Source organism: Erwinia mallotivora (assembly GCF_000590885.1).
Taxonomy (GTDB): Bacteria; Pseudomonadota; Gammaproteobacteria; order Enterobacterales; family Enterobacteriaceae; genus Erwinia; species Erwinia mallotivora.
Genome location: NZ_JFHN01000043.1, coordinates 1 through 57671, shown reverse-complemented (window position 1 = coordinate 57671; position 57671 = coordinate 1). Strand labels below are relative to the sequence as shown.

Sequence of the window (57671 nt, the reverse complement as noted above, 5' to 3'; positions counted from 1 at the left end):
CTTCGGTGGCAAGCATCATCACCACGCGTGCACACCCTGCGCGTTCTGCAAAAAACTCGGTGTGACCACTGAAAGGGATACCGGCATCGTTGATCACCCCTTTATGCACCGGGCCGGTAATCAACGCGGCAAATTCGCCGCTGAGGCAGCCATCGCAGGCGGTGGTCAGCGTCTCCAGCACATAATGGCTGTTTTCGACACAGAGCACACCGGGCCGGACCGGTTGCGCGGTGGCAACCGGCAGCAGCGTCAGCGTACCTGCCGCCTGGGGTTGTGCGATACTGCCCGGCTGATACTGCCGCAACGCCAGCGGTAATCCCAGCGCGGCGGCCCGCTCCAGCAGCACCGCCGGATCGGCACAAACCACCAGTTCAACCGGCCAGTCATGCTGGGCCAGTTGTACGGTGACGTCAGGGCCTATTCCGGCAGGTTCGCCGCTGGTGATCACGACGCGCTGATTACTGAGCATTGCCATCCAGAATTTTCACATAGGCTGAGGCTCGCTGTTCCTGCATCCAGGTTTGTGCTTCTTCTGCAAACTTACGATTGAACAGCAGACGATAAGCCCGCTCTTTCTGCGCTGCGTCAGTTTTATCCACCTGGCGTGTATCCATCATCTGGATCAGATGCCAGCCGAAGGAGGAGTGGACCGGACCGCTCATCTGGCCTTTATTCAGCTTCAGTAACGCATCGCGGAACGCCGGATGAAACACTTCGGGTGAACTCCAGCCCAGATCGCCGCCCTGGTTAGCCGAGCCCGGATCTTCTGAGATATTTTTCGCGGCCTGCGCAAAGGTGGTTTTGCCGCTGTTGATATCTGCCGCAATCTGCTCCAGCTTCTGACGCGCCTGGTCGTCGGTCATCACGGGTGAAGGCTTCAGCAGAATATGCCGGGCATGAACTTCCGTTACCGAGATGCTCTGGTTATCACCACGAATGTCATTCACTTTCAGAATATGAAAACCAACGCCGGAGCGGATTGGACCAATGATATCGCCCTTTTTGGCGGTAATCAGCGCCTGTGCAAACAGCGACGGCAGCTCCTGGATACGGCCCCAGCCCATATTGCCGCCTTTCAGCGCCTGCGGATCGGCCGAGTAGGTAATAGCCAGTTTGCCGAAATCACCGCCATTTTTTGCTTCGCTGACCAGCTGATTAGCCAGCTTTTCCTGATCGTCCACCTGCTGCTGCGTCGGATTCTCAGGCAGCGGCAACAGGATATGACTGAGGTTCAGTTCGGCCGCTTCGCTGTTCTGAGAAGAAACCTGTTTAGCCAGCGAGTCCACTTCCTGCGGCAGGATGGTGATGCGACGGCGCACTTCATTGTTGCGCACTTCGGCAATGGTCATCTCTTTGCGGATCTGCTCGCGGTAGGTGGCATAGTTCATACCATCATAAGCCAGACGGCTGCGGAGCTGATCGACGGTCATTTTGTTTTGCTGAGCAATGTTAGCAATCGCCTGGTCGACCTGTGCGTCCTGAATCTGGATACCGCCCTGTTTGGCCATCTGCAACAGAATGTTGTCCATTACCAGACGTTCAACAATTTGATGGCGCAGCGTTTTGTCGTCAGGAAGCTGCTGACCAGCCTCCTGGGCCTGACTTTTGACTGACTGCATCATGCCGTCTACGTCGCTCTCCAGGACCACGCCGTTATTAACCACGGCGGCAACTTTATCAACTACCTGTGGCGCTGCAAATGCGGTGCTGGCTGTCAGCGCCGCACTAAGGATCAGCATTCTCCAGTTCTTCATACTTTTTCCATTCTTCTGTCCGCTCAGCGGGTTTACAAACGAATTATCACAACATCAGAAAGAGCGCTGATAAGGCAAAATGCCCTGACGCAGCATTTCACCTGAACCCAGACTGTAAGACGGGCTCAGGCCACGTAGCTCAATGTTGAACGAGATTTTGTTGTCGTAGTGACTTGTACTGTTAGTGCTGTCCCAACTGGTGATTTTACGCTCGTACCCCAGACGGATGGCATAGCAGCATGAGCTGTACTGTAAGCCAAGCAGCTGATCGGCAGGCTGTTTGGCTTTGGTATCGTAATACCATGCGCCCACGACTGCCCAGGCATCAGCAATTGGCCAGCTGGCGGTCGCGCCTACCTGCGAAATCCCCTGCTGATAACCTGGATTGGTGATCTGGCTTAACGTCTGCTGAATGTACTCCGGGCTGGTATAGCGATAATTCAGCTGCACCAGACGGTCTGCATCACGACGGTATTCCAGCACCGCATTTCCCTGTGAAACGGCATTCAGCCGGGTATCGTACTGAACCCCGCCGCGTGCGTTCCAGCGATCGCTGATTTTCCAGAACGTGTCTCCCGCCCACTCAATACTGCCACGATCGTCCGAGTCAGCCGTTTCAAGACCGGTTCGGGATGGGGTAAACGAGTAGATTTGACCAACGGATGCGTTAAAACGTTCAACCAGATCGTTATCAAATATTCGGGTGGTCACACCGGTGGTGATTTGATTAGCGGAAGCGATACGGTCCAGGCCGCTGTAAGTGCGGTCACGGAACAAACCGGTGTAGTCGCTTTGCAACAGGGTGGAGTCGTAAGCGCGAATATTACTCTGATCGCGATAAGGCACATACAGATACTGCAAACGTGGCTCCAGCGTCTGAGTGTAACCTGGTGACCAGTCCATATCGCGGTCAAACACCATTTTACCGTCGACTTTAAACTGCGGCATCACCCGGTTAACCGTGCTTTTCAGCTGGTTCACTTTGCTGGTATCGACATTCTGATTCCAGTAATCAATCTCATCCTGCTGGTAATGGGTCGCCAGCAGTTTGGCTTCGGTGTTCAGGCTACCCCAGCGGTTGGACATCGGCAGATTAATGGTGGGCTCCAGATGCAGACGGGTGGCATCCGGGTACTTCTCATTAACGTTGGTAAATTTGACCGCCTGAGCGTACAGATGGGTGTCAAACGGACCGACATCGTTCTGGTAATAGTTGAAATCAAACTGCGGCTCAGCACGATAAACGTCGTTGCTGGTTTGCGTGGAGAAAATCTGGAACTGCTTGGTCGACAGCGTCGCATCCCAGTTTGTATCCGCATAGCCTACGCTGAATTTCTGCGTGACATAGCCATCGGTGGAGCTGGCGTAGGGCGAGTCGAGATCGGTGAAGTAATAAACATCACTGACTTTGGTGTAGTCAACGTTAAAGCGCCAGTTCTGATCGTAGACCCCGGCATGTTTCCAGGTAAACATCCAGCGGTCGGAATCATCAGCGTTGGTGATGTTACGCGCCGCGGCATCTTTGGTGAACTGGTCGTCAGATGGCATGTAGTCAAACTCCATCAGACCGACACCAGCCTGGGTCAGGTAGCGGAATTCATTCTGCAACTGCGTACCACGATTACTCATGTAATGCGGCGTGATAGTGGCGTCAACCTGCGGCGCGATGTTCCAGTAATAAGGCAGTATGAATTCAAAGCCGTTAGAACTACCGTACTTGGCATTGGGAATCAGGAAACCTGAGCGGCGTCGATCGCCGATCGGCAGCTGTAAGTAAGGGCTGTAGAGCACCGGCACTTTGCCAATTTTAAAGCGCGCGTTCCAGATTTCTGCCACCTGCTCATCGCGATCTTCGATGACCTCTGTTCCCGCGACGCTCCAGCTGTTATCGCCGGGCAGGCAGGAGGTAAAGGTGCCGTTCTCCAGGATGGTGTAGCGGTTCTGGCCGCGCAACTTCATCTGATCGGCGGTGCCTCGCCCCTGACGTCCCACCATCTGATAGCTACCATTCCAGACGTTGGTATCTTTGGTATTGAGGTTGGACCAGCCTTTCGGTCCCTTTAACACCACCTGATTATCGTCGTAATGCACATTACCCAGCGCATCGACGGTACGTACCGGCGTGGTCTCGCCCGGCGGCTGTTTCTGGTGTAATTGCACTTCATCAGACTGTAGACGCCCATTGCCTTGCTGAATATCCACGTTGCCGGTAAACACCGCATTATCGGGATAATTGCCTTGTGCCTTGTCCGCGTTAATCGTCACCGGCAGATCGTTGGTATTTTTCCCCTGCACAAGGGGACGGGTGTAGTTTGGCACACCCAGCATACACTGCGATGCGAGGTCGTCGGCCAGACCCTGCTGGCTGTAAAGTGCTGAACCAATCAGTGTGGCCAGCAGAGTAGGTAATCGTTTTTTCATACGCGGTATCGAAAATTCCGTGATAGCAAGCATCATGCCGACAAACGGTCAGAGACTAACGTACTCAACAGCGTTGCGCCAGTGCTATACCTTGCATCTTGCAAATTGCAGACATGTCGGCTTCCCTTACTCCGCTCAGTCACTTACTTTAGTAAGCTTCAGGTGAGTTCGGGCAGTTGCCGGTTGCCTGTAAATCTGAAATATGTCAGGTAACGCCTGATGGTCTGGCCGCGTTGCCGTTAGGCTCTGGGATAAATGACGGGTATGATAATGCAATTTTTAGCCTTCAGCATGGCGAATTGAGGAGTATATGCGCTATTGGGGAAAAGTTATCGGGCTGGTACTGGGATTATTAAGCGGTACGGGTTTTTGGGGATTAGCGTTCGGCCTGCTGATTGGTCACCTGTTTGACAAGGTGAGGACAGTCAAAGGGCAGGGATATTTTGCTAATCAGCAGGTCCGGCAGACACTGTTTTTTCGCACCACCTTTGAGGTTATGGGGCACCTGACGAAATCGAAAGGCCGGGTGACCGATGCTGATATCCAGATGGCGTCCTTGCTGATGGATCGTATGCAATTGCATGGTGAAGCGCGATCCTCTGCACAACGCGCTTTTCGTGAAGGTAAAGAGGGTGACTACCCGCTGCGCAGTAAATTGCAGGAGCTGCGCAGTGCCTGCTTCGGGCGTTTCGATCTGATTAGGATGTTTCTGGAGATTCAGATCCAGGCTGCGTTTGCGGATGGTTCACTGCACCCCAATGAGCGCCAGGTGCTGTATGTCATTGCTGAAGAGCTGGGCATCTCCCGTATGCAGTTTGATCAGTTTCTGCGAATGATGGAAAGCGGTCAGCAATTTGGTGGCGAAGGTCAATCGTGGAGGAATACCGGTTCTCAGGGGGGATTCAATGCTGGTCAGCGTGGACCGACGCTGGAAGATGCCTGTAGCGTGCTGGGCGTGAAAAGCAGTGACGATGCGGCAACCATCAAGCGGGCTTACCGCAAGCTGATGAGCGAGCACCATCCGGATAAACTGGTCGCCAAAGGTCTGCCTCCGCAGATGATGGAAATGGCCAAGCAGAAGGCACAAAATATCCAGGCTGCATATGACCTGATCAAACGTGAGAAAGGTTTTAAGTAGGACGCTGATGCTGATAAGGGAGCGCGTCTCCCTTTATCAGGCTTAATAACCAGGACGTGGTCCCATTCTGGAATACTCGTGATATTCACTGTGCGGCGGGGGTAGCCGTATTTGGGTGCGTCAAATTTATTATCAGGCCCATAAAACAAATAAAAACTGTAAAGCCTGTACCCGTCAAAAATGTGTAATAAAAAGACATAATCTTATTAATATGATAATCCAGCGTGCCGGGGCGTTTCACCACGCAGTATCCGGGGGCGATGTGACGAGCCATATTTTCTCCATCCCTGTTTTCGTTAACGTGGCTTTCCTGCCACCGTTATCTCAAGTCGGATAACTATAAATAGTTCTTTCTCGTGACGCAAAAATTAATAATTTTTATCAGATTAAAGCGTCTTACCTGTCATCTTATCCATTTGAAAAACGGTTTTTTAATATCAGGCTGTACCAGGAAATAATAAACTCTCTGGCTAAGGTGGCGTCTTTTTTTCTTCCGACATGGCGATGTTTATTAAGATGGTCAGCATGATCAATACCTCTTTTAAATAAGGCTGATTTTAATTATCAGGTAAATGCCTGAGTGGTTTAGGTGTGATTGAGAAGCTGGTCTGTATAGTCTGCCGCAAGATAACTGCCGCATGATTTTAATGCATTGTTAATAAGCTGTTCTGAAATCGGTGAACTTATATGACTAATGATAAATACAGCAGGTTCCTGATACTGGCCATCATAACCGAAATCATTGCTACCACATTGCTGGGCTTATCCAGTGGTATGACAAAATGGCTCCCTGCGTCAGGTGCGCTGGCCGCTTATTTTTGTTCATATTATTTGCTGACGCTTTCGTTAAAAAAAATCCCCATTGGCCTGGCTTATGCGCTCTGGGCGGGCATCGGCATTGTAGCGACATCGCTGATTAATTTTTTCCTGTCTGGTAAAGGCGTTCATCCCGGGGGGCTGTGCGGGATTTTACTGATTATTACGGGTGTACTGGTCATTAATTTACTGGCCAGAGATGAGTTAAATGAAAATACGGCAGAGGAGAACAGTTAATGCCTGTTGCCTTATCTGGTTTTGCCTGGTTATCGGTGGCAATAATTACCGAAGTTATTGCTACCAGCCTTTTACCTAAAACCAATGATTTTCGTCGGGCAGGAATAACCCTTGCCGTCCTGACGATTTATTTTCTCTGTTTCTTTTCACTTTCCAGAGCGATGACTGCTCTTTCGGTGGGGCTGACTTACGCCTTATGGTCCGGTCTGGGCATTGCGATGGTTAATATCGCAGGGATGATTTTTTTTCGGCAGAAAACAGGGAAGTACACCCTCACAGGCATCCTTTTAATTGTCACTGGTTGTATTACGATGGGAGTATTTAAATGACAAATGAGACGCTTCTTCCAAGAATTTCCGCCCTGCGTGAGCGTTATTTACAGGCTAAGCCTTTTATTTCAGCCTCCCGTGCCAGAGCGGTAACCGAAATTTATCGTCGTTACCCTGGAATGCCGGTTTTGTTATTGCGCGCGATGGCGTTTCGCCGTGCCTGTCAGATTGCCCCGCTGGTCATTGGTGAGCAGGAGCTGATCATCAGCCATCCAGCCGGGGCGGCGCGTGGCGGAGAAATCTCGCCTGAAATTGCCTGGCGCTGGGTGGCTGATGAGCTGGAAACCATGTCAACGCGTACTCAGGACCCTTATCAGATCAGCGAAGAGGTCAAGCGCGAACTGCGTGAAGAGATCTTTCCCTTCTGGCAGGGGCGTTCTCTGGATGAAATGGCGGAAACACAGCTGCGCCATGCCGGGCTGTGGGAATGGAGCACCCACGATGGCATCTGTGATCTGAGCATTAAAACCCAGAATGGCGGCGGCGATACCTGTCCCGGTTACGACATCATTTTGTTGCAAAAAGGGCTGGGAGGCGTGCGTAAAGAGGCAGAAGAGGCGCTGTGCCAGCTCTCTGCAACCTGTGCGGAAGATCAGGAAAAACAGTACTTTTATCAGGCCATTATCGAAACCTGTCAGGGCGTGACGGATTATGCCCATCGCTATGCCGACTATGCCGACCAGCTGGCGCAGCAGGAAACCTCTGCACAGCGTAAGGCCGAGCTGGAAAATCTGGCGGTCATTTGCCGCCGCGTTCCCGAGCAGCCACCGCAAAGCTTTCACGAGGCTTTACAGGCTATCTGGTTTGCGCAGTCGCTGTTTATTCTGGAAGAGAATCAGACCGGCATTTCGCTGGGGCGCGTTGATCAATATCTCTGGCCGCTGCTGGAGGCCGATCTGGCTTCAGGCGTACTGACGCTGGAACAGGCGGAAGAGCTGCTGTGCTGCTGGATGATCAAGATGTCGGAATGCATGTGGATTTGCAGCGCCGCCTCCGCAATGTACTTCGCCGGTTATCAGCCTTTCGTTAACCTGGTGGTGGGGGGACAAAAACGTGAAGGCGGAGACGCAACCAATCCACTCTCCCTGCTGATTATGGACTGCTCGCGTAAGCTGAAAATTTATCAGCCGAGCCTTGCCGTGCGTATTCACAACCAGTCGCCACAGCCGTTTATGCGCAAAATTGTCGAGGTGGTTCGCGCCGGGATTGGTTTCCCCGCCTGCCATTTTGATGATGCCCATATCAAAATGATGCTGCGTAAAGGGTTTGATTATGACGATGCCCGCGACTACTGCCTGATGGGCTGTGTCGAGCCTCAGCGTGCAGGCCGTATCTATCAATGGACCTCCGTGGGCTACACCACCTTCACCTGTGCCATCGAACTGGCGCTGAACAATGGCAAAACCGTCACCGGTTCGCAGGCTGGCCCGCAAACCGGTGAACTGCACCAGCTGACCAGCTATGAAGCCTTCGAGTCTGCGGTCAAGCAGCAGCTCAGCCATATCGTTCAGCAGGCGGCCAGAGCCACGCTGCTGGTGCAGAAACTACATAAAAGCCTGGCACCAAAACCTTTTATCTCCTGCCTGCTGGAAGGGTGTATGGCGCAGGGTAAAGAGGTGATGCAGGGCGGCGCGATGATTAACAACGGTCCGGGACTGATCTGGACCGGTATGGCGGATTATGCCAACTCAATGATGGTGATGCATGAGCTGGTCTGGCGACGGCAGCAGGTTACGCTGGAGCAGATGGCTCAGGCATTGCGGGATAATTTTGACGGTCATCAGCAACTGCACCTGGCCTGTCTGAACGTGGTGAAATTTGGCAACGATGTTGAGGAAGTTGACGTCATCGCACGCGATCTGATCCGTTTCACCGAAAATGAGCATCGTCAGTACCAGATGCTGTATGGTCCCTTTACCCACGGCACCCTGTCGATTTCCAACAATACCCCGTTCGGATTGGTGACCGGTGCGCTACCCAGTGGGCGTCTTGCCGGAATGCCGCTGGCGGACGGCATCAGCCCATCGCAACAGACTGACTTTGCCGGACCCACCGCCATTATCAACTCTGTTGGTCGCATCAACGTTGAAGAGATGGAAATTGGCATGGTGCATAACTTCAAGTTATTGCATGGCATTCTCGACACGCCGGAAGGCGAACAGGGGCTGATCACCCTGCTGCGCAGTGCCAGCATGTTGGGCAACGCACAGATGCAGTTCAGCTACGTTGATGATGAAACGCTGCGTAAGGCTCAGCAGGATCCGCAGCAGTACCGTAATCTGATGATCAGGGTGGCCGGGTACAGCGCCTTTTTTGTCGAACTCAGTCGTGAGGTTCAGGATGAAATTATCAGCCGCACCCAGCTTGAGCGGTTCTGAGTCTACCACCCCGACGGGCACGGTGTTTAACCTGCAACGTTTCTCGCTGCATGACGGTCCCGGCGTGCGCACCGTGGTGTTTCTGAAAGGATGCCAGATGAAGTGCGCCTGGTGTGCCAATCCGGAAAGTCTGGCATCGGCCCCGGAACTGTTTTTTGACCGTGCCCGCTGTGCAAAAGCGTCCTGCTGGCAGGCGTGTCCCGGCCGGGGACCTGCCGATAAGGCCGGGCACGTCGGACGGGTCGCCTGGCCGGCGGAAGATGCCTGCCCGGCGGCGGCGATCCGCCATGTGGGGCGTCAGCTCAGCGTTGATGACGTGATGCGCACGGTGCTGGCTGACGAGCTTTACTACCGCACCTCTGGCGGCGGGATGACCCTCAGCGGCGGTGAGATGGCGTTGCAGCCGGAGTTTTCTCGCGCGCTGTTGCTACGCGCCAGGCAGGAAGGCATCCATACTGCGGTGGAAACCTCCGGTTTTGCCTCCTGGCCTGCGTTATGGCAGGCCTGTGAGCTGAGCCAGCTGGTGCTGTTTGATATCAAGCTGGCGGATGAAACACGGCATCAACGCTACACCGGCGTCAGTAATCACCGCATTCTGAGTAATCTGAAGAAGCTGCTTTCGCAGGATATTCCGCTGCATATCCGTATTCCGGTCATCCCCGAGGTGAACGACAGTGAAGAAGAGGCACAGAAGATGATGGCGATGATTGCCGGGATAGTGCAGGGACACAGCAGTTTCCGCATGATTGATCTGCTGCCTTACCATAACTTTGGCAATCGCAAATATGAGCTGTCCGGCAGGGAGTGCCGCTATGAGCAACTGCATCCGGATCACGGTAAGCCACAGGTGGCGCTGATGGCCGCGATTGCCCGGCAGCACGGTCTGCCGACCACCACGCTGTCGCACTGTATTGGATAAGCCCCGATGGCCGATGATGGCTGTCGCCCGCGCTTAAAAGTCTGCGGGCTGACGAAAGGTCATTGCGGACTGAAAGCTGGGATGGGTGATGGTCAGCACCTCGGCATGGAGTTGCAGGCGGGAAGCCATCATTCTGGCCTGTTCATGGGCATAGAAGTTATCGCCAAGAATAGGATGCCCCAGCGCCAGCAGATGAACCCTGAGCTGATGAGAGCGGCCGGTAAGGGGCTTCAGCTGTAGCCGTGCGCTGTTATCGGCGGCGTACTCCAGCACCTGATACTCGGTTTGCGCGGCTTTACCGGTTTCAAAACAGACCTTCTGTTTTGGCCGGTTCGGCCAGTCGCAAATCAGCGGCAGATCGATAAGCCCCTTTTCCTGTGCCGGATGTCCCCAAACTCTTGCCACGTAGGTCTTCTGCGGTTCCCGTTCGCGAAACTGCCGTTTAAGTTCACGCTCTGCGCTTTTGGTCAGCGCCACCACGATCACCCCGCTGGTGGCCATATCCAGCCGGTGAACGGATTCCGCGGCGGGAAAATCGCGCTGGATGCGGCTCATCACGCTGTCGCTGTGTTCTGCCAGCCTGCCAGGAACCGAGAGTAGTCCACTGGGCTTATTGACCACGATAATATGCTGGTCCTGATACAGAATATGTAGCCAGGGTTCCTGCGGTGGGTTATAGGGTTCCATCTTTCTGCCTGTAGGGGCGGATTCACCGCCCCGTGGATATTACTGATGGGTGACGACAATCAGGCGCAGGGCATCCAGTCGCCAGCCTGCCTCGTTCAGCGCCAGCAGGACCTGCTCACGATTGTTTTCCAGCGCGTCGATTTCATCCTGACGGATGTTGGGATTGACGGCGCGTAATGCGTCCAGACGTGACAGTTCTGCACTCAGTTTCTCGTCAGCCTGCTGACGGGCGCGGTCGATCACCTTACGGGCTTCGGCGGCGGCCTGTTCTTCTGACAGTTGCAGGATCGCGTGCACATCCTGCTGAACCGCGTTCACCAGTTTGCTGCCGGTGTGGCGATTAACGGCATTCAGCTGGCGGTTGAAGCTTTCGAATTCCACTTTTTCGGCCAGATTGGTGCCTTTTCTGTCAACCAGCATCCGTACCGGCGTCGGCGGCAGGAAGCGGGTCAGTTGCAGATGTCTGGGGGCCTGCGCCTCCACCACCCAGATCAGCTCCAGCAGCAGGGTGCCGACCGGCAGCGCTTTGTTCTTCAGCAGGGAGAGCGCACAGCTGCCGGTATCGCCGGAGAGGATCAGATCCAGCCCGTTACGGATGATCGGATGCTCCCAGGTAATATACTGCGCATCTTCCCGCGAGAGCGCCTGGCCGCGATCAAAGGTGATGGTGCAGCCATCTTCCGGCAGGCCGGGAAAGTCCGGCACCAGCATATGATCGCCAGGCGTCAGGACAATCAGGTTATCACTGCGATCTTCCTGATTAATGCCGACGATATCGAACAGGTTCAGCGCAAAGTTAACCAGCTCAATATGGTTGTCCTGTTCCGCTATCTGCTCTGCCAGCGCCTGCGCTTTTTCGCCACCGTTGGAGTTCAGTTCCAGCAGACGGTCCCGCCCCTGTTCCAGCTGATTTTTCAGGTCGTCATGCTGTTGACGACACTCGCTGATAAAGTGATCCAGTCCATCCGTACTCTCCGGTGCGGCCAGATAGCCGGTCAGTTGCGCACTGACTTTGTCATACACTGTGCGGCCGGTAGGGCAGGTGTGTTCAAAGGCATCCAGGCCTTCGTGATACCAGCGCAGTAGTACGGCCTGGGCGGTTTTTTCCAGATACGGCACATGGATTTGAATATCGTGCGCCTGGCCGATGCGATCCAGACGGCCAATACGTTGTTCCAGCAGATCCGGATTGGCGGGCAGATCGAACATCACCATCTGGCTGGCAAACTGGAAGTTGCGGCCTTCGGAACCGATCTCTGAACAGAGCAGCACCTGTGCGCCGTTTTCCTCTGAAGCAAACCAGGCGGCGGCACGGTCGCGTTCGATAATTGACAGACCCTCATGGAACACGGCGGCGTGGATACCTTCACGTTCACGCAGCACCTGTTCGAGTTGCAGCGCGGTCGCGGCTTTGGCGCAGATCACCAGGATCTTGTCGGCCCGGTGGCTGGTGAGAAAGCCCATCAGCCATTCGACGCGCGGATCGAAGTTCCACCAGGTGCCGCTGTCGCCTTCAAACTCCTGATAAATCTGCTCCGGATAGAGCATGTCCCGCGCACGTTCATCGGCGCTCTTACGCGCGGCCATAATGCCGGAGACTTTGATTGCGGTCTGGTACTGCGTCGGCAGCGGCAGACGGATCTGATGCAGTTCACGCCGTGGAAAACCTTTCACGCCGTTACGGGTATTGCGGAACAGCACGCGGCTGGTGCCGTGGCGATCCATCAGCATTGCGATCAGTTCCTGACGCGCCGCCAGCTTGTTGTCGCCCTCGCCATTCGCCGTTTGCAACAGCGGTTCGATGTCCTGCTCTCCGACCAGGTCGTTAAGCATGTTCATCTCCTGCTGCGTGATGGCCTGGTCAGCCAGCAGCGTGGCAACCGCATCGGCAATCGGACGGAAATGCTGTTGTTCTTCAACAAAGGCAGCAAAATCATGGAAACGACTGGGATCGAGCAGGCGCAGACGGGCAAAATGGCTCTCCATACCCAGCTGTTCAGGCGTGGCGGTTAACAGCAGTACGCCGGGGATCTGCTCTGCCAGCTGTTCAATTACCTGATATTCACGACCCGGCTGACCTTCCTGCCATGCAAGGTGATGCGCTTCGTCAACGATCATCAGGTCCCAGGCGGCATCAGCCAGTTTTTCCAGCCGCTGCTTGTTACGGCGCACAAAGTCGAGCGAGCAGATAACCAGCTGTTCTGTTTCGAAGGCGTTGTCACTGTCCAGCTGGGCCTGGGCATAGCGGTCATCATCAAACAGCGCGAAATGCAGATTAAAGCGGCGCAGCATCTCCACCAGCCACTGGTGTTGCAGGGTTTCCGGCACAATTATCAGCACCCGCTCTGCACGTCCCGCCAGCAACTGCTGATGAATGATCATCCCGGCTTCAATGGTTTTCCCCAGGCCAACTTCATCCGCCAGCAGGACGCGCGGCGCATGACGGCGACCGACGTCGTGGGCGATGTGTAGCTGGTGCGGGATCAGACTGGTGCGCATCCCACGCAGGCCGCTGGTTGCCAGATGATACTGTTCGCTCTGGTATTTGCGGGCGCGGAAGCGCAGGGCGAAGCGATCCATGCGATCCAGCTGGCCGGCGAACAGACGGTCCTGCGGCTTACTGAATACCAGCTTGCTGTCGAGCATCACCTCACGCAGCACCACGTCAGTTTCGCCGGTATCCAGTCGGGTGCCGGTGTAGGTCATCAGCCCGTTGTCGCTGTTAACATCGCTGACCTCCATCTGCCAGCCTTCATGACTGGTGATGGTATCCCCCGGATTGAACATCACGCGGGTGATAGGAGAGTCATTTTTTGCATAGAGTCGGTTTTCACCGGTAGCAGGAAAAAGCAGGGTGACCATGCGTGTGTCGATGGCGACCACGGTTCCCAGTCCCAGTTCGCTTTCCGTATCGCTGATCCAGCGTTGACCAAGGGTAAAAGGCATAGATATTTGGCTCGGTTCTCTTTGTGGTGGGTACAGGCAAAACAATTCAGAAAATCAGAAAGGGCGCTATGGTACTGGAAGGAAAGAGATTCGTCACCTGTCAAAAAAGCCCCAACTGTCCGGTCACCAGTGCTGCAAAGTCATCTTCCAGAAAAGGAAGTATCCCTTCCGCTACCGGCTGTAACTGCTTTGTCAGGTAGTGATCGTAGTCCAGCGGCGTAATCCGTGCTTCCAGTGGTTCCGGCCCGCTGGTGGCGATCACGTAGCGAATCTTCCCGCCGTTCTGATACAGCAACGGGCGGCCCAGCTTGTGGTTTTGCTCATCGGCAATGCGCGCGGCTCTGACATGCGGTGGCACGTTGCGTTGGTAATCGTCCAGTGGGCGACGCAGCCTTTTGCTGTAGGTCAGCTGGCTGTCGAGTTCGCCGTCCAGCAACTGACGCACCGTCTCGCGGATATACTCCTGATAAGGCTGATTTTTGAAGATCTTCAGGTAGAGCGTCTGCTGAAAGTTTTGCGCCAGCGGCGTCCAGTCGGTACGCACGGTTTCCAGGCCTTTAAATACCATGCGCTCACTGTTTCCTTCACGGATCAGTCCGGCGTAGCGCTTTTTACTGCCCTGCTCGGCACCGCGTATTGTCGGCATCAGGAAACGGCAAAAATGGGTCTCATATTCCAGCTCCAGCGCGCTTTCAAGGCCGTATTGCTGCTGAAGATGTTCGCGCCACCACTGGTTAACCTTTGCGACCAGAGTGCGGCCAATGGCGGCAGCGGTCGGCTCATCATGCGGTGTTTTCAGCCAGACAAAGGTGGAGTCGGTGTCGCCATAGATCACGTCGTAGCCTTCGGCTTCTACCAGCTCTCGCGTCTGGCGCATAATCTCATGGCCGCGCAGGGTGATCGATGAGGCCAGCCGGGGATCGAAAAAGCGGCAGGCGCTGGTGCCCAACACGCCATAAAAGGCATTCATGATAATTTTCAGTGCCTGGGAGAGCGGCCGGTTACCCTGTTTTTTGGCCGCTTCGCGTCCCTGCCAGATTTGGCTGACGATCTCCGGCAGGCAGTGTCGGCGGCGTGAGAATCGTGCGCCGCGAAAGCCGCTGACCGAATCCGCGTCATCAGGATGGGCGATGCCTTCAATCAGGCCAACGGGGTCGATCAGGAAGGTACGGATAATCGAGGGATAGAGGCTTTTGTAGTCCAGCACCAGCACCGAGTCATACAGGCCAGGGCGCGAATCCATGACATAGCCGCCGGGGCTGGCCTCCGGGGCGATTTCCCCCAGTCCCGGCGCGACGTAGCCAGCGCGATGCATTCTGGGCAGATAAAGGTGGCTGAAGGCAGCAACCGAGCCGCCGTGCCTGTCGGCTGCCAGCCCGGTTACCGTTGCCCGTTCCAGCAGAAAGGGCATCAGCTCGGTGTGATGGAAGATGCGCGTGACCAGCTCGCAGTCCTTCAGGTTGTAGCGCGCCAGCGCGGGTTTGTCTTCGGCAAAACGCTGGTCTATCTCCTGCATTCTGTCCCACGGATTATCGATGGCTTTGCCTTCGCCCAGCAGCTGGCGCGAAACGGCCTCCAGGCTGAAGGAGTCAAAGTTCCAGAAGGCGGATTTCAGCGCTTCTATGCCATCAATAATCAGCCGTCCGGTGGCCTGGGCAAAGAATACGCCGGGCTTGAAGCCGTGTTCGCGCCACTCCAGCACCTCGTTATTACGTCCTAACCGCAGCGGGATGGCGTAGCGGTCCGCATGTTTTTGCAGCACCCGCAGATCGAACTGCACCACGTTCCAGCCAATCAGTACGTCCGGGTCGTGCTGCGCAAACCAGGCATTCAGTTTTTCCAGCAGCAGTGGCCGACTGGCGACATATTCCAGGTTGAAATCCAGCCCGCTGGCATCGCCATTCTCCGGGCCAAGCATATAAACATCGCGCTGACCGCAGCCTTCCAGTCCGATGCAGTACAGCTCACCGTGACGGGTGGTTTCAATATCCAGCGATACCCACTTCAGCGGCGGACGATAGTCAGGATGCGGCTTAACACGGGTATTGAGCAGACTGTTACCGGCAGGCTGGCCGCTGAACCACACCGGTGAGGTGATGTAGCGTTCCATCAGAAAGCGGTCAGGCGGTCGGATATCGGCCTCGTACACCATCACACCCTGCTCACGCAGCAGCTTTTCCAGCTTCAGTAACTGGCGATACTGCCTGCAATAGAGCGCGGCAACCGGACGTCGGCGAAAATCTTTCAGCTCCAGTGGCACCAGCCGGTAGTGACGTTCCTGCTTCAACAGCGCTTCAGCCTGCGGCAACGCCTCCTGCGGGATGAACGCTACCGACTCCTGCACAGGCAGCACCACCCGCTGTGGACCGGTATCGGTCGCCAGCCACAGCACCACTTCGGTGCCGGATGGGGTATCCCGCCAGTGGCGGGTTAACAGAAAGCCTGCGCGTGCGTCGTTCACCTTACGTTCCTGTTGAGCTGATAAGCTCTGATAATAGCATGTTTATTTATACAGTGCTTCTCCTGTGATACCGCCGCCATCAGCGCGCAAGACACTTCTGTACAAAACAGCACTTGACGGACTCCGGGAGGCTCTGGACAATCCGCTTTCCTGAAAAAAACAGTGTGGAAAGTATGGAAGCCTGGCTGCAACATCTTATTACCCAGTCCGTTGCCTGGTCGCTGCTGGCCGTCGGGTTGATTACCTTTTTTGAGTCGCTGGCGCTGGTGGGATTGCTGTTGCCTGGCACGGTGTTGATGGCGTCATTTGGCGCGCTGATCGGCAGTGGGCAGATCGGGCTTTATCCGGCCTGGCTGGCGGGCACGCTGGGTTGTCTGCTGGGCGACTGGATTTCTTACTTTATCGGCTGGCAGTTTAAAGGACCGTTGCATCGCTGGTCGTTTATTAAAAAACATCAGGCGCTGATGGATAAAACGGAACACGCCCTGCATCAGCACAGTATGTTCACCATTATTGTCGGGCGTTTTGTCGGACCTACCCGCCCGCTAATCCCGCTGGTGGCGGGGATGCTGGAACTGCCGGTGAAAAAGTTTATTCCCCCGAATATCATTGGCTGTCTGCTCTGGCCGCCGCTCTATCTGCTGCCGGGGATTCTGGCCGGAGTTGCGATTGACGTGCCGAAAGACACCAACAGCGCGATGTTTCGCTGGCTGCTGCTGGCGGTGGCGCTGCTGGTCTGGCTGGGCTGCTGGCTGTGCTGGCGCTGGCTGCGGGCGAAAAAAACCGCCGACTGGGCAACGCCATATCTGCCTGCCGCCCGTCTGCGCTGGCTGGCACCGCTGATGATGGCGGTGGCGATGGCAGGCTTTATCGCTATCCAGTTCCATCCGATGATGCCGCTGTTCCGTCAGCTGTTGTGGAAAGTCTTTATTGGGCAGTAATGCCCAACACCCTGGCGGCGGCAACGTCGCCCTGCATCAATGCTGTCGTACTGCCATCCCAGAACACCTGACCGTCAACAATCACCGTGCTGCGCGGCGTAATGCGTGCGGCATCCTCTATATGGTGGGAAACCATCAACAGGGTGATATCACGCTCCGCACAGACCTCGTTGACCAGCTGGAGCATCTCCTGGCGTAGCGCCGGGTCCAGCGCGGAAAAAGGCTCATCAAGCAGCAGCAGGGGTTGCCTGCGCACCAGGCAACGGGCCAGCGCGGTTCGCTGCCGCTGCCCACCAGACAGCTGGGCAGGCAGACGTGTCAGGTAGTCCTGTAAGCCAACGCGGCGGGCGATGATGTTTAACGCCTGCTTTTGCTCCGCATCCAGCCGCAGACCTGGATGCAATCCCAGGCCAATATTCTGCGCCACCGTCAGATGCGGAAAAAGATTGTTCTCCTGAAACAGCATCGATACCGGGCGTCTGGCCGGGGGCGTCGTGCGGTGATCCTCACCGTTCAGCCACAGACCGCCACTGTCTGCGGGCAGAAACCCGGCAATCAGGCTCAGCAGGGTGCTTTTACCCGCGCCGCTGGGACCGAGAATTGCCACTCTCTCACCCGCCGCGACCTTGAGAGAAAAGCACATCGAAAGGGGGCTGTCGTTCCAGGTCAGGTTACTCAGTGTCAGCATGGCGCTCCGGCAGTTTTTCAATCAGCGTAAACAGCAGAAAACAGAGCAGCAATAACAGCAGCGCTGTCACTGCACCGTCATCACTGCGATAAGCACCGATCTGCTGATACAGCCAGAACGGCAGGGTACGGAAATCTTCATTACCAAACAGCGCCACCGCGCCGAAATCGCCGACCGACAGCACACAGGCAAAAGCCAGTGCCTGAGTCAACGGGCGCTTCAGCGCCCGCAGCTCGATCAGTTGCAGCCGGTTCCAGCCGCGAATATTCAGCGACAGGCACAGCAGGTTGTAGCGTGCGGCGCTGTCCCGCAGTGGGTTTTCCAGCACTTTCATCGCATAAGGCACGGCCATCAGCGCATTGGTAAAAATCACGATGCCCTCAGCCGATTGTGGCAGGCCGGTGGTGTCATTCAGCAGCAGAAAAAAGCCGGTAGCCAGCACGATGCCGGGCATGGCGAGGATTAACATTCCGCTCAGCTCGAGCGCCTGACCCATCCACAGCCGTTGATGCAGGCGCAGTTCACGGCTGCTCCACAGCAGCATCACCGTCAGGATCACGCAGAGAATACCTGCTGCCACCGCCACCCGCAGCGAGGTAAAGGTGGCCTGCCAGAGTGCAGGCTGCTGCAACACCTGCGGTAAGCCCCGGTTGATGCCCTGTGCCACCACCGCCAGCAGCGGCGGTAGCAGCAACAGCAGCGCCAGAATGATTAACAAACAGTCGCTGATTCTGGCCGGCAGGCTGTCTTCCGGATTACGCCAGCCGCTGATGCTGGCGCTCCCGGAGGGCAGGGCTTTACTCAGTCTCTGGCTGGGCATCACCAGTCCAAGACAACAGGTCATTTGCAGCAGCGCCAGCAGGGCTGCGCGACCTGCATCGAAATCAAAACTCAGCGCCTGAAAAATGGCCAGTTCGAGGGTGGTGGCTTTCGGGCCGCCGCCGAGGGCTAATACCGTGGCAAAGCTGGCAAAGCACAACATAAAAATCAGCGCGGCGGTGGGCAGGATCTGCCGTCGCAGCCACGGCCATTCGACGATACGAAAGTGGTTCCAGCCGCGCATTCCCAGCTGTGCCGCCAGCTGGCGCTGTTCACCAGGGATCTGTTCCAGCGTCTGCAACAGCAGCCGCGCCGCCAGTGGCAGATTAAAGAAGACGTGGGCCAGCAGAATGCCGCGCAGACCATAGGGCGTGAAGGTGTAGTTCACGCCCAACAGGGTGCAGAGGTCGGCCAGCCAGCCGCTGCGGCCATAAACCGTGAGGATGCCGAAAATGACCACCAGCACCGGGAGCACCAGGGTCATGGCGCACAGCCTGAGCAGGGTGGTTCGCCCCCGGAAGCGGCGGCGATACAGCGCTCTGGCAAGCGGGATCGCCGGTAGCACCGCCAGCGCGGTGGACAACAACGCCTGCTGCAATGAGAAAGCTAACAGGTGCCAGACATAATCATCCTGCCAGAGGGCCATTTGTCCGTCAGCGGGGGCGTGGTGCCACAGCGCGCCAAAGGCCAGCAACGCCACGCTGACCAGCAGCGTAGCGGCAATAATGCCTGGCACTAAGGTGGCTTTACTCAGCGGCTGACGGCGCGTTGCCATGCACTGATCCACTGACTGCGATGGCTGGCGACGTCCTGCGGCGTGAACTGGAGCGAGGTGGTGGGCACCGTCAGCGTCTCAAAACCGGCGGGCAGCGTCCCTTTTACCACCGGATACATCCAGTTGCCGGTCGGGATAGCGTCCTGAAAAGGTTTATCCAGCATAAACTGTATGAACTTCTGCGCCAGCTGTGGCTGCTTGCTGGATTTCAGCTGACCGGCAACTTCCACCTGTAAATAATGCCCTTCGCTGAAGTTGGCGGCAGCGTACTGCGATTTTTTTTCCTCAATCAGATGATAAGCCGGGGAGGTGGTGTAACTCAGCACCATATCGGCTTCCCCTTTCAGGAACAGCCCGTAAGCTTCACTCCAGCCTTTAGTCACGGTGACGGTTTTTGCCGCCAGTTTCTGCCATGCCGAAGCGGCCTGGTCACCGTAAACTTTTTGCATCCACAGCAGCAGGCCCAGTCCCGGGGTGCTGGTGCGCGGATCTTCGTAGATGATTTTTAACGGGCGATTGCTCTCTACCAGCTCCTTCAGACTGGACGGCGGGTTTTGCAGCCGGGTTTTGTCATAAACAAAGGCGAACCAGCCATAGTCGTAAGGCACAAAGGTGTGATCTTTCCAGCCTCCAGGTACGCTGAGGCTGTGGGTATCGACCCCGGCGGGCGCGAACAGGCCGGTTTTTTCAGCCGCATCCAGCAGGTTGTTATCCAGCCCCAGCACCACGTCAGCCTTGCTGTTTTTCCCTTCCAGCCGCAGGCGGTTAAGCAGGGAAACCCCATCTTCCAGCGCGACGTATTTCAGCTGGCAGTCGCAGCTGGCTTCAAAGGCCTTTTTAATCGCCGGTCCGGGTCCCCAGTCGGCGGAGAAGGAATCATAGGTGTAGACGGTCAGCGTGGGTTTTTCAGCAAAAGCAGGGAGAGAGCATAAAACTAGCAGGGGAAGGACTTTCTTTAGCACGTTGCGTTCCTTGGTGATGGTGAGGACGCATGATCTGAGCAGGCACAACTCTCAAATCCCTACGCCGGTATTAGCCGGATCAGGTTCGACGGGTCTGTCTCAGCGAAAAAAACGCGTGGCGTCGGCTAAGGTCGGGCATCGCTCAGTATCCGTATCAGCCAGTCTGCTGCGGTTCTGTGCACTGCCTTTCTGTTACTGACTGCCTGTGCTGCGGGCCGGTTATTGCCCTGGTTTTTTCGCACCCCGTTGAGAACGGGCCTATTCTAGTGATTTCCGCGCAACAGCGAAAGCATCATCCTTCTGGCGGGGCAAACCAGGCTGATTTAAAGTCAAACCAACCCAGCGTATTCATTCTGACACCACGCATACTGCGCTCGCCCTCCAGCAGCAGCCAGTGATGGAACAGCGGATGCAGGCTGTAAGTGTCAACCAGCGCTTTGCTCCAGTCGGCCAGCGGGAGAGTCTGTTCACGCCACTGCTGAGCGTCTTTTTCCCAGTCTATAGCTACGCAGTGATGCACCAGCGGGATTTCGTACAGCAGGGCAAACAGGGAGAATTCCAGTGGCAGGGTGAAATTGGCACTGCCCAACCAGATGTCGCTTTCAGCGTCGCCACGATGCCAGCTGGCATAATCCACCTGGCGGGTTTTCAGGGTTACGCCGTGGGCGGCCAGCAGCGGCCTCAGCGCCTCAGCAATAGCCTGATATTCGATATGATCGTGATACCAGGTGAGCGTCAGTGAGGTAAGGGCGTCCGGTTTTTCTGTCAGGGTCATATCGCGGCGGTGATGCCAGCGCGGCAGCAGGCCCCAGGCGGGAAACCAGTAGCGCTGATACCCCGTGCCGGTCTGGCTGAGCAGGGCTATCGGGTTGGCTATCATGCTTACCCAGCGACGCACCTGCTCGTTGCGGCCCAGAGCTGAACGCTGATCGAACAACAGAAAATAGCATCCTTCTTCCAGCCTGCTCTCTTCTGATTTTTCGTCCACACTGCCCCCCTGGAGTTTTACCCCGGAGTAGACCAGCTCTTCGCTGATCTCTGGCTGCACCCAGATGTTGACTTCATCGACCAACGCCCGGTAGCCAAAATAGTCATCGAACGCCTGGATGCGTAACTGGGTCTGCTGATTGCGTACCACTTCGTACGGCCCGGTGCCAACGGGCTGGCGGGCAAAGTCAGCCATAAACGGCCACTCTTTCGGCAGGATCATGCTGTTGACGCTGCCCAGCAGCCACGGAAGCCAGTTGTCTGGCTGATGAAGATGGATATCCAGCGTCCAGGGCGCAGATGAGGAGATCTGTTGCAGATTGGCACAGGCCGGTTGGCTTTTCAGCCTTTCCAGCGTGGCAATCACATCGGCCATCTCCAGCTCACGGCCATGATGAAAATGGATTGCCGGACGTAAAAAAAAGCGCCAGTGCCGTGGCGTAATCTGCTGCCAGTGATGGGCGATGTCCGCTTCGATTTCCCCATTTTCCTCATTTATCCGGGTCAGCCCGCTGAAAATCTGCCGCGCCAGGTGTGTTTCTGAGCGCCTGAGCGGCGTTCCCGGCAACAGATTAAGCAGTGAGCGGTAATAGAGGACGCGCAGAATATGTTTGCCCTGACGAAAGCTGCGTCCCAGACGGGAGATCAGCATCTGACGCACGGTATTTTTATCGCCAACCAGCTGGACCAGCTGATCAATTCGATCCTGTTCCAGCAGATCTTCTGCCCGTTGTTGTTGCAGGGCCAGCCCGGTATAGAGGAAGGTTAACTGTGAACGCTTACTGCGCCCGGCTTCTGCCTGCCATTCCAGCCAGCCCTGTTGCTGCATGGCATTTAACAGGTTACGCATATGACGTCGTGAGCAGCTCAGCCTGAGGGCCAAATCGTTGAGCGTGGTCTGTTGTGACTGACCTTCGCAGCTCTGCCAGAGCCGGATAAATTGCTGTTGCAGGCGGGAAGAGGACATAAAAGGGGAACCCTCATTAAAAGGTTGTCTGTTTTTGCTGCCCTATATTAGGTGAATAATAGCCGACGATGAAAGAGCGGGAGGCATTCTTCGAATGGCGCTCTGACATTATTTGAATCTGAGTATGGTGCGACTTCACCAGCCAGCGGGCGTTCAGCCGCTGGCTTTTTTCATTGGCGCGGGTTTTCTTCTATGCTTGCTGTTTGTTGCCAGTCCGCCACCATGACCTCTTTGTCGAAGGATCAGTATGAAATCGCTTTTATCGCGTCGCCGCCGCATTAACCCCGTCTACCTCGCCTTTATGGCCGTGTCCTTTATGGTGGGGGTGGCGGGCGCGTTGCAGGCACCGACGCTGAGTCTGTTTCTCACCCGTGAGGTCGCGGTTCGTCCATTCTGGGTAGGGCTGTTCTACACCATCAACGCGGTCGCCGGTATTGTGGTCAGCTTTCTGCTGGCAAAGCGCTCAGATAACCGGGGCGACAGACGTATGCTAATCCTGTTTTGTTGCCTGATGGCGGTGGGCAATGCACTGCTGTTTGCTTTTAATCGTCACTATCTGACGCTGATTACTGCCGGGGTGGTGCTGGCGGCACTGGCCAGCGTGGCGATGCCACAAATTTTTGCGCTGGCGCGGGAATATGCCGACAGCTCCGCACGTGAAGTAGTGATGTTCAGCTCAGTGATGCGCGCTCAGCTGTCGCTGGCCTGGGTTATCGGGCCGCCCCTCTCTTTTGCTCTGGCGCTGAACTACGGTTTTACCACCATGTTTGTTATCGCCGCCGGGCTGTTCGTGGTGTGTATGGCGCTAATCTGGTTCGCGCTGCCCTCGGTGCCCAGGGTGGTGCAACCGGCAGACGTGGCGATAACCGAAATCGGCGGCTGGAAAAATCGGGATGTCAGACTGCTGTTTCTCGCTTCCCTGCTGATGTGGACCTGCAATACCATGTATATCATTGATATGCCAATCTATATCAGTAGCGTGCTGGGGTTGCCGGACCGTCTGGCTGGCCTGTTGATGGGGGTGGCTGCCGGACTGGAGATCCCGGCGATGCTGCTGGCCGGGCATTACGTCAAACGTTTTGGTAAACGCAGAATGATGCTGCTGGCATCGGTAGCGGGCGTGCTGTTTTATCTCAGCCTGGTGCTGTTCCATTCGCGCGCGGCATTAATGGCGATGCAGATTTTTAATGCGGTATTCATCGGCATTGTGGCGGGGATCGGTATGCTCTGGTTCCAGGATCTGATGCCCTCCAGGCCCGGTGCGGCAACCACCCTGTTTACCAACAGTATTTCCACCGGGGTGATCCTCGCCGGGGTGCTTCAGGGGGCGCTGGCAGAAAGCTTTGGGCATATATCGGTCTACTGGGCGGCATTTTTGCTGGCGGTTGCGGCACTGGTGATGACGGCCAAAGTTAAGGACGTCTAAGGAAATCCAGGGATAGCGTTATCACCCTGTAAAAATAAAGTCAGCAGGCAGGGATGCGGCTGGTGGTTAATTGACCCGTTAAACGAAAGTGATAAGAATGAGCGCTCTCATTTCAGGATGGATTGATTATGAAAACAGGCAGGTTTAGCTATGCGCTGATGCTCGGCGCGTTGACGGCGCTGGGGCCGTTGTGCACGGATTTTTATCTCTCTTCCTTACCCGAACTCACCCGGCAGTTGAATGCCTCTACCGCTTCCGGACAGCTGACGCTGACCGCCGCGCTGGCTGGGCTGGGGGTGGGGCAATTTGTTTTCGGGCCGTTGAGTGACCGTATCGGCAGAAAAATACCGTTGCTGGTTTCGCTGCTGCTGTTTTGTCTGGCGTCGTTATGGTGTGCCTGGACTGATGACATGGCGCAGCTGATCGCCGCGCGATTCTTTCAGGGAGTGGCCGGGGCCGGTGGCGCGGTTTTGTCGCGCGCTATTGCCCGCGATCTTTATGATGGCACCGCATTGACCCGTTTTTTTGCTTTGCTGATGACCATCAATGGCATTGCGCCTGTTGTGGCTCCGGTTCTGGGCGGCCTGCAACTGAGTATCACCAGCTGGCGGGGACTGTTTATCTCTCTGGCGGTTGCCGGTGCGCTGCTGTTGCTGCTGGCGTGGCGGGTACTGCCGGAAACCCGCTCCGGGCCTCGCAACGCCACGGCATCGTCTGGCTCTGGCAGTGTGTTTGGCGATCGTACTTTTATGCTGTTATGCCTGTTGCAGGGTTTTATGATGGCGGGGCTGTTTGCCTATATTGGCGCGTCATCTTATATCTTTCAGCAGGCCTGGCAGCTTTCTGCGCTGCAATACAGTTGTACCTTTGCTGTTAACGGTGTCGGGCTGGTGATTTTTTCTTTGCTGCTGGCCAGAGTCTCCGTGAAGTGGGGAGAATCTGCCGTGTTAAGCGCCGCTTTACCGCTGGCGGTTATTTTTGCCCTGTCGCTGCTGCTGACCTTTTTATTGCAGGGGCCGCTGTGGCTGATCATTGCGGTGCTGTTTTTTACCGTGTCGATCAACAGCGGAATTTGCACACTGGCAAGCTCGGTTGCCATGCAGCGCCAGGGCGAAAGTTCGGGCACGGCGTCCGCGTGGATGGGGATGCTGATGTTTGCGATGGGTGGCGTGAGTGCCCCGCTGACCGGCATCGGAGGCACATCCGGCGTGTCGATGAGCGTGGTGCTACTGGGCGGCTACCTGCTGGCGCTGGCGTGTTATCTCGCCGTCAGAACAGCCGTTGCCACCCAGGTAGGCGCTTCGCGGCAGCTCTGACCAAAACAGCCCTTCACTCAGGCTGCGTTTCTCAACGGTGCTGTGTTACTGGTGCCATTAGCGTAAGAAGAGCGGCTGTTTCTGCTCGTAGTCGCTAATCTGCGTATTGTGCTGCAAGGTGAGGCCAATGTTGTCCAGCCCGTTGAGCAGGCAGTGACGGCGAAAGCTGTCAATGGCAAAGTCATAGCGCTGTTCCCCGGCGAGCACCTGCTGATTCTCCAGATCCACCGTGAAACTGATCCCTGGCTGTGCTGCAACCATCCGGAACAGCTGGTCAACATCGGCTTCACTCAGCGTCACCAGCAGAAGCTGATTGTTGAATGCGTTATTGCTGAATATATCGGCGAAATCGCTGCCGATAATCGCCTGAATACCATAGTCGGTCAACGCCCAGGGGGCATGTTCACGGGAAGAACCACAGCCAAAGTTTTCGCGGGTAAGCATGATACTGGCACCGCGAAAGGCAGGCTGGTTGAGGACAAAATCCGCATTGGGGATCTGGCCTTCGGCATCACTGTAACGCCAGTCATAAAACAGGTTGCGGCCAAAGCCGGTGCGGGTCACCATCTGCAAAAACTGTTTTGGAATGATCGCATCGGTATCGACGTTTGCTATATCGATCGGCACCACGATGCCGGTATGCCGGGTAAATTTCTTCGCCATGCTGGCTCCTTAATGAGGCGTTACGGCCTGTTGACGGATATCGGCAAAGTGACCGGCTATTGCCGCAGCGGCTGCCATTGCCGGACTGAGCAGATGGGTTCGTCCACCGCGACCCTGACGACCTTCAAAGTTTCGATTGCTGGTGGAGGCGCAGCGTTCGCCGGGGCTGAGGCGATCGTTATTCATCGCCAGACACATCGAACAGCCGGGCAGACGCCATTCGAATCCTGCTTCCAGAAAGATTTTATCCAGCCCTTCCGCTTCAGCCTGCGCTTTCACCGCACCGGAGCCCGGCACGACCCAGGCCTGGACGCCTGTGGCAATTTTCTGCCCTTTGACTACCGCTGCCGCTGCCCGCAGGTCTTCGATGCGGGAATTGGTACAGGAACCGATAAACACTTTATCAATCCTGACCTCGGTCAGCCGGATTCCGGGCCTGAGATCCATATAGGCCAGGGCTTTTTCAGCCGAGGCACGTTCCACTGGATCGCTGAAAGAGGCCGGATCGGGAATAAGCTGGTCAACGGCAATCACCTGCCCGGGGTTGGTGCCCCAGGTGACCTGCGGCGCGATATCCGCAGCGTCAAGGGTCACCACTTTATCGAATTTTGCATCGCTGTCGGATTTCAGCGTGCGCCAGTAAGCCACCGCCTGCTCCCAGGCTTCCCCCTGAGGGGCAAACTTGCGGCCTTTGATGTAGTTAAATGTGGTGTCGTCCGGCGCAATCAGGCCCGCTTTTGCGCCCAGTTCAATCGCCATATTGCAGACGGTCATCCGACCTTCCATGCTCAGCTGCTCAATCGCCGGACCGCAGAATTCCACCACATGGCCGTTACCGCCGCCGCTGCCGGTTTTACCGATCACCGCGAGGGCGATATCTTTCGCCGTGATGCCCGGCGCGACCTGGCCGGTAACTTCAACCTTCATGGTTCTGGCACGGGACTGTTTCAGCGTCTGTGTGGCCAGAACATGCTCCACTTCTGAAGTGCCAATACCAAATGCCAGCGCACCAACGGCACCGTGGGTGGAGGTGTGTGAATCGCCGCAGACAATGGTCATGCCCGGCAGCGATAAACCCAGTTCTGGTCCGATAACATGGACGATGCCCTGATTAGGGTTCTGGAGATCGTACAGGGTGACGCCAAACTCTTTACAGTTGTTGATTAACAGCGACATCTGAATTCGGGCCATCTCGCCACTGGCATTAATGTCACGGGTTTGCGTCGAGACATTGTGGTCCATGGTGGCGAAGGTTTTAGACGGCTGGCGCACCGGGCGTCCGTGCGCCCGCAGGCCATCAAAAGCCTGGGCCGAGGTCACTTCATGAACCAGGTGCCGGTCAATGTAAAGCAGCGGCGTTTCTCCCGGTGCTTCATGTACCAGATGGGCATCAAACAGCTTCTCGTATAATGTTTTCATAATCAGGTTTCGCTGATAAATCGGGCAATAATCGAGCCCATTTCTTCGGTGGTGGTTGTGCTACCACCACCCGCCAGGTCACCCGTGCGATAGCCTTCTGCCAGCGCGCGGCTGACCGCCTGTTCAATCGCATCCGCAGCGTCGGCGGCATCCAGACTGAAGCGCAACAGCAGCGACAGCGACAGGATTTGCGCAATCGGATTGGCGATGTTTTTTCCGGCGATATCCGGGGCCGAGCCACCGGCAGGTTCAAACAGACCAAAACCCTGTTCGTTAAGGCTGGCGGAAGGCAGCATCCCCATCGAGCCGGTGATCATCGCGCATTCGTCAGAAAGTATGTCGCCAAACAGGTTAGAGCAGAGCATCACGTCGAACTGCGAAGGCTCTTTGATCAACTGCATGGTGGCGTTGTCGATGTACATATGGCTGAGCTCAACATCCGGATAATCGGCCGCGACTTCGTTAACAATCTGCCGCCACAGGATTGAGGACTGCAATACGTTGGCTTTGTCGACAGAGGTGACTTTTTTACGACGTTTACGGGCTGATTCAAAGGCGATACGGGCGATGCGTTCGATTTCAAAGCGGTGGTACACCTCGGTATCAAAAGCGCGTTCATGCTGACCGCTGCCTTCACGACCTTTTGGCTGACCGAAGTAGATGCCGCCGGTCAGCTCGCGCACCACCAGGATATCAAACCCTCTGGCGGCGATATCGCTGCGCAGCGGGCAGAAGGCTTCCAGCCCCTGATGCAGACTGGCCGGACGCAGGTTGCTGAACAGTTTAAAGTGTTTGCGCAAAGGCAGCAGCGCACCGCGCTCTGGCTGTTCGGCGGGAGGCAGATGCTCCCATTTCGGTCCACCCACCGAACCAAACAGAATGGCATCGGCCTGCTCGCATCCGGCGATGGTTGCCGGGGGCAGGGGCTCTCCGTGGCGATCGATGGCCGCGCCGCCCACATCGTATTCACTGGTGGTGATGCGCATACCGAAACGCTGGCGCACCGCATCAAGCACTTTGCCTGCCTGCGCCATCACTTCCGGTCCGATGCCATCGCCGGGTAATACTGCAATATGATAAGTCCTGGACATCATTACACCGTTTCCTTCTGGTCTTTGGTTTTTGATTTGCGTTGCAGTTCCTGCTCAACCTGACGGGCGCGCCAGATGTTATTGAGCGCATTGATCATCGCTTTGGCAGAGGATTCGACGATATCCGTGGCCAGACCGACGCCATGAAATTTACGGCCATTGTAATTAACCACAATATCCACCTGGCCCAGCGCGTCTTTGCCGTGGCCTTTGGCGGTCAGCTGATATTTCACCAGCTCGGCATCAAAATCGGTAATGCGGTTAATCGCCTGATATACCGCGTCAACCGGGCCATTGCCTGTAGCCGCTTCGGCTTTGACCTCTTCACCGCAACCCAGTTTGACAGAGGCGGTCGCCATCACGCTGGAGCCGGACTGTACGCTGAAATAATCCAGACGGAAGTATTCCGGGTCTTCGTTCTGTTTGTTGATAAAGGCCAGCGCTTCCAGATCGTAGTCGAACACCTGGCCCTTTTTGTCCGCCAGTTTCAGGAAAGCGTCGTACAACGCATCCAGGCTGTAATCGTCCTCTTTGTAACCCATCTCATCCATGCGATGTTTTACCGCAGCACGGCCAGAGCGGGAGGTAAGATTCAGCTGTATCTGGTTCAGGCCGATTGATTCCGGGGTCATGATTTCGTAGTTTTCACGGTTCTTCAGCACGCCGTCCTGATGTATACCGGACGAGTGGGCGAAGGCCCCGGTGCCGACCACGGCTTTGTTGGCCGGGATGGGCATGTTGCAAATCTGGCTGACTGTCTGGCTGGTGCGATAGATTTCGTGGTGATTAATGTTGGTGTGCACACCCATTAACTGGTTACGCACCTTGATCGCCATAATCACTTCTTCCAGTGCACAGTTTCCTGCACGCTCGCCCAGGCCGTTCAGGGTTCCCTCTACCTGACGTGCGCCAGCCTGCACTGCCGCCAGAGCATTACCCACCGCCATACCCAGATCGTCATGGGTATGTACCGAAAGGATAGCTTTGTCGATGTTAGGTACGCGGTTGCGTAACTGAGCGAAGATGTTGCTGTACTCACCGGGCAGCGTGTAGCCGACGGTATCCGGAATGTTAATAGTGGTGGCTCCGGCATTGATTGCGGCTTCCACCACGCGGCACAAATCGTCGATGGGGGTGCGTCCACCATCTTCACAGGAAAATTCCACATCGTTGGTGTAATTGCGCGCGCGTTTGATCATCGTCTTCGCCCGTTCGATCACTTCCGGCAACGTACTTTTCAGTTTGGTGGCGATGTGCATGGGCGAGGTCGCCAGAAAGGTGTGGATGCGGTAGGCATCAGCCACTTTCAGCGACTCGTAAGCCGCATCAATATCTTTTTCAACGCAGCGGGCCAGGGCGCAGACACGGCTGTTTTTAATCTGACGGGCAATGGTTTGCACTGATTCGAAGTCGCCGGGAGAGGAGATGGGGAATCCGACCTCCATCACGTCAACGCCCATACGCTCCAGCGCCAGCGCTATCTGCAATTTCTCTTTGACACTCAGGCTGGCCTGCAATGCCTGCTCGCCGTCACGCAGAGTGGTATCGAAAATAATGACTTGTTGGCTCATTGTGTATCCCTTGTCGTGTTTGCTTTGCCCTGATTGCGGACATAAAAAAACCCGCGACTGGCGCGGGTTTTTTTGCTTTGCAAGCCTGAATCAGTGATTCACTCCGCCCACAAGTCTACCGCGCACAAAAGAGGCGTTTAGTAGTAGTAGACCGAGGAGGTAGGTGGTACGAATCATTGAATCAGACCTTAAAAATTTTCTGTCCGGTATTGATACTTGAAACCGGGGGGCGATGTCAACTGCCGCTGTGAGGTTATTGCGTAGCCACAAAGGAAAATAATGCTGGTCCCCGGAGGTGTTGCAGAACAAAAGAAAGCAGTAAAAACGTCGCTGAAAATCACCGGTAAAAAAAATGGTCAATGTCCCCGGTATAATGGATAAAAGTTATTTTAATCAGTCTGTTATATAGGTAAAACTTATAAATCATCCAGAATAATAATCACCTGGAGTGAGTGGCTTGTTCTTTTTTTGTGAAAAAATGCAGCATATAAAACCAAAATGGCGACAATATTAAAACATCCTGACTTAATTTGTCTGCGACTTTGTTTTTATAACAAAACGATCACACTGAAAATATTTCCTTCATTAGTAGAAAGCGCTTTTCTTTCGCCGGGGGGTCAGTGTAATTGTCGTTAAGTTCCTGTGATGAGCAGTACCTTGCTGCCCGTCAGCGGAGACCGGGATAGGGAATGCCGTTTGCCTGCTAAGTTGTCTGCGGTTATGGTACTGGTCATAAAAAATCAAAATACCGGTGTGCAGTCTGCTGCCCGGTTTTTGCAAACGATTTCCTACCGATACTAAATACTGGTTTTGACCTTATCCGGGCGGCACCCTGTTTCTGTAAACCACAGGGTGTGCTGCCAGATAACTCAGCACCTTAAAGTTAAAGCCTGGAGGCAAAAATGGAGATGTTATCAGGAGCCGAGATGGTCGTTCGATCGTTGATCGACCAGGGAGTTAAACATGTATTCGGCTACCCCGGCGGGGCCGTCCTCGATATCTATGATGCATTGCAAACCGTTGGCGGTATTGACCACGTGCTGGTCCGTCATGAGCAGGGCGCGGTGCACATGGCGGATGGTTATTCCCGTTCAACCGGTGAAGTGGGCGTGGTACTGGTTACCTCTGGCCCTGGCGCAACCAATGCGATTACCGGGATTGCTACTGCCTATATGGATTCAGTGCCGATGGTGGTGCTCTCCGGGCAGGTGCCCTCGACGCTGATTGGCTATGACGCCTTTCAGGAATGCGACATGGTGGGTATTTCGCGTCCGGTGGTGAAACACAGTTTTATGGTCAAAAAAGCCGAAGACATTCCCACCGTGATGAAAAAAGCGTTCTGGCTGGCTTCCAGTGGTCGCCCCGGGCCGGTGGTGATCGATCTGCCAAAAGATGTGATGAATCCTGCCAGCAAATTGCCTTATGCCTGGCCTGAGTCAGTCAGTATGCGTTCATACAACCCCACCACTCAGGGGCATAAAGGCCAGATTAAGCGCGCTCTGCAAACGCTTCTTGCGGCAAAAAAACCGGTCATTTATGCCGGGGGCGGCGTAATCAATGCGGCCTGCCACGATGAGCTGCGCCAGATTGCTGAACAGCTGAACTTGCCGGTGGCCTGCTCCCTGATGGGGCTGGGCGGTTTTCCGGGGTCGCACCGTCAGTGTGTGGGGATGTTGGGGATGCACGGCACCTATGAAGCCAACATGACCATGCACAACGCTGATGTCATTTTCGCTGTCGGCGTACGGTTTGATGACCGTACCACCAACAATCTGGCGAAATATTGCCCGAACGCGACCGTATTGCATATTGATATCGATCCGACGTCAATTTCCAAAACGGTATCCGCAGATGTTCCGATCGTCGGGGATGCTAAGCAGGTTCTGAACCAGATGCTTGAGCTGCTGACTCAGGGTGAAAAGGAGCAGGACTATGACAGCCTGCGTGACTGGTGGCAGAGCATCGAACAGTGGCGCGCACGCCATTGTCTGGCCTGGGACCAGACCAGCGAGAAGATTAAACCGCAGGCGGTAATTGAAACCATCTGGCGTCTGACCAAAGGTGAAGCGTATGTGACTTCCGATGTCGGACAACACCAGATGTTTGCCGCACTCTATTACCAGTTCGATAAGCCGCGTCGTTGGATTAACTCGGGTGGTCTGGGCACGATGGGATTTGGTCTGCCTGCCGCGCTTGGCGTTAAGCTGGCACTGCCGGAAGAAACGGTGATTTGTGTCACCGGCGATGGCAGTATCCAGATGAACATTCAGGAGCTTTCCACGGCGTTACAGTATGACCTTCCGGTGCTGGTGCTGAGCCTGAACAACCGTTTCCTCGGTATGGTTAAACAATGGCAGGACATGATTTATTCCGGGCGTCATTCGCAATCCTACATGCAATCTCTGCCTGATTTTGTCCGTCTGGCGGAGGCCTATGGCCATGTTGGTATCGGCATTGACCACCCACATGAACTGGAGGCAAAGCTGACCGAGGCGCTGGAAGCATTAGGCAAAGGGCGGCTGGTCTTTGTGGATGTGAATGTTGATGGCACCGAGCACGTATACCCTATGCAAATTCGTGGCGGTGGAATGGACGAAATGTGGTTGAGCAAAACGGAGAGGACTTAATTATGCGTCGTGTTTTATCGGTACTGCTGGAAAACGAATCCGGCGCATTATCGCGCGTTGTGGGGCTGTTTTCTCAGCGCGGCTATAACATTGAAAGCTTAACGGTTGCTCCTACTGACGATCCGACCTTGTCGCGGATGACGATTCAGACCGTCGGCGATCAAAAAGTGCTGGAACAGATCGAAAAGCAACTGCACAAACTGGTCGATGTGCTGCGTGTCAGCGAACTGGGGCAGGGAGCCTTTGTTGAACGCGAAGTCATGTTGGTGAAAATTCAGGCCACGGGATATGGTCGCGAAGAGGTGAAGCGCAGTGCAGAAATCTTCCGTGGTCAGATAGTGGATGTTACTCCGTCGCTTTATACGGTTCAGCTGGCTGGCACCAGCGACAAACTCGACGCCTTTTTAAATACCGTGCGTGAAGTGGCAGAAATTGTTGAAGTTGCCCGTTCAGGAATTGTTGGCGTCTCCAGGGGCGATCGCATTATGCGATAATTCCTGCGGGTGATTGTCATCGACCCCTGCTAACCCGGCGTAATGCCGGGTTTTTTTATTTTTGCTGGAAAAGCCCCGGCCAGAAATAAAAGCAGTTGCTCGCCAATCTGATCTACGGTTAGATGTAATAAATGACTTATCCATAGCCAAAACGTGGCTATTTTTTTGCGCCTTCGCGGTGCCAGCGTGGAGTTCAATGTGAAACTGGATGAAATTGCGCGCCTTGCCGGTGTATCGCGCACGACGGCCAGCTACGTTATTAATGGTAAAGCGCGGCAGTATCGTGTCAGCGACAAAACTGTTGAGAAGGTGATGGCGGTGGTGCGAGAGCATAACTACCATCCTAATGCGGTTGCCGCAGGTCTGCGTGCCGGCCGAACGCGTTCGATTGGGCTGGTGATTCCGGACCTGGAAAATACAAGTTATACCCGCATTGCTAACTATCTTGAACGGCAGGCGCGTCAACGCGGTTATCAGCTACTGATCGCCTGCTCGGAAGATCAGCCTGATAACGAAATGCGTTGCGTTGAACATCTGCTGCAACGGCAGGTTGATGCCATTATTGTTTCCACGTCGCTGCCACCAGAGCACCCTTTCTATCAGCGCTGGATCAACGATCCATTGCCGATTATCGCTTTAGATCGCGCGCTGGACCGTGAACATTTCACCAGTGTGGTGGGTGCCGACCAGGACGACTCAGAGATGCTGGCGGCGGAGCTGAGTAAGCAGGCGGTTGAAAGCGTGCTTTTCTTAGGGGCGTTGCCTGAGCTGTCGGTAAGCTTTTTACGCGAAATGGGCTTCCGCCAGGCATGGAAGGATGACACCCGTAAGATTGAATTTATCTATGCCAACAGTTTCGAACGGAGTGCCGCTGCGGCCAGGTTTGAAAGCTGGCTGGAAAATAATCCGATGCCCGATGCGTTGTTCACCACCTCTTTCGGACTGCTTCAGGGGGTAATGGATGTTGCTCTCCGTCGTGAAGGCCGTCTGCCAAGGGATCTGGCTATTGCCACCTTTGGCGATCATGAGCTGCTGGACTTTCTTGAATGCCCGGTACTGGCAGTAGGACAACGCCATCGCGACGTGGCGGAGCGCGTACTTGAGCTGGTGCTGGCCAGTCTGGATGAACCACGTAAACCAAAACCCGGTTTAACCCGCATTCGCCGCAACCTTTATCATCGCGGCCGATTAAGTCGTCACGACAGTTAATCATTTACTTAACAAGGCAGATAATCCCATCTGCCTTTTTTAACTCTCCTCTTTTTTATCTGCCAGAAGATGCTGATAAATATCTTCAATTGCTGGCATTAATTTTTTCTGAAATGAGTAAATAAAAGTAAAGGTTCAGCGCCCTGACTTTATATATATAAATCGTCAGAATGACAGTAATTGCGTGGGCAGCCTGTGAGGCAAGGCCTGACGTAACGCGGCCAGACTGGGATTTTCTTAGGAAATACCTTAAAATGCCTCCCGCGACGTAGAGTAAGGCTGAAAATTTTTGTAGCGAAAAACTGGCATATTTTTGAGCAATGTTAAATTCCCACAGAAATTCCTGTCACTATTCATTAGTTTATTTTTAAACTCCCTGGTAAATCGTAGTTTTTAAAACTTATCTGCGTTTTTACCTGTTAAGAAATAATCCTATTCGACGCCTGCTGCGGCTTGACAATGTTTTCCTTCGCTCCGTAAACTCCTTTGGTGGGAATTTGTGGTGGAAAGTGGTGAAAGAGGGTAACTGGAGGGTGAGGCTGGCATGTTCCGTGGAGCAACGTTAGTCAATCTCGACAGCAAGGGGCGGCTTGCCGTGCCTACGCGCTATCGCGAAACGCTGATCGGGGAATCACAGGGGCAAATGGTGTGCACCATTGACCTCCACCAGCCATGCCTGCTGCTTTACACCCTGCCTGAATGGGAAATTATTGAGCGCAAACTGGCTCGTTTATCCAGCATGAACCCCGCAGAGCGTCGTGTTCAGCGCCTGTTGCTTGGACATGCCAGTGAATGTCAGATGGATAATGCTGGTCGACTGCTGGTAGCGAACACGCTGCGCCAGCACGCCAGACTGAGCAAAGAAGTGATGCTGGTTGGGCAGTTCAATAAATTTGAATTGTGGGATGAACAGACCTGGTATCAACAAGTCAGGGAAGATATTGACGCAGAGCAGTCGACTCAGGAACCGTTATCTGAGCGTTTGCAGGACTTGTCGTTATAGCTATGCAGGAAAATTTTAAACATACCACGGTGCTGTTGGACGAGGCAGTTAACGCGCTCAATATTCAACCCGACGGCATCTACATCGATGGTACTTTTGGCCGGGGTGGCCATTCACGTTTGATTCTGGCAAAGCTGGGAGAACAGGGTCGGCTTTATGCTATTGACCGCGATCCGCAAGCGATTGCCGCCGCTGCTGAAATTACCGATCCACGCTTTACCATTATTCATGGCCCTTTTTCCGCGCTGGCTGACTATGTAGAAGCGCGCGGACTGACCGGGAAAGTGGCTGGCATTTTGCTGGATTTGGGGGTTTCCTCGCCACAGCTGGATGACGCAGAGCGCGGTTTTTCGTTTATGCGTGACGGACCGCTGGATATGCGTATGGATCCGACCAAAGGATTATCGGCTGCGGAGTGGTTACTCAAGGCCGAAGAGCACGATATTGCTTTTGTACTGAAAACCTTCGGTGAGGAGCGATTTGCCAAACGTATCGCTCATGCCATTGTGCAGCGTAACCGCGAGCAACCGATGACACGTACGAAAGAGCTGGCGGAGGTGATTTACAACGCCACGCCGGTGAAGGACAAATTTAAGCACCCGGCGACCCGCAGTTTCCAGGCGATTCGTATCTGGATTAACAGTGAGCTGGAAGAGATTGAGCGGGCTCTGCAAGGGGCGCTGACGGCGCTGGCACCTTCAGGACGTTTGTCGGTGATCAGCTTTCACTCGCTGGAAGATCGCATTGTGAAACGCTTTATGCGTGAACAAAGCCGCGGTCCACAAGTACCGGCAGGCTTGCCGATGACCGAAGCGCAGCTCAGCCAGTTAGGTGGTCGGCGGCTGAAAGTGGCAGGCAAAATGATGCCCGGTGATGCAGAAGTGGCAGAAAATCCCAGAGCGCGTAGCTCGGTGTTGCGTATAGCTGAAAGGACCGCGTCATGATTGGCAATGAGCGTCACAGTTTACCCGGTGTTATTGCCAGCGATTTGCTGCGTCACGGCAAGATTCCGGTCATCCTGGCGGTAGCGGTGTTGGTTTCGTCGGTTCTGGTGGTCACCACCGCGCACAAAACCCGTTTGCTGACCGCACAGCGTGAGCAACTGGTGCTGGAGCGTGATGCGCTGGATATCGAATGGCGAAATCTGATTCTGGAAGAGAATGCCCTTGGCGATCACAGCCGGGTAGAGAGAACGGCGACGGAAAAACTGCAAATGCAGCATGTTGATCCATCGCAGGAAAATATAGTGGTACAGCCATAAGAGACTGAATGAAAACTGTCGCCATGAAGTTAAAACGCCCGGAAAATCAGGCCAGCTTTGTCAGCTGGCGTTTTGCGTTGCTTTGTGGCTGCATCCTGCTGGCGTTACTGGGATTGCTGGCGCGTGTCGCCTATTTGCAGATTATTAATCCCGATAAGCTGGTGCGTGAAGGCGATATGCGCTCCTTGCGTGTACAGGCTGTACCCACTTCACGCGGGATGATTACCGACCGTGCCGGACGTCCTCTGGCGGTCAGCGTCCCTGTTAATGCAGTCTGGGCCGATCCGAAAGAACTTCACGACAAGGGAGGGATCACGCTGGACAGCCGCTGGAAAGCACTGTCAGATGCCCTCTCCATTCCTCTTGATCAACTGGCAGCACGGGTCAATGCCAATCCCAAAGGCCGCTTTGTTTATCTTGCCCGCCAGGTCAATCCTGCCATTGGTGATTACGTTAAAAAGCTCAAGCTTCCCGGTATCAATCTGCGTGAAGAGTCACGCCGTTACTACCCGGCCGGGCAGGTAACCTCGCACCTGATTGGCTTTACCAACATTGATGGCCAGGGCATTGAAGGCGTTGAAAAAAGCTTTGACAAATGGCTGACCGGACAGCCGGGTGAGCGCACCGTACGCCGCGATCGCAATGGTCGGGTGATTGAAGATATCTCTTCTGTTGACAGCCGTGCGGCCCATAACCTTGCGCTGAGTATTGATGAGCGCTTACAGGCGTTGGTATATCGCGAACTGAACAATGCCGTGGCTTTTAATAAAGCAGAATCCGGTACGGCGGTGCTGGTGGATGTGAATACCGGTGAAGTGCTGGCGATGGCCAATAGTCCGGCTTACAACCCCAATAACCTGACCAACACCACCAAAGATGTGATGCGGAACCGGGCGATCACTGACATCTTTGAGCCGGGTTCTACGGTAAAACCGATGGTAGTGATGACCGCGTTACAGCGCGGTGTGGTAAAAGAAAACAGCGTGCTGAATACCGTTCCATACCGGATTAATGGTCACGAAATCAAAGACGTGGCCCGTTACAATGAGTTGACCCTGACCGGGGTTTTGCAAAAATCGAGTAACGTCGGCGTTTCCAGGCTGGCGTTAGCGATGCCGTCCTCAGCGCTGGTAGAAACTTACACGCACTTTGGACTGGGTAAGGCGACCAATTTGGGGTTGGTCGGAGAAAGTAGTGGCTTATATCCTCAAAAACAACGGTGGTCTGACATAGAGAGGGCCACCTTCTCTTTTGGCTACGGGCTAATGGTAACACCGTTACAGTTAGCGCGAGTCTACGCAACGATAGGCAGCTATGGCATGTATCGCCCGCTGTCGATTACCAAAGTCGATCCTCCCGTAGCAGGGCAGCGCGTTTTTTCTGAAGACGTGGTGCGTACGGTGATGCACATGATGGAAAGCGTGGCGTTGCCCGGCGGCGGCGGGGTGAAGGCGGCGATTAAAGGCTATCGCATCGCGATTAAAACCGGTACGGCCAAGAAAGTCGGCCCGGACGGTAAATACGTTAACAAATATATTGCCTATACCGCTGGTGTGGCCCCGGCGAGCCGCCCTCGTTTTGCGTTAGTGGTGGTGATTAACGATCCTCAGGCTGGCAAATATTATGGCGGTGCCGTTTCTGCCCCGGTATTTGGCGCCATTATGGGCGGCGTTTTACGTACGATGAACATTGAACCTGATGCACTGCCGCTGCCAGCGCCTCAGGGTGATAAAAACGAGATAGTACAAAACAGAAGTGAGGCTTCGAGTGACAGATCGTAATCTGCGCAACTTACTGGCTCCGTGGGTGGCTGATGCGCCGGAACGGCTGCTGCGTGAAATGATACTGGACAGCCGACTGGCAGCGTCTGGCGATCTGTTTGTGGCGATAAAAGGCCACGCGGTGGATGGGCGTCGTTTTATTCCGCAGGCTGTTGCTCAGGGCGTGGCGGCGATCATTGCTGAAGCAGAAGGCGAAGCGCAGGACGGTGAAATTAAAGAAGTACATGGCGTGCCGGTCATTTACCTGACTCAGCTTGCTCAGCGTCTCTCTGCGCTGGCGGGGCGTTTTTATCAACAACCCGCAGAAAAATTACGTCTGGTTGGTGTCACCGGTACTAACGGCAAGACCACAACCACGCAACTGCTCGCCCAGTGGGCGCAATTGCTGGGCGAGACGGGAGCCGTGATGGGCACGGTGGGGAATGGTCTGTATGGTCATCTGGCCCCGGCCGAAAATACCACCGGTTCAGCGGTTGACGTTCAGCATACGTTAAGCACCCTGGTCGAACAGGGGGCTACGCTGGCAGCAATGGAGGTCTCTTCCCACGGCCTCGTGCAGCATCGTGTTGCCGCGTTACCCTTTGCCGCCGCCGCCTTTACCAATCTCAGTCGTGATCATCTGGATTACCACGGCGATATGACCCGCTATGAAAATGCCAAATGGCTGCTGTTTTCTGAACATCAGATCGGTCAGGCAATTATCAATGCGGATGATGAAACCGGCTTCCGCTGGCTGCAAAAGCTGCCTGATGCCGTGGCGGTGAGTATGGAAAACCGTCTCCAGCCGGGCTGTCGTGGCCGCTGGCTGACAGCCACAGATGTCAACTTCCATGACAATGGCGCAACGATAGAATTCAACTCCAGTTGGGGACCAGGCGTTATCGAGAGCCGCCTGATGGGGGCATTTAACGTCAGCAATCTGCTGATTGCGCTGGCGACGCTGCTCGCTCTGGGTTATCCCCTCGATGCGCTGATTGCCACCAGTAACCATCTGCAACCGGTGACAGGGCGAATGGAAGTGTTTACTGCGCCAGGCAAGCCAACCGTGGTGGTTGATTATGCTCATACACCGGATGCGCTGGAAAAAGCGCTATCCGCTGCACGTCTGCACTGCAACGGGCAACTCTGGTGCGTATTTGGCTGTGGTGGCGATCGCGACAAAGGTAAGCGTCCATTAATGGGGGCCATTGCCGAACAGTTTTCCGATGTGGTGGTGATCACCGATGACAATCCACGCAGCGAAGATCCGGCGGCTATCGTGGCCGATGTGCTCACTGGCCTGCTGGACGCAGGGCGTGCCCGCGTGATGCCTGGTCGTGTGCAAGCGGTTACTCACACCGTCATGCAGGCGCAGGAGGGTGATATTGTGCTGGTGGCTGGTAAAGGTCATGAAGATTATCAGATTATCGGCAACCAGCGTCTGGACTATTCCGATCGGCTGACCGTCGCCGGATTGCTGGGGGTGGTGGCATGATTCCGCTTTCACTGCAAACTCTGGCAGAGCTGACCGGTGGCGAACTCTTCGGTGGCAACCTGACTTTTGCTGAAGTGACCACTGACACACGTAAGGTCAGCGCGGGTTGCCTGTTCATTGCTCTGAAAGGCGAACGTTTTGATGCGCATGACTTCATTGCGGATGCCCTGAGCGCCGGTGCCACCGCTGCATTAGTCAGCAAGCACTTACCCATTGCCGTGCCTCAGGTGGTGGTAGCGGATACCCGCATCGCGCTGGGACAACTGGCGGGCTGGGTTCGTCGGCAATCGACGGCCAGGGTGGTTGCGCTGACCGGATCGTCAGGCAAAACCTCAGTAAAAGAGATGACTGCCGCTATCCTTCGCGAATGCGGGGAAACCCTTTATACCGCCGGGAACCTGAATAACGATATCGGTGTACCTCTGACTTTACTGCGCCTGACGGCACATCATCAGTATGCAGTGATTGAACTGGGTGCTAATCATCAGGGGGAAATCGCCTGGACGACGGACCTTGCCCGCCCTGAGGCCGCCCTGGTGAATAATCTTGCGGCCGCTCACCTGGAAGGGTTTGGCTCGCTGGCTGGCGTGGCGAAAGCAAAAGGCGAAATTTTTCAGGGTTTGCCTGCTGATGGTACGGCGATTATCAATGCTGACAGTCATGACTGGCCACACTGGCAGAGCATGTTACATGACAAGCATGTCTGGCGTTTCTCTGCGAAAGCAAATGCCGACTGTGAGTTTAATGCCAGTGAGATTGCGGTAAACGGCGAGGGGACGCAATTTGTGATGACCACGCCAGCCGGACGTATCACCGTCCAGCTGCCGTTGCCAGGACGGCACAATGTGGCCAACGCCCTGGCGGCAGCGGCGCTGGCTTTATCCGTCGGTGCGCCACTCAGCGCTATCCGGCACGGCTTGTCCAGTCTGAAAGCCGTTGCAGGCCGTCTTTTTCCCGTGCAGCTGGCGCAGGGCAAGCTGCTGCTGGATGACAGTTACAATGCCAATGTGGGATCCATGACGGCGGCAGCGCAGGTGCTGGCTGAAATGCCAGGCTACCGGGTGATGGTTGTGGGTGATATGGCCGAACTGGGCGATGAAGCTGAAGCCTGCCACCGCCAGGTGGGAGAGGCTGCACGTCTGGCAGGGCTGGATAAAGTTCTGAGCGTGGGGATATTAAGTCAATTACTCAGCGATGCCAGCGGAGTCGGCGAGCACTTTAGTGATAAAGCCGCGCTGACCGCCCGACTCAGGGCACTGCTGTCTCAACACGCCTCAATCACCATTCTGGTCAAAGGTTCACGTAGTGCCGCCATGGAACAGGTGGTACAAAGCTTACAGGAGAAAGGTACATGTTAGTCTGGCTGGCCGAACATCTGGTCGCTTTATATTCTGGCTTTAACGTCTTTTCGTATCTGACGTTCAGGGCCATCGTCAGCCTGCTGACAGCACTGTTCATCTCTTTATGGATGGGCCCGCGCATGATTGCCCGTCTCCAGGAGATGTCTTTTGGTCAGGTGGTGCGTAACGACGGTCCTGAGTCACATTTCAGCAAACGCGGCACACCAACGATGGGCGGGATTATGATCCTGTTTTCCATCACCGTTTCCGTGCTGATGTGGGCCTATCCCTCAAACCCTTATGTCTGGTGTGTGCTGTTTGTACTGATTGGCTTTGGCATCATTGGTTTTATCGATGATTACCGCAAGGTGGTACGCAAAGATACGAAGGGGCTGATTGCGCGCTGGAAGTATTTCTGGATGTCGGTTATCTCGCTGGGGGTGGCATTTGCGCTATACGCAGCAGGTTATGATACGCCTGCCACCCAGCTGGTGGTGCCGTTCTTCAAAGATATCATGCCGCAACTGGGCTTGTTCTATGTGGTATTAGCCTATTTCGTTATTGTCGGCACCGGCAACGCGGTTAACCTGACCGATGGCCTTGATGGCCTTGCTATCATGCCTACCGTATTTGTCGCGGCGGGTTTTGCATTAGTGGCCTGGGCTACGGGTAACGTGAAATTTGCTGAATATCTGCATATTCCCTATCTGCGCCATGCGGGCGAACTGGTGATTGTCTGCACCGCTATTGTCGGTGCCGGCCTTGGCTTTTTGTGGTTCAACACCTATCCGGCACAGGTATTCATGGGCGACGTCGGCTCGCTGGCGCTCGGGGGGGCCCTTGGGACCATCGCCGTACTGCTGCGTCAGGAATTTTTGCTGGTGATCATGGGCGGCGTCTTTGTGGTGGAAACCCTGTCGGTGGTTTTACAGGTGGGTTCCTTCAAACTGCGTGGTCAGCGCATTTTCCGCATGGCTCCAATCCATCATCATTACGAACTGAAAGGCTGGCCTGAACCCAGGGTCATTGTGCGCTTCTGGATCATTTCACTGATGCTGGTGCTGATTGGCCTGGCAACGCTGAAGGTAAGGTAACTATGGCTGACTATCAGGGTAAAAAAGTCGTCATCATCGGGTTGGGGCTGACCGGCCTCTCCTGTGTTGATTTCTTTTTAGCACGTGGCGTAACACCACGTGTGATGGATACCCGTGTCGTGCCGCCGGGGCTGAACAAGCTGCCCAACAATGTGGAGTGCTGGCTGGGTTCACTTAACGACCGCTGGCTGCTCGCTGCCGACCTGATTATAGCCAGCCCGGGGATGTCGCTTGCGCATCCTTCGCTGATGGATGCCGCCGATGCCGGGGTTGAAATCATCGGTGATATAGAACTGTTTTGCCGTGAAGTTCAGGCTCCGGTTGTTGCCATTACCGGCTCAAACGGTAAGAGTACGGTGACGACGCTGGTGGGTGAGATGGCAAAAGCCGCCGGCTGGCAGGTTGGTGTGGGCGGTAATATTGGTCTGCCTGCGCTGATGCTGCTGGAACAACCGGCACAGCTGTATGTGCTGGAGCTTTCCAGTTTCCAGCTGGAAACCACTTCCAGCCTGAAGGCCGCAGCAGCAACAATTCTTAACGTCACTGAAGATCACATGGATCGCTATCCGTTGGGCATGCAGCAGTATCGGGCAGCAAAACTGCGTATTTACGAGCAGGCCAGGGTCTGTGTGGTCAATGCCGATGATGCGATGACCATGCCCGTTCGCGGTGCGGATAAACGCTGCGTCAGTTTTGGTGTGGATGTCGGTGATTATCATCTTAACCGTCAGCAGGGCACTATCTGGCTGAGAGTCAACGGCGAGAAAGTGCTGAATACTGATGAGATGACGCTGGTCGGGCAGCATAATTACACCAACGCGCTGGCTGCCCTTGCACTGGCTGATGCTGTCGGGTTGCCGCGCACCTCCAGTCTGAAGGCGTTGACCACTTTTACCGGCCTGGCTCACCGTTTCCAGCTTGCGCATGAAAATAATGGCGTGCGCTGGATTAATGATTCGAAAGCAACCAACGTGGGCAGCACCGAAGCAGCGCTAAGCGGATTACAGCTGTCAGGCACACTCTGGCTGCTGCTGGGCGGAGACGGTAAATCGGCTGACTTCACGCCGCTGAGTCAATACGTGCAGGCTGAAAACGTGCAGCTTTACTGCTTCGGTCGCGACGGTGCCGAGCTGGCTGAGCTTTCCCCGCAAAAAGCGGTGCAAACTGAAACCATGGCAGAGGCGATGGCGCAGATTGCAGCAAAAGTGCAGCCTGGCGATATTGTTTTGCTTTCTCCGGCCTGCGCCAGCCTGGATCAGTTCAAAAACTTCGAGCAACGCGGCGATGTGTTTACGCAACTCGCTAAGGAGCTGGGATGATACGCATACCAGGCCTGAGCCTTGCTGGCGGACTGTCTGACCGCCTGAAAGAGTGGGTGATGGGGTCGCGTGAAAATGATGCGACCTCAATGGTGCTTTACGACCGCACGCTGTTGTGGCTGACGTTGGGGCTGGCGATTATTGGTTTCGTGATGGTGACCTCTGCCTCAATGCCCGTCGGGCAGCGTCTGTCGGACGATCCCTTCTATTTTGCCAAGCGCGATGCATTCTATATCGCGCTGGCGTTGGGCATTTCGCTGGTTACGCTGCGTGTGCCAATGGATTTCTGGCAGCGCTACAGCAACATCATGTTGCTGGTAACCATTGTCATGTTGTTGATTGTGTTGGTGGTGGGTAGCTCGGTTAACGGTGCATCCCGCTGGATTGCACTGGGACCATTGCGTATCCAGCCTGCTGAACTCTCTAAGTTGTCGCTGTTCTGCTATCTCGCCAGTTATCTGGTGCGCAAGGTGGATGAGGTGCGTAACAACTTTTGGGGATTCTGTAAGCCGATGGGCGTGATGGTGGTACTGGCCGTTCTGCTGCTGGCCCAGCCCGATTTAGGCACCGTGGTGGTACTGTTTGTTACTACGCTGGCGATGCTGTTTCTCGCAGGGGCTAAATTATGGCAGTTTCTGGCGATTATCGGCTCCGGAATATTTGCCGTGTGTCTGCTGATTGTCGCCGAGCCTTATCGTATGCGTCGTGTCACCTCTTTCTGGAATCCCTGGGAAGATCCCTTCGGCAGCGGTTATCAGCTGACTCAGTCGTTGATGGCGTTTGGCCGGGGTGAATTCTGGGGGCAGGGGCTGGGCAATTCGGTACAAAAACTGGAGTATCTGCCGGAAGCACACACCGACTTTATCTTTTCCATTATCGGGGAAGAACTGGGTTATATCGGTGTGGTTTTGGCGCTGCTGATGGTATTCTTCGTCGCTTTTCGTGCGATGTCCATTGGCCGTCGCGCACTGGAAATCGATCAACGTTTTTCCGGTTTTCTGGGTTGCTCTATCGGCGTCTGGTTCAGCTTCCAGGCGCTGGTTAATGTCGGGGCGGCTGCGGGGATGTTGCCGACCAAAGGCCTGACGTTACCTTTAATCAGTTATGGTGGTTCCAGTCTGATTATTATGTCGACAGCCATCGTATTTTTACTGCGTATCGATTATGAAACACGTCTGGCGAAAGCCCAGGCGTTTACACGGAGCGCCCGATGAAAGGCAAACGGCTGATGGTGATGGCCGGTGGCACGGGAGGCCATGTTTTTCCCGGCCTGGCTGTGGCACACCAGTTAATGGCTCAGGGCTGGCAGGTGCGCTGGCTGGGCACGGCGGATCGCATGGAAGCCGATCTGGTTCCAAAGCACGGGATCGACATTGAATTTATTCGTATTAACGGTCTGCGTGGCAAAGGATTAAAAGCATTAATCGCCGCCCCCTGGCGCATTTTCAGCGCGGTATGTCAGGCCAGAGCTATCATCAGGCGCTGGCAGCCCGATGTGGTGCTGGGCATGGGCGGTTATGTATCGGGTCCCGGCGGTCTGGCAGCCTGGAGCAGTGGGGTGCCGGTGGTACTGCATGAGCAGAACGGCATCGCCGGGTTAACCAACAAATGGCTGGCCAGAATTGCCAAAAAAGTCATGCAGGCCTTTCCAGGCGCTTTCCCGGATGCAGAAGTGGTGGGTAACCCGGTCAGAACCGACGTGCTGGCGCTGCCCCTGCCTGAAGTGCGTCTGGCTGGCCGCACCGGTCCGATTCGGGTTCTGGTGGTGGGGGGGAGCCAGGGTGCCCGGGTGCTTAACCAGACCATGCCACAGGTTGCGGCTAAGCTGGGTGACAAAATCACCTTATGGCACCAGTCAGGGAAAGGGGCTGCCGGGAGCCTTAACCAGGCTTATCAGCAACTGAACCTGCCCGGACATAAGGTGACAGAATTTATTGACGATATGGCGGCGGCTTACGCCTGGGCTGATGTGGTGGTCTGTCGCTCGGGAGCACTGACAGTGAGTGAGGTGGCCGCTGCTGGATTACCCGCTATCTTTGTGCCATTCCAACATAAAGATCGCCAACAGTACTGGAATGCGCTGCCGCTGGAAAAAGCGGGTGCAGCAAAAATTTACGAACAACCGCAGTTTACTGCGGAGGTTGTGGCGGAAACGCTGGCCGGATGGGATCGTCTGGCGTTACTGAACATGGCAGAAAAAGCGCGGGCGGTGGCTATCCCTGACGCAACCGAACGGGTTGCAGCGGAAGTAGTCAGAGCCGCGCTGTAAACAGAACAGAGCGGGTTGGCCTGGCCGACCCCGAATGGTTATACAAGATGTATCCCGATGAATTTCCTGTTGCAGGAAAACGGCAACTTAGCCCGTTACTAACTTAACTGAGTAACAGAGGCCTTAAGTCAGCTGAACTTCCGGCAAGGAGAAAGGTTAAGGGATACCGACAGGCAGAAGAGATGAATACACAACAACTGGCAAAACTGCGTTCTATCGTGCCCGAGATGCGTCGCGTCCGGCACATTCACTTTGTCGGCATCGGTGGTGCTGGCATGGGCGGTATTGCCGAAGTGTTGGCCAATGAAGGGTATGAAATCAGTGGTTCAGATCTGGCACCGAATGCGGTGACCCGTCATTTGACTAATCTCGGGGCGACTATCTATTTCAACCATCGTCCTGAAAATGTCAGTGACGCCAGCGTGGTGGTGGTCTCAACGGCGGTTTCACAGGATAACCCGGAAATTATCGCGGCTCGTGAGGCGCGTATTCCGGTCATCCGTCGGGCAGAAATGCTGGCCGAGCTGATGCGTTTTCGGCATGGCATTGCGGTGGCGGGAACGCATGGTAAAACCACCACCACGGCGATGGTTTCCAGCATTTACGCGGAAGGTGGGCTTGATCCGACCTTTGTGAATGGCGGTCTGGTTAAAGCGGCAGGTACACATGCGCGGCTGGGCAGCAGCCGTTATCTGATTGCAGAGGCGGACGAGAGCGATGCCTCATTTTTGCATTTGCAGCCGATGGTGGCGATTGTCACCAACATTGAAGCCGATCACATGGACACCTATCAGGGTGACTTTGAGAACCTGAAGCAGACGTTTATTAACTTCCTGCACAATCTGCCATTTTATGGTCGTGCCGTGCTATGCGTTGACGATGCGGTGATTCGCGATTTGATCCCACGTATTGGCAGGCAGATTACGACTTATGGCTTCAGTGAAGACGCAGACGTGCGTATCGCCAGCTACGAGCAGCATGGCGCTCAGGGACACTTCACCCTGGCTCGTCACGACAAACCGTTAATGCGGGTGACGCTGAATGCGCCTGGCCGACATAACGCGCTGAACGCGGCAGCTGCGGTGGCAGTCGCAACGGAAGAAGGCATTGATGATGATGAGATCCTCAGTGCGCTGGAGAGTTTTCAGGGAACTGGCCGTCGTTTTGACTTCCTCGGTGAGTTTCCGTTGCAGGACGTCAACGGGACAGAAGGTACGGCGATGCTGGTTGATGATTATGGTCATCATCCGACTGAAGTGGATGCGACTATTAAAGCTGCACGTGCCGGGTGGCCGGACCGTCAGTTGGTGATGGTTTTCCAGCCGCATCGTTATACCCGCACCCGCGATCTTTATGATGATTTTGCCAACGTCCTGTCGCAGGTTGACGTGCTGTTGCTGCTGGATGTTTATTCTGCCGGTGAAACGCCGATACCAGGCGCAGACAGCCGTTCGCTATGCCGAACCATACGGGGGCGAGGCAAGGTCGATCCGATACTGGTTTCAGACCATGATTCGGTGCTGGAGATGCTGGCGCCAAAACTGAATGGCAACGATTTAATCCTGATCCAGGGGGCGGGTAACGTTGGGCGTATTGCCCGCAAGCTGGCCGATCAAAAGTTACAACCGCAGGGCAATGAAGGGGATCATCATGGCTGATAAAGTTGCAGTATTGCTGGGTGGCACCTCTGCTGAGCGTGATGTGTCGTTGATGTCAGGAAACGCCGTGCTGGCGGGCTTGAAAGAGGCGGGCATCGATGCGCATGCGGTGGATACCCGCGACTTTCCGGTATCACGCCTGAAAGAAGAGGGCTTCAGTAAAGCCTTTATCGCGCTGCATGGGCGTGGCGGTGAGGACGGTACGCTACAGGGTGTGCTGGAGTTTCTTTCTCTCCCCTACACCGGCAGCGGCGTGATGGCTTCCGCGATCACTATGGACAAGCTGCGCACCAAATATCTCTGGCAGGGCTGTGGCCTGCCGGTTTCGCCGTATGTGGCGATTACCCGTAAGCAGAGGGATGCGGGCCTGAACCCGGAAATACAGGCACAAATCGCTGCGTTGGGCCTGCCGCTGTTTGTTAAGCCGAGCAGTGAAGGCTCCAGCGTCGGTATATCGCGTGTGAATCAGGCCGATGCCCTGGAGGCTGCGCTTGATGAAGCGTTTCGCCATGATGACGAAGTGCTGGTTGAAGCGTTTCTTAGTGGCCCTGAATACACCGTTGGCGTGATTGGCGACGATATCCTGCCCTCAATCAAAATTCAGGTAGCGTCAGAGTTCTATGACTATGAAGCAAAATACTTTTCTGACGATACTCAGTACTTCTGCCCAAGTGGCCTGTCGGTGGAAAAAGAAGCTGAACTGAGCGAAATAGTATTAAAGGCATGGCGGGCACTGGGTTGCACTGGCTGGGGCCGCGTTGATGTGATGATGGGCGGTGATGGCGCATTTTACCTGCTGGAAGTGAATACGTCGCCGGGCATGACCAGCCACAGTCTGGTGCCAATGGCGGCTAAGCAGGCGGGGATGAGCTTCTCGCAACTTGTTGTCCGCATTCTGGAGCTGGCCGACTGATATGTCTCAGGCGGCAATGAATGTTCGCAACCGTGAAGCGCAAAAAAAAGCGGGCTCAGGACGAAGTAACGGTACGCGGCTGGCAGGCATCATTTTTCTGATGCTGGTGTTAGGTGTCATGCTGGCCGGAGGTTTGGTGGTGGTGAAGTGGATGAATGATGCATCCCGTTTGCCATTGTCGAGGCTGGTGGTAACAGGACAGATGCATTACACCAGCCATGATGATATTCGCCAGGCGATTCTGTCATTGGGGCCGCCCGGTACATTCATGTCGCAGAACGTGGATGTTATTCAGCAGCAGATTGAGCGCCTGCCGTGGATCCAGCAGGTGAGTGTGCGTAAGCAGTGGCCTGACGAATTAAAAATTCATCTGGTCGAATATGTGCCGGTCGCACGCTGGAATGATCTGCATATGGTTGATGCACAGGGAAAATCCTTCAGTGTGCCAGCCAGTTTTATCGGTAAAGAAGCGCTGCCTGGGCTTTATGGCCCGGAGGGCAGCGAATCAGAAGTATTGACCGGCTATCACCAGATGAGTGATTTACTGGCGGCCAGCAAATTTAAGCTGAAGGCAGCGTCCATGACCGCCCGGCGTTCGTGGCAACTGGTGCTATCAGACGACGTTCGTCTGGAGTTAGGGCGTAATGATGATATGAAGCGATTGCAACGCTTTATTCAGTTGAACCCAACGCTACAGCAGCAGGCGCAGACGGAAAACAAACGTGTCAGTTACGTTGATCTACGATATGACGCCGGTGCGGCAGTAGGTTGGGCGGCGCCACTCATCCAGAACGCTGACGGTAACAAGCAACAGAATCAGGTACAGGTTAAACAACAATGATCAAGGCGACGGACAGAAAACTGGTAGTTGGACTCGAAATCGGCACGGCAAAAGTCGCCGCTTTAGTAGGAGAAATTCTGCCCGATGGCATGGTTAACATTATCGGCGTGGGCAGCTGTCCTTCCCGTGGGATGGATAAAGGCGGTGTAAACGATCTGGAATCCGTCGTGAAGTGCGTGCAAAGGGCCATCGATCAGGCAGAGTTGATGGCCGATTGCCAGATTTCCTCGGTATACCTTGCATTATCTGGCAAACACATCAGTTGTCAGAACGAAATAGGGATGGTTCCTATTTCAGAAGAGGAAGTGACCCAGGAAGATGTGGAAAATGTCGTTCACACGGCGAAATCCGTTCGTGTGCGTGATGAACACCGTATCCTGCATGTCATTCCACAAGAGTATGCGATTGATTATCAGGAAGGGATTAAGAATCCTGTTGGTCTGTCCGGCGTCAGGATGCAGGCAAAAGTGCACCTGATCACCTGCCACAACGATATGGCAAAAAACATTGTCAAAGCCGTTGAACGATGTGGCCTGAAAGTTGACCAACTCATTTTTGCCGGACTGGCTGCAAGCTTTGCCGTGTTGACGGAAGATGAACGTGAACTGGGCGTCTGCGTGGTTGATGTCGGCGGCGGCACCATGGATATTGCGGTTTATACTGGCGGAGCATTACGCCACACCAAAGTGATCCCGTATGCCGGCAATGTGGTGACCAGCGATATTGCCTATGCTTTCGGTACACCGCCAACGGATGCCGAAGCAATCAAAGTCCGTCATGGTTGCGCGTTGGGTTCTATCGTTGGTAAAGACGAAAATGTCGAAGTACCAAGTGTCGGGGGCCGTCCCCCCAGAAGTTTGCAGCGGCAGACCCTGGCTGAGGTGATAGAACCTCGCTATACCGAACTACTGAATCTGGTGAACGACGAGATTCTGCAATTGCAGGAACAGCTGCGTCAGCAGGGCGTCAAGCATCATCTGGCCGCTGGCATTGTTCTGACCGGCGGCGCGGCACAGATTGAAGGCCTGGCGGCGTGTGCTCAGCGGGTGTTTCATACCCAGGTGCGTATCGGACAACCGCTTAACATTACCGGATTAACGGATTACGCGCAGGAGCCATACTACTCAACAGCGGTTGGCTTACTGCACTACGGAAAAGAGTCTCATCTGAGCGGTGAGGCAGATGTAGAAAAAAGAGTCTCAGTGGGCAACTGGTTTAAACGAATCAACAGCTGGCTGAGAAAAGAATTTTGATTTTGAAAAAGGGGATCATGCCCGATTTGTTTATGATCTCCAGGCGACAGGCACATAACGGAGAGAAACTATGTTTGAACCTATGGAATTAACCAATGACGCGGTGATTAAAGTCATCGGCGTCGGCGGCGGCGGCGGCAATGCCGTAGAGCATATGGTGCGTGAGCGCATCGAAGGCGTGGAATTTTTTGCTGTTAATACCGATGCCCAGGCATTGCGTAAAACAGCAGTGGGCCAGACTATCCAGATCGGCAACGGTATCACCAAAGGTCTGGGTGCCGGTGCAAACCCGGAAGTGGGCCGCAATTCTGCTGAAGAAGACCGTGAAGCACTGCGTCAGGCACTGGAAGGTGCAGACATGGTGTTTATCGCGGCCGGCATGGGCGGTGGTACGGGTACAGGTGCTGCACCAGTCGTGGCGGAAGTGGCGAAGGATTTAGGTATCCTGACGGTTGCCGTTGTCACCAAGCCTTTTAATTTCGAAGGTAAAAAGCGCATGGCTTTTGCTGAGCAGGGTATTGCCGAGCTCTCAAGGCATGTGGATTCTCTGATCACTATTCCTAACGACAAACTGCTCAAAGTATTGGGTCGTGGTATCTCTCTGCTGGATGCGTTTGGCGCGGCCAACGACGTACTGAAAGGCGCGGTACAGGGCATCGCAGAGCTGATCACCCGTCCTGGTCTGATGAACGTCGACTTTGCAGACGTCCGCACGGTAATGTCTGAAATGGGTTATGCCATGATGGGTTCCGGCGTCGCATGTGGCGAAGATCGTGCTGAAGAAGCGGCTGAAATGGCGATTTCCAGCCCACTGTTGGAAGACATCGATCTGTCTGGCGCTCGTGGTGTTCTGGTTAACATCACCGCTGGTTTTGACCTGCGCCTGGATGAGTTCGAAACGGTAGGTAACACCATCCGCGCGTTTGCTTCTGACAATGCAACTGTAGTTATCGGGACTTCACTGGACCCGGAAATGAATGATGAGCTGCGGGTTACTGTGGTTGCTACGGGTATTGGCATGGACAAACGTCCGGAAATCACGCTGGTAACCAACAAGCAGCAGAGCCAGCCGGTGATGGACCATCGCTATCAGCAGCATGGTATGACTCCATTACCTCAGGAGCAGAAACCTGCGGCGAAGGTGGTTAACGATCAGGGTGCACAATCAAACAAAGAGCCTGACTATCTGGATATTCCGGCCTTCCTGCGTAAGCAGGCGGACTAAGAATTACCTGAGAATTGGGATTCTCCGCTCTTTGTGCTAAAGTGTTGGCCCGCTGGTAAGATATACTGGCGGTCGGATGAGTAATTTTGCGAGATAAAGCGATGATCAAACAACGGACATTAAAACGTATCGTTCAGACGACTGGTGTCGGTTTGCATACCGGCAAAAAAGTCACGCTGACATTACGCCCTGCGCCGGCTAATACCGGGGTCATCTATCGCCGCACTGACTTGAATCCCCCGGTTGATTTTCCGGCAGATGCTAAATCCGTACGTGATACCATGCTCTGTACTTGCCTGGTTAATGAGCATGACGTGCGTATTTCAACGGTCGAGCATCTGAATGCAGCACTGGCAGGTCTTGGCATTGATAATATCGTGGTGGAAGTGAACGCACCTGAAATTCCTATTATGGACGGCAGCGCAGCCCCCTTTATTTATCTGCTGATGGATGCAGGCATTGAAGAACTGAACAGCGCGAAAAAATTTGTGCGCATCAAAAAACCTGTCAGGGTTGAAGATGGCGACAAATGGGCTGAACTCTCTCCGCATAATGGTTTTACGTTGGATTTTACAATCGACTTCAACCATCCGGCGATTGATTCCAGTTCGCAACGTTACAGAATGGACTTTTCTGCTGAATCCTTTGCACGTCAGATTAGCCGCGCCCGTACTTTCGGCTTTATGCGTGATATCGAAGCGTTGCAGTCCCGTGGACTGTGCCTTGGTGGTAGTTTTGACTGTGCCATCGTGGTCGATGATTATCGTGTACTTAATGAAGATGGATTACGCTTTGAAGACGAATTCGTTCGTCATAAAATGCTGGACGCTATTGGTGACCTGTTTATGTGTGGTCATAATATCATTGGTGCATTTACCGCGTTCAAATCGGGCCACGCTTTGAATAACAAGCTGTTGCAGGCCGTGCTGGCTAAACAGGAAGCCTGGGAATGGGCGACCTTCGAAGACGAAGCTGAACTGCCAGTTACCTTCAGAGCACCTGACCTGGTTCTGGCATAAGCCAGAATCATTTATTACGACTGGTTGAGCTGGTACTCTCTCCGGCCAGTGAAGCCAGTCGTTCTATAATTCTCTTCAGTTTTTCCGGACTTCTGCTGGCAATATCCCTCAACATTTCTGCACTCTGTTCACTCAGCTTACGCCCTGCTACAGGTTCATCGGACTGTTTGTCGCTTTGATATACGTTTTCATGCCCTTTTGCGGCTAACGATGGATTTATCCTGATGTCGATTGCCGTTAATGATGGTAATATTTGCGCTCGTAAAGCTGACAGCAGGCTGGATTGCTCATAGCGTAAACGCATCATCCAGTTGGCATTAGCCGTTTCGAGCACCAGAATACCCTGGCGAAAATTCGCCACGCGGCACCAGGGATGCAGCTGTGCAGGGAGAATACCCTGTGCAGCACGGTTTAACTTATTCAGCACAACTGCTCTTTGCTGAATGGATTCCAGCATTCCTTTGCCCTCGGTTGCTTCGAATAAATTCTCAATTGATTGCGGGCGACTATCGCGCATGGCAGGCTCCGGCGGAAAACAGTGATCGGTATTCTAAATCGTTGGCGACAATTTGGCAGACGTTATTTCTGGCCGCATCTCCTGTTGGGGATGGTCGCGGCGAGTCTTGGTTTGCCCTACGTTGCTGGTGGCGATCAGCCCACTTTAGCAGATACGCATTCCCGCAGCCTGAATATCAGCTTTGGCGTACATGTCGATCGCCTCGCGCTGCTCCAGGAGAGTGTTCGCCGGCAAAACCCAGTCGTTGACTACTGGCATCAGCATGCTATTCGCACTGTTATCCGCCACCTTTCTTTTTCCCTGACGCCTGCAAATCAGCCAACTACTGAGCAGAGCACACCGCTGGAAGTGCAAAAGCTTGCGTTGTTGGACACGCTCAATGCGTTGCTGACTCATGAAGAAAGACCGCCTGCGATTATTCGCCAGACTGAGCCTCATCAGCTTGCCATCAAACCTGTCTGGCAGACTGGCCTCTGGCTGGCACAGGTTGAGGGCATTCGTGCCGGACCTGCCTGTCTCCTGTCGTAAGATTTTGTTCGTGTACCCAAAGTTTAGTGCTTCACCGCTGATGCGGTGGCTGAGAGAATTTATCAACTATGTTCATAAAAGTATTAACAAAAATTTTTGGTAGCAGCAACGATCGTACGCTGCGCCGCATGCGTAAAGTCGTTGATCAGATCAACAAAATGGAACCGGACTTTGAAAAACTGTCCGATGACGAACTGAAAGCGAAAACCAGTGAATTTCGTGCCCGGCTGGAAAAGGGGGAAGTGCTTGAAAATCTGATCCCTGAAGCCTTTGCCACCGTTCGCGAGGCCAGCAAACGCGTTTTTGGAATGCGCCACTTTGATGTTCAGTTACTGGGCGGCATGGTATTGAACGATCGCTGCATTGCGGAAATGCGCACTGGCGAAGGTAAAACACTGACGGCAACCCTTCCTGCCTACCTTAACGCATTGAGTGGTAAAGGCGTCCATGTGGTCACCGTGAACGACTATCTGGCCCAGCGCGATGCTGAAAACAACCGTGGATTGTTTGAATTTCTCGGCCTGACTATAGGTATCAACCTGCCTGGCATGCCCGCGCCAGCCAAGCGCGAAGCTTATGCTGCGGACATCACTTACGGTACGAACAACGAATATGGTTTTGACTACCTGCGCGACAATATGGCCTTCAGTCCGGAAGAGCGTGTACAGCGCAAGTTGAACTATGCGCTGGTGGATGAGGTGGACTCGATCCTGATCGATGAAGCGCGTACGCCGCTGATTATTTCTGGCCCGGCAGAAGACAGTTCAGGTTTATATATCAAAGTTAACAAAATCATTCCGGGCCTGATTCGCCAGGAAAAAGAAGACTCTGATACTTTCCAGGGTGAAGGACATTTCTCTGTCGATGAGAAAGCCCGGCAGGTGCATCTGACTGAACGTGGTCTGGTCGCCATTGAAGAGCTGTTGGTCAGTGAAGGCATCATGGAAGAGGGCGAATCGCTCTATTCCCCGGCCAATATCATGATGATGCACCACGTCACTGCGGCCTTGCGTGCGCATGTGCTCTTTACCCGCGACGTGGATTACATCGTGAAAGACGGTGAGGTAATCATTGTTGATGAGCACACAGGCCGTACCATGCAGGGGCGTCGCTGGTCAGATGGTTTGCATCAGGCGGTGGAAGCAAAAGAAGGTGTGGAAATTCAGAACGAAAACCAGACGCTGGCTTCCATTACCTTCCAGAACTACTTCCGCCTTTACAACAAACTGGCCGGGATGACCGGTACGGCTGACACCGAGGCGTTTGAATTCAGCTCGATTTACAAACTGGAAACCATTGTCGTCCCTACCAACCGCCCGATGGTGCGTAAAGATCTGCCGGATTTGGTCTATATGACTGAAAAAGAGAAGATTGATGCGATCATTGAAGATATCAAAGAGCGTACCGCCAACGGTCAGCCCATACTGGTGGGCACTATCTCCATTGAGAAATCTGAAGTTGTTTCTGCCGAGCTGACTCGTGCCGGTATCAAACATGCGGTACTGAACGCTAAATTCCATGCCCGCGAAGCGGATATCGTTGCCCAGGCGGGTCAGCCTGCCGCTGTCACTATTGCCACCAATATGGCAGGTCGCGGTACGGATATCGTGTTGGGTGGCAGCTGGCAGGCAGAGATTGCCGAACTGGAAGACCCAACAGACCAGCAGATTGATGCTATCAAGAGTGCCTGGAAAGTTCGCCATGATGCGGTGCTTGCTTCTGGTGGTTTGCACATTATTGGTACTGAGCGTCATGAATCCCGACGCATTGATAACCAGCTGCGAGGCCGCTCTGGTCGCCAGGGTGATAACGGTTCTTCCCGTTTCTATCTGTCGATGGAAGATGCCCTGATGCGTATTTTTGCTTCAGATCGCGTTACCAATATGATGCGGAAACTGGGGATGAAACCTGGTGAAGCTATTGAACATCCGTGGGTGACCAAGGCGATTGCCAATGCTCAACGCAAGGTTGAGAGCCGCAACTTTGATATCCGTAAGCAGTTGCTGGAATATGACGATGTGGCTAACGATCAACGCCGTGCAATCTATACACAGCGTAATGAATTGCTGGACGTTTCCGATGTATCTGAAACCATTATCAGCATCCGTGAGGACGTGTTTAAATCCACCATCGACAGCTATATTCCACCGCAGTCGCTGGAGGAAATGTGGGATGTGCCAGGTTTGCAGGAGCGTCTGAATAACGACTTTGACCTGCAATTGCCAATTGCTGAATGGCTGGACAAAGAGCCAGAGCTGCACGAAGAAACCCTGCGTGAGCGCATCATGGAGCAGGCGAAAGAGCAGTATCAGCAAAAAGAAGAAGTTGTCGGCATTGAGATGATGCGCAACTTCGAAAAAGGCGTGATGCTGCAAACGCTGGACAGCCTGTGGAAAGAGCATCTGGCGGCGATGGACTATCTGCGGCAGGGTATTCACCTGCGTGGTTATGCGCAGAAAGATCCTAAACAAGAGTACAAACGCGAATCTTTTGCCATGTTCGCAGCAATGCTGGAATCACTGAAATATGAAGTGATTAGCACCCTGAGTAAAGTTCAGGTCCGTATGCCGGAAGAAGTGGAAGCGATGGAAGAACAGCGTCGTGAAGAAGCTGAACGTCTGGCCCAGCAGCAGCAATTAAGTCACGTGGACTCTGAAACAGAAGCAGCTGCGGCCCTGGCAGAGCATGGTGGAGAACGTAAAATTGGCCGCAACGATCCCTGTCCTTGCGGTTCAGGTAAGAAATATAAGCAGTGTCATGGGCGTCTGGCATAATCATTACGCTTAAAGTAAAAAAGGGCTGGGGATATTCCCGGCCTTTTTTATTGCCATGACCCGTCCTGAATAGCGTTGACACATTTTCCCGCGATTCTGAGGAGAATGTGATGAAGCAATATGTTAAACGTACACAACGCGACTACTCTCTGTCCTTTAAACTGGCCGTCGTTGAGCAGGTTGAAAAAGGTGAGATGACTTATCGTCAGGCTCAGGAGCGCTACGGTATCCAGGGGTGCTCCACCGTTCTGAAGTGGCTGCGTAAATATGGCCAGCTGGACTGGCACTCTTCAAAGCAGCGCAGCGCATGTGGAGGACTCATGAAAAAATCCCTTCCCCTTACGCCTGAACAACGAATCAAAGAGCTTGAGCAGCAGCTGGCTGAATCCGAAGTGAAGGCGCAGTTCTTTGAGGCCGTCGTGAAGGTCATGAACACTGAGTTCGGTGCCACGCTGACAAAAAAGCAGTTAGCTTCGTTATCGCGCAGGCAAAAACACCCGGACTGACCATCGTCAGGGTCTGCCGGTTTTTAAAAATAAGCCGTCAGGCCTGGTATCAGGGGTGTCAGCGCGTGCAACGTAAGTCAGAGCAGGCCTGCCGCATTACTGAGGAAGTGAAAAACCTCAGGATGCAGCAACCGCGCCTGGGCACGCGCAAGCTGCACCATATCCTTAACTGTCGGGATGCACCTGAACTGCATATCGGGCGGGACAGCCTGTTTACCGTACTCCGGGAGGCCGGGCTGCGGGTACGTCCGGCCAGGGCTTATCATAAAACAACCCACAGCCATCATCGCTTTTATAAGCATCCAAACCTGCTGAAAGACGGGCCGGGGCGGACCGTCATCTCCGGCCCGGAGCAGGTTTGGGTGGCGGACATTACCTGGCTTCCGGTCAGAACCGGCACGGCTTACGTGAGCCTGGTAACCGACGCATTCTCACGGAAAATAGTGGGTTACCATGTGCATGAAAGTCTTCATACAGAGCACGTGGTGAAGGCGCTACAGATGGCACTGAAAAACCGGCATGGCAGGACACCGCTGATCCATCACTCCGATCGCGGCATACAGTACTGCTCAGCGATGTACCAGTCGGTGCATGAAAGACACGGGCTAATCTGCTCAATGACGGATGGGTATGACTGTTATCAGAACGCCATTGCGGAGAGGGTCAACGGAATACTGAAAAACGAGCTGCTGATAACGCGCCCGGCAGACATCGTTCAGGCAGAAATAATGGTGGCGGAGTCGGTAAGAATCTACAATAGCCAGCGACCGCATCTGTCGCTGAAATATAAAACGCCAGATGCAGTACATCAGGCGTTTTGAGGGCGTAAAGTGTCAACCTATGCCAGGACTAGTC

47 protein-coding genes (1 of these 47 running past the window's edge) are annotated in these 57671 nt (G+C 54.5%); 30 read left to right on the top strand and 17 right to left on the bottom strand.

Features of this window, described 5'->3' with window-relative positions:
• The 3 genes in view from pdxA to lptD are tightly spaced (at most 54 nt apart) and all read right to left on the bottom strand, a layout consistent with a single transcriptional unit that may run on beyond the window.
• Positions 1-469, bottom strand: partial view of a 4-hydroxythreonine-4-phosphate dehydrogenase PdxA gene (pdxA, locus tag BG55_RS08310; protein ID WP_034936470.1) — the start only. The gene continues 518 nt to the left of window position 1, outside the view; the window shows 469 of its 987 coding nt (coding positions 1-469); its start codon is at positions 467-469; its stop codon lies off the left edge, out of view.
• Entirely contained in the window at positions 459-1754 is a 1296-nt protein-coding gene (surA, locus tag BG55_RS08305; RefSeq protein ID WP_034936417.1) for a peptidylprolyl isomerase SurA, read from the bottom strand. Before surA ends, pdxA begins: the two co-directional genes overlap by 11 nt.
• A gap of 54 nt (positions 1755-1808) precedes the next feature.
• A complete protein-coding gene (gene lptD, locus BG55_RS08300; protein WP_034936414.1) occupies positions 1809-4211 on the bottom strand; it encodes an LPS assembly protein LptD in 2403 nt (800 codons plus the stop codon).
• 274 nt (positions 4212-4485) lie between these two features.
• Between lptD and djlA the strand changes: the two genes are divergently transcribed.
• On the top strand, positions 4486-5313 hold the full coding sequence (gene djlA / locus BG55_RS08295; RefSeq protein ID WP_034936412.1) for a co-chaperone DjlA: 828 nt from the start codon (positions 4486-4488) through the stop codon (positions 5311-5313).
• A gap of 85 nt (positions 5314-5398) precedes the next feature.
• Here the strand turns inward: djlA and BG55_RS08290 are convergent, their stop codons facing one another.
• The gene (locus BG55_RS08290) at positions 5399-5587 is read right to left on the bottom strand and encodes a hypothetical protein (protein ID WP_034936409.1); all 189 of its coding nucleotides are present in this window, start codon (positions 5585-5587) and stop codon (positions 5399-5401) included.
• 413 nt (positions 5588-6000) lie between these two features.
• On the opposite strand from BG55_RS08290, the gene BG55_RS08285 reads away from it, so the two are divergent.
• Genes BG55_RS08285 through BG55_RS08270 form a run of 4 tightly spaced genes read left to right on the top strand, consistent with a single transcriptional unit; the run spans position 6001 to position 9992 of the window.
• Positions 6001-6366: a DMT family transporter gene (locus BG55_RS08285; protein WP_034936407.1), complete on the top strand. Its 366-nt coding sequence runs from the start codon at positions 6001-6003 to the stop codon at positions 6364-6366.
• Entirely contained in the window at positions 6366-6695 is a 330-nt protein-coding gene (locus BG55_RS08280; RefSeq protein WP_034936404.1) for a DMT family transporter, read from the top strand. The genes BG55_RS08285 and BG55_RS08280 overlap by 1 nt, the downstream gene beginning before the upstream one ends.
• Positions 6692-9073, top strand: coding sequence for a choline trimethylamine-lyase (cutC, locus tag BG55_RS08275; RefSeq protein ID WP_034936401.1), 2382 nt, complete (start codon positions 6692-6694; stop codon positions 9071-9073). Before BG55_RS08280 ends, cutC begins: the two co-directional genes overlap by 4 nt.
• Complete coding sequence (locus BG55_RS08270; RefSeq protein WP_071994996.1) at positions 9036-9992, top strand: glycyl-radical enzyme activating protein; 957 nt, start codon at positions 9036-9038, stop codon at positions 9990-9992. The genes cutC and BG55_RS08270 overlap by 38 nt, the downstream gene beginning before the upstream one ends.
• 33 nt (positions 9993-10025) lie before the next feature.
• On the opposite strand, the gene rluA is transcribed toward BG55_RS08270, so the two are convergent.
• From rluA to polB, 3 genes are all read right to left on the bottom strand, one after another.
• Complete coding sequence (gene rluA, locus BG55_RS08265; RefSeq protein ID WP_034936399.1) at positions 10026-10679, bottom strand: bifunctional tRNA pseudouridine(32) synthase/23S rRNA pseudouridine(746) synthase RluA; 654 nt, start codon at positions 10677-10679, stop codon at positions 10026-10028.
• A gap of 39 nt (positions 10680-10718) precedes the next feature.
• Positions 10719-13625, bottom strand: coding sequence for an RNA polymerase-associated protein RapA (rapA, locus tag BG55_RS08260; protein WP_034936396.1), 2907 nt, complete (start codon positions 13623-13625; stop codon positions 10719-10721).
• Positions 13626-13725: 100 nt separating this feature from the next.
• Positions 13726-16086, bottom strand: coding sequence for a DNA polymerase II (polB, locus tag BG55_RS08255; RefSeq protein ID WP_034936395.1), 2361 nt, complete (start codon positions 16084-16086; stop codon positions 13726-13728).
• 173 nt (positions 16087-16259) lie between these two features.
• Here polB and BG55_RS08250 point away from each other — a divergent pair, with 173 nt between their 5' ends.
• Entirely contained in the window at positions 16260-17027 is a 768-nt protein-coding gene (locus BG55_RS08250) for a DedA family protein (protein ID WP_034936394.1), read from the top strand.
• Here BG55_RS08250 and thiQ read toward each other — a convergent pair.
• From thiQ to sgrR, 4 genes are all read right to left on the bottom strand, one after another.
• Complete coding sequence (gene thiQ / locus BG55_RS08245; RefSeq protein ID WP_034936392.1) at positions 17014-17715, bottom strand: thiamine ABC transporter ATP-binding protein ThiQ; 702 nt, start codon at positions 17713-17715, stop codon at positions 17014-17016. The two genes, BG55_RS08250 and thiQ, sit on opposite strands and share 14 nt — an antisense overlap.
• Positions 17699-19309 (bottom strand): thiamine/thiamine pyrophosphate ABC transporter permease ThiP, encoded by a 1611-nt coding sequence (gene thiP, locus BG55_RS08240; RefSeq protein WP_034936391.1) that lies wholly within the window; start codon positions 19307-19309, stop codon positions 17699-17701. The genes thiQ and thiP overlap by 17 nt, the downstream gene beginning before the upstream one ends.
• Positions 19285-20271 (bottom strand): thiamine ABC transporter substrate binding subunit, encoded by a 987-nt coding sequence (gene thiB / locus BG55_RS08235; RefSeq protein ID WP_034936390.1) that lies wholly within the window; start codon positions 20269-20271, stop codon positions 19285-19287. Before thiB ends, thiP begins: the two co-directional genes overlap by 25 nt.
• 292 nt (positions 20272-20563) lie before the next feature.
• Positions 20564-22225 carry an HTH-type transcriptional regulator SgrR gene (gene sgrR, locus BG55_RS08230; RefSeq protein ID WP_034936388.1) on the bottom strand — a complete coding sequence of 554 codons (1662 nt, stop codon included), beginning with the start codon at positions 22223-22225 and terminating at the stop codon, positions 20564-20566.
• A gap of 247 nt (positions 22226-22472) precedes the next feature.
• Between sgrR and BG55_RS08225 the strand changes: the two genes are divergently transcribed.
• Together BG55_RS08225 and BG55_RS08220 are read left to right on the top strand one after the other, a co-directional pair.
• On the top strand, positions 22473-23651 hold the full coding sequence (locus BG55_RS08225) for a sugar efflux transporter (RefSeq protein WP_034936387.1): 1179 nt from the start codon (positions 22473-22475) through the stop codon (positions 23649-23651).
• Between the two features lie 128 nt (positions 23652-23779).
• Complete coding sequence (locus BG55_RS08220; protein WP_034936385.1) at positions 23780-24967, top strand: multidrug effflux MFS transporter; 1188 nt, start codon at positions 23780-23782, stop codon at positions 24965-24967.
• A 57-nt stretch (positions 24968-25024) separates the two neighbouring features.
• Here BG55_RS08220 and leuD read toward each other — a convergent pair whose 3' ends face one another.
• The 5 genes from leuD to leuL all read right to left on the bottom strand — a co-directional run bounded on the left by leuD (position 25025) and on the right by leuL (position 29888).
• On the bottom strand, positions 25025-25630 hold the full coding sequence (gene leuD / locus BG55_RS08215) for a 3-isopropylmalate dehydratase small subunit (protein ID WP_034936383.1): 606 nt from the start codon (positions 25628-25630) through the stop codon (positions 25025-25027).
• Between the two features lie 9 nt (positions 25631-25639).
• Positions 25640-27049 carry a 3-isopropylmalate dehydratase large subunit gene (gene leuC / locus BG55_RS08210; RefSeq protein ID WP_034936380.1) on the bottom strand — a complete coding sequence of 470 codons (1410 nt, stop codon included), beginning with the start codon at positions 27047-27049 and terminating at the stop codon, positions 25640-25642.
• Between the two features lie 2 nt (positions 27050-27051).
• On the bottom strand, positions 27052-28140 hold the full coding sequence (gene leuB, locus BG55_RS08205; RefSeq protein ID WP_034936466.1) for a 3-isopropylmalate dehydrogenase: 1089 nt from the start codon (positions 28138-28140) through the stop codon (positions 27052-27054).
• A gap of 2 nt (positions 28141-28142) precedes the next feature.
• Positions 28143-29711: a 2-isopropylmalate synthase gene (gene leuA / locus BG55_RS08200; RefSeq protein WP_034936377.1), complete on the bottom strand. Its 1569-nt coding sequence runs from the start codon at positions 29709-29711 to the stop codon at positions 28143-28145.
• A gap of 90 nt (positions 29712-29801) precedes the next feature.
• The gene (gene leuL / locus BG55_RS23500; protein ID WP_152542701.1) at positions 29802-29888 is read right to left on the bottom strand and encodes a leu operon leader peptide; all 87 of its coding nucleotides are present in this window, start codon (positions 29886-29888) and stop codon (positions 29802-29804) included.
• Between the two features lie 725 nt (positions 29889-30613).
• Here leuL and ilvI point away from each other — a divergent pair.
• The 19 genes from ilvI to lpxC all read left to right on the top strand — a co-directional run bounded on the left by ilvI (position 30614) and on the right by lpxC (position 52491).
• The gene (gene ilvI / locus BG55_RS08195) at positions 30614-32338 is read left to right on the top strand and encodes an acetolactate synthase 3 large subunit (protein ID WP_034936375.1); all 1725 of its coding nucleotides are present in this window, start codon (positions 30614-30616) and stop codon (positions 32336-32338) included.
• Between the two features lie 2 nt (positions 32339-32340).
• Positions 32341-32832: an acetolactate synthase small subunit gene (gene ilvN, locus BG55_RS08190; RefSeq protein WP_034936372.1), complete on the top strand. Its 492-nt coding sequence runs from the start codon at positions 32341-32343 to the stop codon at positions 32830-32832.
• A 198-nt stretch (positions 32833-33030) separates the two neighbouring features.
• Complete coding sequence (gene cra / locus BG55_RS08185) at positions 33031-34041, top strand: catabolite repressor/activator (protein WP_034936463.1); 1011 nt, start codon at positions 33031-33033, stop codon at positions 34039-34041.
• Positions 34042-34585: 544 nt separating this feature from the next.
• Complete coding sequence (gene mraZ / locus BG55_RS08180; protein WP_034936369.1) at positions 34586-35044, top strand: division/cell wall cluster transcriptional repressor MraZ; 459 nt, start codon at positions 34586-34588, stop codon at positions 35042-35044.
• Between the two features lie 2 nt (positions 35045-35046).
• The gene (gene rsmH, locus BG55_RS08175) at positions 35047-35988 is read left to right on the top strand and encodes a 16S rRNA (cytosine(1402)-N(4))-methyltransferase RsmH (RefSeq protein WP_034936367.1); all 942 of its coding nucleotides are present in this window, start codon (positions 35047-35049) and stop codon (positions 35986-35988) included.
• Positions 35985-36305 (top strand): cell division protein FtsL, encoded by a 321-nt coding sequence (gene ftsL / locus BG55_RS08170; protein WP_034936365.1) that lies wholly within the window; start codon positions 35985-35987, stop codon positions 36303-36305. Before rsmH ends, ftsL begins: the two co-directional genes overlap by 4 nt.
• Positions 36306-36313: 8 nt before the next feature.
• Positions 36314-38086, top strand: a complete 1773-nt coding sequence (locus BG55_RS08165) for a peptidoglycan glycosyltransferase FtsI (RefSeq protein WP_034936363.1) — start codon at positions 36314-36316, stop codon at positions 38084-38086.
• Positions 38073-39560, top strand: a complete 1488-nt coding sequence (gene murE / locus BG55_RS08160) for a UDP-N-acetylmuramoyl-L-alanyl-D-glutamate--2,6-diaminopimelate ligase (protein WP_034936361.1) — start codon at positions 38073-38075, stop codon at positions 39558-39560. Before BG55_RS08165 ends, murE begins: the two co-directional genes overlap by 14 nt.
• Positions 39557-40918 carry a UDP-N-acetylmuramoyl-tripeptide--D-alanyl-D-alanine ligase gene (gene murF, locus BG55_RS08155; protein ID WP_034936360.1) on the top strand — a complete coding sequence of 454 codons (1362 nt, stop codon included), beginning with the start codon at positions 39557-39559 and terminating at the stop codon, positions 40916-40918. The genes murE and murF overlap by 4 nt, the downstream gene beginning before the upstream one ends.
• Positions 40912-41994, top strand: a complete 1083-nt coding sequence (gene mraY, locus BG55_RS08150) for a phospho-N-acetylmuramoyl-pentapeptide-transferase (RefSeq protein WP_034936358.1) — start codon at positions 40912-40914, stop codon at positions 41992-41994. The genes murF and mraY overlap by 7 nt, the downstream gene beginning before the upstream one ends.
• Before the next feature lie 2 nt (positions 41995-41996).
• Entirely contained in the window at positions 41997-43313 is a 1317-nt protein-coding gene (murD, locus tag BG55_RS08145) for a UDP-N-acetylmuramoyl-L-alanine--D-glutamate ligase (RefSeq protein ID WP_034936355.1), read from the top strand.
• Positions 43313-44527: a cell division protein FtsW gene (gene ftsW / locus BG55_RS08140; protein ID WP_034936460.1), complete on the top strand. Its 1215-nt coding sequence runs from the start codon at positions 43313-43315 to the stop codon at positions 44525-44527. Before murD ends, ftsW begins: the two co-directional genes overlap by 1 nt.
• The gene (gene murG, locus BG55_RS08135; protein WP_034936352.1) at positions 44524-45582 is read left to right on the top strand and encodes an undecaprenyldiphospho-muramoylpentapeptide beta-N-acetylglucosaminyltransferase; all 1059 of its coding nucleotides are present in this window, start codon (positions 44524-44526) and stop codon (positions 45580-45582) included. The genes ftsW and murG overlap by 4 nt, the downstream gene beginning before the upstream one ends.
• A gap of 182 nt (positions 45583-45764) precedes the next feature.
• Entirely contained in the window at positions 45765-47240 is a 1476-nt protein-coding gene (gene murC, locus BG55_RS08130; protein WP_034936350.1) for a UDP-N-acetylmuramate--L-alanine ligase, read from the top strand.
• A complete protein-coding gene (locus tag BG55_RS08125) occupies positions 47233-48153 on the top strand; it encodes a D-alanine--D-alanine ligase (RefSeq protein WP_034936347.1) in 921 nt (306 codons plus the stop codon). The genes murC and BG55_RS08125 overlap by 8 nt, the downstream gene beginning before the upstream one ends.
• A gap of 1 nt (position 48154) precedes the next feature.
• Positions 48155-48994, top strand: a complete 840-nt coding sequence (gene ftsQ / locus BG55_RS08120; protein WP_034936345.1) for a cell division protein FtsQ — start codon at positions 48155-48157, stop codon at positions 48992-48994.
• Positions 48991-50247 carry a cell division protein FtsA gene (gene ftsA / locus BG55_RS08115; RefSeq protein WP_034936344.1) on the top strand — a complete coding sequence of 419 codons (1257 nt, stop codon included), beginning with the start codon at positions 48991-48993 and terminating at the stop codon, positions 50245-50247. The genes ftsQ and ftsA overlap by 4 nt, the downstream gene beginning before the upstream one ends.
• A gap of 70 nt (positions 50248-50317) precedes the next feature.
• Positions 50318-51472, top strand: a complete 1155-nt coding sequence (ftsZ, locus tag BG55_RS08110) for a cell division protein FtsZ (protein ID WP_034936342.1) — start codon at positions 50318-50320, stop codon at positions 51470-51472.
• Positions 51473-51573: 101 nt separating this feature from the next.
• A complete protein-coding gene (gene lpxC / locus BG55_RS08105; protein ID WP_034936341.1) occupies positions 51574-52491 on the top strand; it encodes a UDP-3-O-acyl-N-acetylglucosamine deacetylase in 918 nt (305 codons plus the stop codon).
• Between the two features lie 7 nt (positions 52492-52498).
• On the opposite strand, the gene BG55_RS08100 is transcribed toward lpxC, so the two are convergent.
• The gene (locus tag BG55_RS08100; RefSeq protein ID WP_034936339.1) at positions 52499-53008 is read right to left on the bottom strand and encodes a DUF721 domain-containing protein; all 510 of its coding nucleotides are present in this window, start codon (positions 53006-53008) and stop codon (positions 52499-52501) included.
• 21 nt (positions 53009-53029) lie between these two features.
• On the opposite strand from BG55_RS08100, the gene secM reads away from it, so the two are divergent.
• The 3 genes from secM (at position 53030) to BG55_RS08080 (ending at position 57637) form a co-directional block, all read left to right on the top strand.
• Entirely contained in the window at positions 53030-53536 is a 507-nt protein-coding gene (gene secM, locus BG55_RS08095) for a secA translation cis-regulator SecM (RefSeq protein WP_034936337.1), read from the top strand.
• Positions 53537-53604: 68 nt separating this feature from the next.
• Complete coding sequence (gene secA / locus BG55_RS08090) at positions 53605-56310, top strand: preprotein translocase subunit SecA (protein WP_034936334.1); 2706 nt, start codon at positions 53605-53607, stop codon at positions 56308-56310.
• 110 nt (positions 56311-56420) lie between these two features.
• Positions 56421-57637 (top strand): IS3 family transposase gene (locus BG55_RS08080; protein ID WP_420889612.1). Its coding sequence is split into 2 segments (ribosomal slippage): positions 56421-56765 and positions 56768-57637, totalling 1215 coding nucleotides; the frame shifts between segments, so codons are not numbered across the junction.
• The last annotated feature ends 34 nt before the right edge of the window (positions 57638-57671 follow it).

Bases quoted from the DNA above. Each gene is read 5' to 3' on its own strand.
- mraY (WP_034936358.1), top strand. From the start codon at position 40,912: ATGTTAGTCTGGCTGGCCGAACATCTGGTCGCTTTATATTCTGGCTTT.
- rluA (WP_034936399.1), bottom strand. From the start codon at position 10,679: ATGGAACCCTATAACCCACCGCAGGAACCCTGGCTACATATTCTGTAT.
- secA (WP_034936334.1), top strand. From the start codon at position 53,605: ATGTTCATAAAAGTATTAACAAAAATTTTTGGTAGCAGCAACGATCGT.
- surA (WP_034936417.1), bottom strand. From the start codon at position 1,754: ATGAAGAACTGGAGAATGCTGATCCTTAGTGCGGCGCTGACAGCCAGC.
- leuD (WP_034936383.1), bottom strand. From the start codon at position 25,630: ATGGCGAAGAAATTTACCCGGCATACCGGCATCGTGGTGCCGATCGAT.
- cutC (WP_034936401.1), top strand. From the start codon at position 6,692: ATGACAAATGAGACGCTTCTTCCAAGAATTTCCGCCCTGCGTGAGCGT.
- ftsA (WP_034936344.1), top strand. From the start codon at position 48,991: ATGATCAAGGCGACGGACAGAAAACTGGTAGTTGGACTCGAAATCGGC.
- thiQ (WP_034936392.1), bottom strand. From the start codon at position 17,715: ATGCTGACACTGAGTAACCTGACCTGGAACGACAGCCCCCTTTCGATG.
- leuC (WP_034936380.1), bottom strand. From the start codon at position 27,049: ATGAAAACATTATACGAGAAGCTGTTTGATGCCCATCTGGTACATGAA.
- BG55_RS08165 (WP_034936363.1), top strand. From the start codon at position 36,314: ATGAAAACTGTCGCCATGAAGTTAAAACGCCCGGAAAATCAGGCCAGC.
- rsmH (WP_034936367.1), top strand. From the start codon at position 35,047: ATGCAGGAAAATTTTAAACATACCACGGTGCTGTTGGACGAGGCAGTT.
- BG55_RS08290 (WP_034936409.1), bottom strand. From the start codon at position 5,587: ATGGCTCGTCACATCGCCCCCGGATACTGCGTGGTGAAACGCCCCGGC.
- BG55_RS08220 (WP_034936385.1), top strand. From the start codon at position 23,780: ATGAAAACAGGCAGGTTTAGCTATGCGCTGATGCTCGGCGCGTTGACG.
- ftsQ (WP_034936345.1), top strand. From the start codon at position 48,155: ATGTCTCAGGCGGCAATGAATGTTCGCAACCGTGAAGCGCAAAAAAAA.
- leuA (WP_034936377.1), bottom strand. From the start codon at position 29,711: ATGAGCCAACAAGTCATTATTTTCGATACCACTCTGCGTGACGGCGAG.
- ftsZ (WP_034936342.1), top strand. From the start codon at position 50,318: ATGTTTGAACCTATGGAATTAACCAATGACGCGGTGATTAAAGTCATC.
- ilvN (WP_034936372.1), top strand. From the start codon at position 32,341: ATGCGTCGTGTTTTATCGGTACTGCTGGAAAACGAATCCGGCGCATTA.
- sgrR (WP_034936388.1), bottom strand. From the start codon at position 22,225: ATGTCCTCTTCCCGCCTGCAACAGCAATTTATCCGGCTCTGGCAGAGC.
- leuB (WP_034936466.1), bottom strand. From the start codon at position 28,140: ATGTCCAGGACTTATCATATTGCAGTATTACCCGGCGATGGCATCGGA.
- BG55_RS08125 (WP_034936347.1), top strand. From the start codon at position 47,233: ATGGCTGATAAAGTTGCAGTATTGCTGGGTGGCACCTCTGCTGAGCGT.
- rapA (WP_034936396.1), bottom strand. From the start codon at position 13,625: ATGCCTTTTACCCTTGGTCAACGCTGGATCAGCGATACGGAAAGCGAA.
- djlA (WP_034936412.1), top strand. From the start codon at position 4,486: ATGCGCTATTGGGGAAAAGTTATCGGGCTGGTACTGGGATTATTAAGC.
- lptD (WP_034936414.1), bottom strand. From the start codon at position 4,211: ATGATGCTTGCTATCACGGAATTTTCGATACCGCGTATGAAAAAACGA.
- BG55_RS08280 (WP_034936404.1), top strand. From the start codon at position 6,366: ATGCCTGTTGCCTTATCTGGTTTTGCCTGGTTATCGGTGGCAATAATT.
- leuL (WP_152542701.1), bottom strand. From the start codon at position 29,888: ATGATTCGTACCACCTACCTCCTCGGTCTACTACTACTAAACGCCTCT.
- murF (WP_034936360.1), top strand. From the start codon at position 39,557: ATGATTCCGCTTTCACTGCAAACTCTGGCAGAGCTGACCGGTGGCGAA.
- BG55_RS08270 (WP_071994996.1), top strand. From the start codon at position 9,036: ATGAAATTATCAGCCGCACCCAGCTTGAGCGGTTCTGAGTCTACCACC.
- murD (WP_034936355.1), top strand. From the start codon at position 41,997: ATGGCTGACTATCAGGGTAAAAAAGTCGTCATCATCGGGTTGGGGCTG.
- BG55_RS08100 (WP_034936339.1), bottom strand. From the start codon at position 53,008: ATGCGCGATAGTCGCCCGCAATCAATTGAGAATTTATTCGAAGCAACC.
- ilvI (WP_034936375.1), top strand. From the start codon at position 30,614: ATGGAGATGTTATCAGGAGCCGAGATGGTCGTTCGATCGTTGATCGAC.
- murC (WP_034936350.1), top strand. From the start codon at position 45,765: ATGAATACACAACAACTGGCAAAACTGCGTTCTATCGTGCCCGAGATG.
- BG55_RS08285 (WP_034936407.1), top strand. From the start codon at position 6,001: ATGACTAATGATAAATACAGCAGGTTCCTGATACTGGCCATCATAACC.
- murG (WP_034936352.1), top strand. From the start codon at position 44,524: ATGAAAGGCAAACGGCTGATGGTGATGGCCGGTGGCACGGGAGGCCAT.
- BG55_RS08250 (WP_034936394.1), top strand. From the start codon at position 16,260: ATGGAAGCCTGGCTGCAACATCTTATTACCCAGTCCGTTGCCTGGTCG.
- ftsL (WP_034936365.1), top strand. From the start codon at position 35,985: ATGATTGGCAATGAGCGTCACAGTTTACCCGGTGTTATTGCCAGCGAT.
- mraZ (WP_034936369.1), top strand. From the start codon at position 34,586: ATGTTCCGTGGAGCAACGTTAGTCAATCTCGACAGCAAGGGGCGGCTT.
- lpxC (WP_034936341.1), top strand. From the start codon at position 51,574: ATGATCAAACAACGGACATTAAAACGTATCGTTCAGACGACTGGTGTC.
- BG55_RS08225 (WP_034936387.1), top strand. From the start codon at position 22,473: ATGAAATCGCTTTTATCGCGTCGCCGCCGCATTAACCCCGTCTACCTC.
- thiP (WP_034936391.1), bottom strand. From the start codon at position 19,309: ATGGCAACGCGCCGTCAGCCGCTGAGTAAAGCCACCTTAGTGCCAGGC.